The organism is Bacillus sp. RC240, from assembly GCF_044907945.1.
Lineage (GTDB): Bacteria > Bacillota > Bacilli > Bacillales > Bacillaceae_G > Bacillus_A > Bacillus_A mycoides.
Map to the genome: position 1 here is coordinate 1 of NZ_JBIYCT010000007.1, position 57,671 is coordinate 57,671.

Genomic DNA, 57,671 nt, shown 5'->3' on the forward strand with positions numbered 1-57,671 from the left:
CCAGGATCAAACTCTCCAATAAAGTTAGTTTGTCTAGCATCTAAAAATAAAAATTGACGTTCACGTTGTTTGTTTCGTTCAGTTTTCAAAGAACTACTTCGCCGCTCAATTGCGACTTTCTCATGTTAACATCTTCGTTCCCCGATGTCAACTAAGTTTTTCAAAATTCTTTTTTGTCGTTCACTGCGTTTCTGCATCAGCGACGTTTATTAATATATCATGCAGTATATGTAGGGTCAATACTTTTTATAAAAAAATTTCACATCCCGTTAAAAGCTTAAAAAATCATATCTCCTTATCATTTTACTAAGTTTACACACGAGTGAAAATTCTAAATTTTATGTTATATTATTATTATAGGAGCGTGGTGAGAATGAGCATTAAATATTCGAACAAAATCAATAAAATTCGGACCTTCGCATTAAGTTTAGTATTTATCGGCCTCTTCATTGCATACTTAGGAGTCTTTTTCCGTGACAACATTATTATTATGACAACATTTATGATGGTTGGCTTTTTAGCTGTTATCGCTAGTACTGTCGTTTATTTTTGGATTGGTATGTTATCTACTAAGACTGTACAAATTATTTGTCCAAGCTGCGATAAGCCAACAAAAATGCTTGGTCGTGTCGACGCATGCATGCATTGCAACCAACCTTTAACACTGGATCCGAGTTTAGAAGGAAAAGAATTTAATGAGAAGTACAATAAAAAAAGCTATAAAGGATAACACGTACTTTCACTTTAGTATTTTTTCATCCCTATATAATAAAGAAAGAGGGTGACTTAATCGTCACCCTCTTTCTTTATTATATATTACGCCTTATGACACTCTGGACAAACGCCATAAATTTCTAAGCGATGACTATTAATAATGAATCCTGTCGTTTTCGCAGCTTCCTCTTCAAGCTGTTCCAAACCTCCATAAGGAAAATCAACAATCTTACCACATTTTTCGCAAATCACATGATAATGTTGACTTGTAACATAATCAAATCTACTTGAAGCGTCCCCATAAGTTAATTCCTTTACAAGTCCAACTTCTTTAAACACACGTAAGTTATTATAGACAGTTGCAACACTCATATTTGGAAACTTACCTTCTAATGCTTTATAAATGTCATCCGCTGTTGGGTGCGTCATAGATTCCACAAGGTACTCTAAAATAGCATGACGCTGTGGAGTAATGCGTACACCCGTATTTTTCAGCATTTCTAGCGCTTCTTTTAATTCTTCTTTGACCACCGTCATGCACCCCGATTCTATACGGATTATTATTTTATAATTCTTATAAAGAGTGTACTCCTTTTCTTATAAATCGTCAATATTTCTACTATAAGTATGTGGTTTATTTTTGTATATAGCCTTATTCTTATGTAACTTCCCGTATTTCCTATACATTTACATAGAAAAAAGTGCGACATAATCGCACTTGGAATACTATCATCTGAGGAGGTATGCCCTACACTTTCACTTTATGTATCGCAAGAAAATATGTATAGACGCATGCCTTACATATGTATTTTTTTCCACATTAATATAGATTTATTTTATATAAGAAAGAACGTCCTCAATATGTCCCTTCACTTTCACTTTACGCCATTCTTTTACAAGTTCACCATCTTTATTGATAAGGAATGTAGAACGCTCGATTCCCATGTACTCTTTTCCAAAGTTCTTTTTCAACTTCCAAACATCGTACAATTCTGCTACTTTATGATCTTCATCTACTAAAAGTACAAATGGAAGCTCATGCTTCTCGATGAATTTCATATGTCTGTTCACCGAATCAGGACTTACGCCAAGGATGACCGTGTCCTTCTCTTGGAATAATCCATATGCATCACGAAAATCACATGCTTCAGTTGTACACCCTGGAGTCATATCTTTGGGGTAAAAATATAAAACTACATTTTTACCTCGGAAGTCAGCTAAGCGAATTTGTTCTCCGGTACTTCCCTCTAATGTGAATTCCGGTGCTATTTCTCCTACTGTGATCATTGTTATCACTCCTTTTCTTTTCTATTACTATAACAAATGCTACCTTATTTTTCATTGTCCATTACAGTCCTTACCACAAAAGCAAACGGTAATGTATATCCAATTAATGCTTCTCCAATTGCAATCCATCTTCCGATTCCAATCGGAGCTATATCACCATATCCAACGGACAATAAAGTAACCGCGCTAAAATATAAACATATTTCAACGAGTTGAAAGGAATGAGCACTTAGCCTATCCCCATCTTCTTTTAAAACCGCAAAACCCATTTCCTCTAGCACAACATAACTTAATCCAAACGCAATCAGTACCGTTGTATAAATTAAAAACAACGTAGCTAAATTGTACAGCGAAAAGAAACGATTGGAATTTGAATATGAACTCCATAATAATTGGACACTTCTCAAAATAGCGATTGCCGCAATTAATAGAATAAATCCCCATAACATGTCCTCCACCTCATTTTATATGTATGAGGACTATAGCGGATTTATCCCTTAGAAACGAACAAGCTTCTATAATTAATTTCCCGCACCACGATATCGTTTAACCCCTTGATTCCAGAGGGTAATTGCAATAGTAAAACAGATAACACCAACAATTGGCGTTGCGAAAGCATAGCTATTCCACTCTGTTTTTCTTAAAAAGTATGCTGCTGGATATACCCCAACAAATGCAAACGGTAAAACAAACGTTAAAACAAAGCCAATAACACGGTTATAAATATCAACAGGGTAGCGTCCATAATTCCCTATGTTATACATAAGCGGCATAATGGAACTTTTCGCATCCGACCAAAAGCCAAGACTTGCAAGCGTAACAAATATCCCGCCGTACACAAGTGCCCCTCCCCCTACCATAAGTAGGAATAAGAAGAAATCATACCAGTAAAAAGATAATTGCAGCTCCATTGCTGCATAACCCATCACAATAATCCCCGTAATAGCTCCAATTAAAGATTCAAGTTCCATTCTTTCTAATATAATTTGAAACAAACTATGAATCGGTCTCGTTAATATACGATCCATTTCTCCTTTAATAATGTAACGATCATTAAAATCCCATATATTAAAGAAAGCTGAAAAAATGGCAAACGGTACTAAAAAGAAACCATAAATAAAGATTACTTCTTCTCGGCTCCACCCTTTTAGTGCTTGGGTGTGCCCAAACACAACGAGAATGAAGATTAAATTAACAGCTTGTAGTGATAAATCTGAAAGTAATCCGACGATAAAATCACCACGATACTCCAATTTTGTTTTTATATATTGACTTGCATATTGCAAAAATAATTTTATATATATCATCTCGTCATCCCCCTTGTACGATTAGACGTTTTCTCGCCGTTTTCCACATCAGTACAATTGGAATAATAAGTATAATTGCCCAAATCACTTGAAATAATAAAGCTTCATATAACTTACTTCCTTGTATACCTTCAGAGAAAATCATACTTGGAATATAACTAATTGCTTGAAACGGTAAAAACACCATTGCTTTTTGGGCCCATAACGGATAAAAACTAATCGGTAATAATAAACCAGAAAATAAATCGATAACAACACGTTTCGCATACATAATTCCACTATTATTAAATAAGAAGAATGTAAGCATTCCTGTCATTAAATTTATTTGTGTATTAATGATAAAACTAAATATTAAAGATAGGAAGAAATATAACCACGTTTGAAAATTCGTTGTAATTTGTAATGAAAATAATAACGTAACAATAACCATGCCCGGAATCGAAAAGAAAGCAAAACGAAATATCCCTTCTCCAAGCCCTTGCATAACTTTCATACCTAAATAGTTGTACGGACGAATTAGCTCTACCGCCACACGCCCTTCTTGAATTTCCATCGCAATTTCTCTATCTATATTATTGAAATAAAAAGCGCGTGCCATCCATGCGATCGCAATATACGTAGTCATTTGTGAAATAGATAAACTTTCAATATTCTCTTTCCCGCTATAAATTGCTTGCCATAAAAAATAATACGCACCAATGTTAATCGTATAAATTAAAATCCCGCTGTAATAATTTGTACGATAAGCAAGCATCATTAAAAAGCGAATCCGAATCATTTCAATATACTTACCCATGCATAATACCTTCTTCATAAATGTTACGAATAATTTCCTCTGTAGACACTTCGTTAATTTTCAAATCTTTAATTTGAAAGGCTTGTACTACTTTAGAAATCAACATAGAGATGATAACTTCTTCATTCGGTATTTTTGCAACCCATGCGTTTTCTTCTTTCGCTTTTAACCAAACAACATGACTATCTGGCATAACCATTGATAACTCCTGGTATGAAACCGGGGCAACAAACTGAAAATGTATTTCCTTCTCTACTCCCCACTGCGTACGAAGATCATCTAAAGATCCGTCATACATAATATTCCCTTCATCAAGCATGATGACACGTTCACATAAAGCTTCAATATCAGTAATATCATGTGTCGTTAATAAAATTGTTGTTTTATAACGTTCATTCATCTCTTTTAAGAATTCTCGTATTTTCAATTTCACAAGAACATCTAGTCCAATTGTTGGCTCATCTAAAAATAATAACGGCGGATTATGAATTAACGCCGCTGCCAATTCACAACGCATTCTTTGACCAAGAGATAATTTCCGTACCGGTTTATCTAACAAAGGACCAATATCTAACGTTTCAATAACATGTTCCATATGTTCCTTATACTGAGCGTCTGATACACCGTACACTTTCTTCAATAAACGAAATGATTCTTGTACAGCAATATCCCACCAAAGCTGGGAACGCTGACCAAACACAACGCCGATTGTTCTTACAAATTCTTCTCTCTGTTTGTGTGGATTCATTCCATTCACTGTAATTTGTCCTGATGTCGGAGTCAAAATCCCTGTAAGCATTTTAATCGTCGTTGATTTACCAGCACCATTCTCACCAATATAACCAACCATTTCACCTTGCTTTACAGTAAAAGAAACATCATTTACTGCTGGTACTATTTTATAATTACGATTTAATAAATCGCGAAATGCACCCTTTAATCCCGGACGACTTGAATAAGCTGTAAACTCTTTACGTAACCCTTGTACCTCAATTACCGATTTCATAATCGGACCCCCTTCCTAAATGTCACAACGAATAGTTTACCCAACTGCTCCTTCTATCACAAACAATACGTCTTTTCAAAAAACATGTTAGAATAATACATAGATTTTTGTAAGGAGATGAATTGTAGTGAATTTCACAAAATCAGAAGCGTTACATAAAGAAGCTTTAGAACATATCGTTGGTGGTGTTAATAGTCCTTCCCGTTCTTTTAAAGCAGTTGGAGGCGGTTCTCCTGTTGCAATGGAACGCGGAAAAGGTGCTTATTTCTGGGATGTAGATGGAAATAAATATATCGACTATTTAGCAGCGTATGGCCCTATTATTACTGGACATGCTCACCCACACGTAACAGAAGCAATTAAAACAGCGGCTGAAAACGGCGTACTATACGGTACTCCAACAGCACTAGAAGTAAAATTCGCAAAAATGTTAAAAGAAGCAATGCCCGCTTTAGATAAAGTTCGCTTCGTGAACTCTGGTACAGAATCCGTTATGACAACCATTCGTGTTGCTCGTGCTTACACTGGCCGCACAAAAATTATGAAATTCGCTGGTTGTTACCACGGTCATTCCGATTTAGTACTTGTAGCAGCTGGCTCTGGTCCTTCTACTCTTGGAATTCCTGATTCAGCTGGTGTGCCACAAAGTATCGCTCAAGAAGTTATTACTGTTCCATTTAATAATGTAGAAACTTTAAAAGAAGCGTTAGATAAATGGGGACACGAAGTAGCAGCTATCCTTGTAGAGCCAATCGTTGGAAACTTCGGTATTGTTGAGCCAAAACCTGGCTTCCTTGAAAAAGTTAATGAACTCGTTCACGAAGCTGGTGCACTAGTAATTTATGATGAAGTTATTACTGCTTTCCGCTTTATGTATGGCGGCGCTCAAGACTTACTTGGCGTAACCCCAGATTTAACAGCACTTGGTAAAGTTATCGGCGGTGGACTTCCAATTGGTGCTTACGGTGGTAAGAAAGAAATTATGGAACAAGTTGCACCGCTCGGCCCTGCATACCAAGCTGGTACAATGGCTGGGAACCCTGCTTCTATGGCATCAGGGATTGCCTGTCTAGAAGTACTTCAACAAGAAGGCGTATACGAGAAATTAGATGCACTTGGCGCAATGCTTGAAAAAGGAATTTTAGATCAAGCTAAAAAACATAACATCGATATTACAGTAAACCGTCTAAAGGGTGCATTAACTGTATACTTCACGACAAATACAATTGAAGATTACGATGCAGCCAAAAATACAGATGGTGAAATGTTCGGTAGATTCTTCAAGCTGATGCTTCAAGAAGGTATTAATTTAGCACCTTCTAAATATGAAGCATGGTTCTTAACGACAGAACATACAAAAGAAGATATTGAATATACAATTGAAGCTGTTGGCAGAGTATTTTCTACCCTAGCGAACAATAAATAATCTCTTCATTACAAAAGGAAAAAAGAAAGCCCATCTTTCTTTTTTCCTTTTTTCTATTTCATAAATCCCTCATTAATAGTATAATTATTCATAATTATCTGTTTTATATCCTTTTATATCTTTACTATCCATGTATATAAGGCAGTTCACGCCTTAAATAGTAAGATTATTCAAAATTCATTTTCCAGAGGGGGGATTGACGGATGCTCAATAAAAAAAATAAATGGACACCGTCTTTATTTCAGAATTATAAAAATGCAGAACATGATGCGTGTGGAATCGTTTCCGTTATGGAAAAACGAAGAATTCCTACAAAAGAAAACATCGATCTTTGTATACAATCTCTAGTCAAAATGAATCATAGAGCTGGTTTCATTAACGGCGAAGGAGATGGTATCGGAATTCATATCGACATGCCAAAAGCACTTTGGAATGAAAAACTGAAAAGTAGCGGATATAATCCAACGATTGTGGATCATCCCCACTTTATCGTTGGACATTTTTTTCTAAACAAAAAAGAAAACATTGCCGAGTTAAAAGATTACATTCGTACGCAACTAAACAATGAAAGCTTTACAATTGTTCTCGAAAATGATGATGTAATAAACTCAGATGCACTCGGTCCTCTTGGTAAACAAGAAGAACCTTTATTTTGGCAAATTGCCCTTATCGCCGAAAGTGAAGTTAAAAATATTGAACAAACATTATTTTCTGTAACAATAAAAATCGAAGAAAATGAAGCAATTCATGTTGCCTCATTAAGTCATGAACATGTTGTATATAAAGTTCTCGGTGCTGGCGATACACTCGTTGCTTATTACAATGATTTACAACACCCACTTATCGCTTCAACTATGACACTAGGACATAATCGCTATTCTACTAATACGTTATCTAATTTTTTTCGTGTACAACCATTTAGCATTCTCGGACATAATGGCGAAATTAACACGATCGCAAAATTACGCGATCAAGCTGAAATGATTAATGTACCACTTACTGCCGGGGGCAGTGATTCCCAAGATTTAAACCGCACCTTAGAAACCCTTCTCGTTCAGTATAACTACAGTTTATTTGAAGCAATGGATATATTATTTCCACCAATTATTAATGAAATAAAGCTTTACGAAACAAACTTACAAAACTTATACACTTATATACGTGAGGCTTGGGGGCATTTCGCACAAGGTCCAGCTGGTATTATTTCACGTTATAAAGATGAAGCTGTTTTCAGTGTCGATTCCCTTGGATTACGCCCAGTTTGGAAAGTAGAGACAGAGAGCTCCTATATTTTCTCTTCTGAACCTGGAGTTGTATCACCAACTGAATATGTAGCAGAGCCGAAACCACTCGCTCCTGGAGAAAAAGTTGGATTAAAATGGAATCAACAAGATGAGCTCGTTCTCTATGAATACGACAATTATCAAATTGAAGTATATAACCGTTTTAAGAAACGAATCGATGTTACCAATTATCATGTAAACTTATCTATCCCTGAAACGAAAGAAACTGAGGGATTATGTGATTCGGTTCAAGTTGAAACGAATCAATACGTCGCTTTCGGCTGGGATCGAGAACATATTCAGCTCCTTGAACAAATGGCGACAAAAGGCGTCGAACCAATTCGTTCACTTGGGCATGACTCACCACTTGCCGCACTTGATACAGATAGACGAAATATTGCTGATTTCATTAAGGAAAGTGTAGCCGTTGTTACAAATCCAGCAATCGATCGCGATCGAGAAGTTGAACACTTCTCCACACGTACTGTACTCGGAGAGCGTCCGGGTTTATTAGATAACTCTAAACAACCATTTGTAATCGAGATGCTTTCACCCATTATTTTAGAAGGGAATTTAGCTCAATCTATCGCGGCAGACTTACACACGATTACGTACGAACAACTTATACAGCTATTCATTACTCATAGCTCTGTCTCTACAATTTCTGTTACATTTAGTCCATCAGAAACTCTACAAATCGCATTAAATCGAATTAGTTCCGAAGCGATAGCAGCCGTTAAAAATGGTGCTTCCCTACTATTATTAGATGATGCTAAATCTCATCAAAATGAACTGTTATGGATTGACCCACATTTAGTTACTGCCAAAGTACATCAAGCATTAACTAAAAATAAATTACGCCGGAAATGCTCTCTCGTTATACGTTCCGGTGCCCTTCGCTCCTTACACGATATCGTCACGCTATACGGATTAGGGGCAGATGGTATTAATCCATATTTATTGTTCGCAACGGTAAATGATGAAACAAAAGTACCAATTACTAATTTGTATACCGCACTTAATAAAGGACTAGAGAAAGTAATTTCAACGATTGGAATTCATGAATTACGCGGTTACGGTCGCCTCTTCTCCTCTATTGGATTACATGAGGAAATCGCAAATATATTACAAATTACAAACTTCTGCGGTTCAAATAATTTAGCTTTTTCACTTGAATCACTTGCTGAAGATGCAAAAATTCGAGCTGAGGATTTTAACGATCCAAAAGTTAGAATGCGAAAATCATTTCATATATTCCCGCGGATTTGGAAAGCAATTGGTGATGTTGCAAAAGGAAACTCTTATGATGATTACCGCGACAAGTTAAGTGAATTAGAAGAAAACACTCCCATCGCAATCAGGCACCTTGTTCAAACAAAACAAGCACAGCATGTAGTTCCGACTGAAGAAGTGTCCATCGGCATTCACAATCATGATTTACCATTTATTATTAGTTCTATGTCATTTGGTTCTCAAAATGAAATTGCCTTTCGCGCGTATGCAGAAGCTGCCGATCAGCTAAATATGATTAGTTTGAACGGTGAAGGCGGCGAAATTAAAGATATGATTGGTAAGTACCCACATACACGCGGACAACAAGTTGCATCTGGCCGATTTGGAGTAAACGCTGAACTACTAAATTCATCAAATTTAATTGAAATTAAAATAGGTCAAGGAGCGAAGCCTGGTGAAGGTGGACATTTGCCTGGTTCAAAAGTGACTGCCAAAATTGCGGAAGCACGTAATGCTACAATTGGTTCGGATTTAATTTCACCTTCTAACAACCATGATATTTATTCAATTGAAGACTTGGCTCAAATGATTACAGAAATTAAAACGGCTAATCATCTTGCAAAAGTAGCTGTAAAAGTTCCTGTCGTTCCTAACATCGGAACAATTGCTGTCGGTATCGCAAAAGCTGGCGCTGACTTTATTAACATTAGTGGATTTGATGGCGGAACAGGTGCTGCGCGTATTCACGCATTGCAACATGTTGGTCTTCCTGTAGAGATTGGTGTTAAAGCTGCTCACAATGCGTTACTAGAAGCAAATATGAGACATAAAGTAGAGATTTGGGCAGATGGCGGTATTCGAAGTGTAAATGACGCCTTAAAAATCATGCTCCTCGGAGCAAACCGGATCGGATTTGGCACATTATCAATGATTGCAATCGGCTGTACAACTTGCCGTGGTTGTCATCTTGATACGTGCCACGTCGGAATTGCAACACAAATTGAATCTGAAGCTCAAGCGAAAGAACATGGACTGCGCCGTTTCGTTCCACGTGAATTAGAAAGCGCAGTTACAGGGCTATTAAGCCTATTCACTACTTTCGGTACAGAATTGAAACGTTTAACAGGGCAGCTCGGTTACACAAACTTACAAGATATTATCGGACAATCGGATTTATTAGAACAAACTCGAGGCAAGGACTTATTAGACTTACGTAATTTAATACAAACGATAGAAGATTCATCTGTGAAAATAACGGCATCTGTACAAGAAAAACAATTTGAAACAACAAATTCTCTCCAGTCAAAAGAATTAGTAAGCGTCGGCGTAGAGCAACGCGTAATGGGCGGTCTAGAATCCTGTTATCGTATTCGTAGCAAATTATATGAAAACACTCATCTTGAACCACTTACATTAAAGTATACAAACGGATCTGTTCCCGGAAACGGATTAGGCGCGTACAATAGCGAGAACTTATTTATACACGTAAATGGTGGCGCGCAAGATGGAATTGGAAAAACTTCATTTGGCGGTGGCATTTATATAACGAAAGCAAAAGGAACAGATGGAACATATTATAACGGTTCTGTCGGAAAAGGATTTGGATACGGTGCTCAAAAAGGTGCATTATACGTGCAAGGTAACGCCGATGCTCGTGCTGGCATTCGCCTTTCTGGAGCAGATATGATAATTGGAGGCAGAATTACAAAACCACTCCGCGAAAAAGAACAAGGAAATATCGGAGTATATTCTAATATAAAAGGATTTGCTTTTGAATATATGACAAATGGTCGCGCTCTTGTTTTAGGAGATCCTGGTCCATGGATTTGTGCCGGCATGACTGGTGGTGTTGTTTATTTACATCATGATCCAAACTTAGGTTTAACAGAACACGCTTTAAAAAGAAGAATTGCTAAAGGTGCAAATGTAACATTACAGCCAATTAGTAAAAATGGTTTGCAAGATGTGAATGAATTATTATTAGACTACATTCGTGTATTAAATGAGCACGAACAATATGAAGAAGTCGCTTTGTTAACACCATTATTAGATGATATCCAGCTTCACTTCTATGAAATTATCCCGAAAAAAGAACAGGCGGATCCATCTATTTCAACTGAATGACATGTACAATATTTATTTTCATAAAAAAATTGACGAAGCGAGCATCGCATAGTAATCTAGAATAACAATTTGAAACCTGCTGAAATTCAGCAGGTTTTTTTATTAAAGAATAGATGTTTAAAGTGAATTTGGAGAAATTATAAATTGATTGTAATTTATTTATTAAACTTTTTAACGTCACTAAAATATCACTTGCTAACATATTGTAATGAATGTATAGTATCATGTTGTACATTCATTATGACAAGAGAAAGGATATCAATAAGGGTATGAAACTTGGTGCTCGCATTTTAAAAACGGGTATTGCCATTACATTAGCTTTATTTGCTTGTATTTTACTTCAATTACCGAGTCCTGTATTTGCGGGAATCTCAGCTATCTTTGCTGTTCAACCGTCTGTATACCGCTCGTATTTAACTGCTCTTGAGCAAATTCAAGCAAACGTAATTGGTGCTGTATTCGCTATCGTATTTGCTACTGCTTTTGGACATAATCCTTTTATTATTGGATTAACGTGTATATTAGTAATTGCTCTTACTTTACAATTACGCTTAGAAAAAACAATATCACTCGCTTTAGTAACAGTTATCGCCATTATGGAGTATCAAGGCGAAGATTTCTTTAATTTTGCCTTACTTCGATTCGCGACGATTATGATTGGAATTATTGCGGCTTCGCTTGTAAATTTAGTATTTATGCCGCCAAAATATGAAACAAAACTTTACCATCGCATCGTTGATAATACAGAGGAAATTGTTAAATGGATTCGTATGAACAGTAGGCAAGCTTCTGATTTTACAACGCTAAAAACCGATATTGATCGCATGAAAGAAAAAATGATTAAACTAAATCATTACTATTTGCTGTATAAAGAAGAAAGAAGCTATACGAAAAAAATACAATTCGCGAAAATTCGTAAGCTCGTTTTATTCAGACAAATGTTAGCGACAACAAGCCGCGCTTTAAGCACGTTAAAATCATTACATCGCACCGAAAATGAACTGCGCTATATGCCAGAAGAGTTTCAGGAATCTATTCAAAACGAACTTGATTCATTAACGCATTATCACGAACAAGTGTTATTAAAATTTATTGGTAAAGCAAAGAAACAACAATCCGTTGAGATGCTTGATGAAGTTGAAACCGGTAAACAAGAATTGATTGATATCTTTATGGATTATCAAAATAAAGACGATGAGGAAGCATATAAAATATGGTTACACCTCTTCCCTCTTATTTCTTCAATTATTAACTACAGTGAGGAAGTAGAGCATTTAGATTTACTTGTGGATAGCTTCTACACATACCATAAACCAGAAAGCGAACTCCAAATCGAAGATAAAAAAGAAGACGAATAAAAAAACAGCTCCTTTTTACGCTAAAGGAGCTGTTTCTGTTATATGCTGAAGTTGATATAGATTGTAATAAAACCCCCTCTTTTTCATTAACTCTTCATGAGAACCCTTTTCTTTTATTTCACCATCTTCAACATAAATAATTGTATCAACATGCGTAATCGTCGCTAATCGATGTGCAATAATAATTGTTGTCCGATCTGCAGCTAACGTTTGCAGTGCCTCTTGAATATATCGTTCATTTTCTAAATCTAAAGCGGAAGTTGCTTCATCTAATATAAGTAAAGACGGATTCTTTAGAAAAACCCGTGCGATTGCTACACGCTGTCTTTGTCCACCAGATAATTTCACACCACGTTCCCCAACGACAGTATCATAGCCCTCTGGCAACTCTGTAATAAAATTATGAATTTGTGCAGCTTTGGCAGCTGAAATCACTTCCGCCTCTGTAGCTTTCGGATTGCCATATAAAATATTAGCCCCGATTGTATCGCTAAATAATAAATTATCTTGTAGCACAATTCCAATATGACTACGTAAATTTCTCATATTATACTTTCTTACATCTATCCCGTCTATATAAACTGCACCTTCAGAAACATCGTAAAAACGCGGAATTAAACTAGCAAGAGATGACTTTCCTCCTCCACTTGCCCCTACAAGCGCAACCTTCTCTCCCGGGCGCATAGTTAATGACAGATTATGCAATATTTCTTTTTCATCCGCATTATAACGAAAAGAAACATTATCAAATATAACTTCCCCATCTAGCCTTTTCGCTTGCACCGCATTTGGCACATTAACAATATCGTATTTTTCATCCAACAATTCAAACACTCGATCCATCGAAGCGAAAGACTGTGTTAATGTTGTAGATGAATTAACAAGGCGACGAAGCGGACTATATAAACTATCCATATATCCAACAAAAGCAACCATCGTACCCAGTGTTAACGACCCTTGAATTACCTCATATGCCGCAAAACCAATAACAAGTAACGGCCCTAAATCCGTTAACGTATTCACTACCGAAAACGTTCTCGCCGTCCAACTCGTATGAGTTAGTGCTTTCGTTAAAAATTCATTGTTTCTCTTTTCAAACTGTCCTCTTTCATACTCTTCTAATGCAAAACTACGTGTCACTTGCATCCCTTGAATACGTTCATGTAAATACCCTTGCATAGTTGCTAACGCTTGCGAGCGCTCTTTCGTCAATTTTCGAAGGCGCCCGAAAAAATATTTCACTGCAACTACATAAATAGGTAAGATTAATAAAGCAACAAAGGTTAATTTTATATTCATAGAAAACATAACGATAATGGCAATAACAATTGTTGCAGTATCTAACCAGACATTCATAAGACCAGTAATTACAAAGTCCTTCGTTTGTTCTACATCATGGATTACACGTGAAATAAGCTCCCCTGTTTTTGTGTTCGAATAATAACGTAAGCTCAATTTTTGCAAGTGCCCAAAAATGTATTTTCGTAAATCGTATAGTATTGTATTGGCAATGCGCTGCGCGAAATATTGACGATAATATTCTATCGGCGGTCTTACTACTGCAAAAATAAAAAAAGCAATCCCAATTGCGGTTATTAATTGAGACGTTTTTTCTTGAAGCGATCCCGTGCCTTGAATAACATCATCAATAATATACTTTAATAACCATGGCATAATAAGCGGGATACCGAACTTCACAAGACCAATAATAATTGTAATAGCAATAAGCCATCGATATGGTTTAACAAATTGTAAATATCTTTTTATACCTTGCACATAATCCCCCCTCTAATAGGACAAACCTGCCGGGAAATTCCCTGCAGGTTTGTTTTAATTTCTGTACATTAAATATCTTTCGTACCACATATCTACGAAATCCGGTGCGAATGGACCTTTTCTTTGATGAATCCACTGTGTTAAATGTGCTACATTTCGTTTTAAAATTGTATCAATAACAGGTGGATACTGCATGATTTGACTATGCTTTTCATACTCATCTTCATCCAAAAGTGTATATGTCATATCTGGATACACTTTAATGTCTAAGTCGTAATCAATATACTTTAATGCTTCAGAGTCATATGCAAAAGGAGAACTTAAATTACAATAATAATATACTCCTTCTTCTCTCAGCATTCCAATTACATTAAACCAATAATTAGCATGGAAGTAACAAATCGCAGGTTCGCGAGTAACCCATGTTCGACCATCTGATTCCGTAACTACTGTACGATCATTTGCTCCGATCACAAGGCTCTGCGTCCCTTTTAAAATTGTTGTCTCTTCCCACATTCTATGAATGGAGCCATTATGTTTATAACTATGTATTTGTACCTTTTCTCCTTCTTTGGGAAATCCCATATATGCTCCCTTCTTTCAACCGCAAATGCTTTTCTTAAGTTGTCTTAACTACCCCTTGAACTGCATTCACTTTTTTTCTATTATAACTTTTTTGTCAAAATTTTAAAACTAAAGCGATAGGACACTTGTTTTCATGAGGAATATAATGAAGTTTGTATTATTGAATACTACATCACTAACCCTTTTAACGAAGGAACATTTCCTATGAATTAGCAATACGTATTTTAGAAGATTAAACGAAGATATAACAAAAAGAAAAGCCCCCTCACCTCTGTTTAAGAAAGGACTTTTCACCTAAAATCAACAACATATCTCACCCTTAATTTGAAATTATTTTTTCGGTTTCAAAAGATTGAATCACATTATTCGTTTGCTGTTCAAATTTTTCATGCAAAAGTTTTAATGCTATTTCTGTTCTATATATTTCTTGACGGATAAAATGCAATTCTTTTTTATCGCACGTATCCCTTCCACTCATTTCAATTTGCTGATACTTCTCTAAATGTGATTGTAACTTTAAAAGCTCATCCATCGTTTCCAACTGCTCTCCTACCAACTTATCAAAATCGTTCATCACTTACCCCCTTTTTGATTCATTCGCCAGTTATAATTCCTATTACATATTTTCTAATCGTGAACTTCTTTCTCCTTTGACTATATTTGTTGACTTATTAGAAGTTATGTCGTTCCCTTTATTTTCATTACAGTGACACGCACACAAAGAAAACACTTCTCTCGAATTGGAGAAGTGTTTTTCTTTCATTACTCGTTTGAACTAGAAGATTGTGATTGTTTTGCAGCTGATTGTGCATTTTGTTTTTTCACTGCATGCACATCTGTTTCAGTTGCAAACTCTGTACCATAACTAGCATTTGCACTTTGAGCAGCAGAAGCTTGTGCTTTCTGTGCCTCTGATTGTGCGTTCGCTTGTTTTACTGCTTGTACATTCGTTTCAGTTGCAAACTCTGTACCATAGCTAGCATTTGTACTTTGAATGCTAGCACCAGAAGTTGCCTTATTATAACCTTGTTGTTTTTTACTCATCTTTCTCACCTCCACAATCAATAATGTAACCAATTCACTTAGAAGTTATCCCTAATTTTCTTTTTAAAAATTCACGTATATATCTCTTATCACTCATTCAAACTACATATGATGGAGGTGGGAATATGTATACTGGACGTGATATGACTGAGCTAACTATGATTTCCAAAAATGAATGGAAAGAGGATGAATTAGCTTATTTTCATCATTCATTTCAGCAAATTATGCCTTATCTAAATGTAGAGGGACAAACGATTTATAAAGAAGTTGTGAAAGAAATCGAGTCACGGGGCGGATTATAAACGCGTGGATTTTCAACCTCAAAATACAAATTTATTTTCAATATAAAAAAACGTGTTCCAAAGTTCTGGAACACGTTTTTATTATTTATCCCGCTATTCGCCGGGCAGTAAGACCCCACCTCAAAATGCAGCGAAAGCAAAGAAGTTAGGTTGGGGCCTTGCTGCCCATAAAAGCCCGATTGGTGAGGGCTAATAATCAGTGGGGGATGAAGAAACCCCCCACTGATTAAAGTTTCACTTTACTGCATTGTAATTTTCTCAACACACTTTTCGTAAATTGTACGATGTGATTTCGAGAAAGGTAACTGTTCAAACGCTTCTTTCGATACAAACTTTAATGTATCCGTTTCGACAATATTACCTGTTACTTTTCCGTAAAATATGAAGATATCCCAAGTACGATGTGTAAAAGTATGTTGTACATTCATCGCGTATTCATCAATAGAAACAGAGAGATCAAAGCTCTCCTTCATATAATCCGTAAGCTGTTGTTTTTGATTACGAATACCTTCACTTAGTTCAATATTCGGGAACTCCCACATATTAGCCAGTAATCCCGTACTTGGGCGTTTATTAATTACGTAACGGCCATCTTCAGTTTGAAGTACTCCCGCAACGAGCGGTACCATTGTAGGTGCTTTCGCTTTACTCTTCACTGGTAGTTCTTTTTGAACACCTTCAGCATACCCTCTGCAATGTTCACGTACAGGACAAAGTAAACAAGATGGATTTTTCGGTATACAAATTAATGCCCCTAATTCCATCAAACCTTGGTTAAAATAAGATGGATTTTCTATAGAAATAATTTCACGCACAATCTCTTCAAAAACTTTTCTCGTTTTCGGTTTTGCAATATCATCCCACACTGATAAAATACGAGATAATACGCGCATAACATTTCCATCAACCGCTGGCTCTGGTATGCCATATGCAATACTTAAAATGGCACCTTTTGTATATGGTCCCACTCCTTTTAATTTTTCAATTTTCTTTACATCGCTCGGTACTGTCCCGCCGTATACTTCTTTTACCTCTTTTACTGCAGCATGTAAATTTCGTGCTCTAGAATAATAACCTAAGCCTTCCCATGCTTTTAATACTTCTTCATCATCGGCAGTTGCTAGCGCTTCAAGCGTAGGAAACTTCCCCATAAAATTTGCGTAATATGGTTTTACAGCCTCTACCCTTGTTTGCTGTAACATAATTTCTGAAACCCAAACACGGTATGGATCTTTATTTTTTCGCCACGGTAAATCACGTTGTTCTTTTTCAAACCAACCAATTAAATCATTTTGAAACTGTTCTATGTTAAACTCATTTAATATTTCAAGTGTCAAACTTGATCCCCCTCATTTTTTTGCATATACGTACTATTATAAAGATTTTAGGAAAAAATTTAAGTAAGATGACATAGGAAATAGAAGGCAAAGGACTTGAGGTATCGAATAAAAAGAGTTACATTAATAAAAAACGGAGGTGGATTTCTATGGACACAGCCACTCACCTTGTTATGGGCGTTACTCTAGGCAGTTTGGCAACATTAGATCCAGCTATAGCACAAAGTGATATTGGGCCACAAGCAGTGATGCTTGCAACAATTGCCGGTTCCAATATTCCTGACATCGATACAGTTTTAAAATTGCGTAATAACGCTAAATATATAAGAAATCATCGCGGGATTACTCATTCCATCCCTGCAGTGATCCTTTGGTCACTCCTTATAAGTGGCATCTCTTTCGCCTTCTTTTCAGACGCTCCCTATCTGCATCTACTACTTTGGTCATTTATTGCCGTCTTTCTTCATGTCTTTGTGGATATTTTCAATGCCTATGGTACACAGGCATTAAGGCCCTTCACAAAAAAATGGGTAGCGCTCGGCATAATTAATACGTTTGATACTGTCATTTTCTTTATCCATATACTTGCTATCGCCTGTATGCTTGTCGGAGCACATAAAGGCTATACTGCTTTAGCAGCGTATATATTAATGTTTGTTTACTATATCGGCCGCATTATGATGCATCGAAATATTAAAAGTGTAGTATACAAACGTTTCAAAAATGTAGAGAAAGTAATTATTTCTCCTTCTTACAAATTTTATCATTATCATTTAGCCGTCGTTACAACTGAACATTACTACGTAGCAAGATGGCACCGCGGTAACATCCTTGTATACGATAAATTTAATCGCGTACCGTTCCCGAATACCGCCATTATGCAAGCCGCTGTGCGAGATGAAAATATATCTGCTTTCTTATCTTTCTCGCCTGTATATCGCTGGGATATTTTCGATTATGATAACTATTATGAAGTTCGATTTATTGATTTGCGGTATCGAAGTAAAGATTATTATCCATTCGTCGCAATCGTTCAGCTCGATCAAAATTTAAATATTATTAGTTCATATACAGGATGGATTTTCAGCGAAGAGAAACTTCGAAAGAAACTGGAATTGCTTCCACATTAAAAAAAGCGACCTACGTCGCTTTTTTTAATGTTTCAAATGATCTTCTTGATTGATTAAATGGCTATACTTCGGATTATTTGTACGCATTTCATGAAGGCGCCCTCCATGATTATTAACCCATGTTCGTACCACTTGTTCAGTCATTTCCTCACCTTGGTAACGACCTGATTTAGCATAAGTTGTTCGGAAGTCTTCCCACAGTAATTCAACCCATGCACGAGCTTGTGCGTAAGAAAGGTTGTCATTTTTATCTAATAATTCTTTCGTTAATGTTTCATAAATATCATTCATGTTCTATTCTCCTTTTACCTATTTATTCCCTTAATTTCTAAAGGATAGTTTCTTCTATTTTGCACATTCTATAAGTGATACTTCTTAAAGAGGTATCAACTGATAATGAGGGGGCGTTCTTAATGGGTAGACAAGCCGAATTTTGGTCTGAGTCAAAAAACAACAGCAAAATCGACAGTCAACCGAAAGCGAAATCACGCTTCGCTTCGAAACGACCTAACGGCACAATTAACACGCACCCACAAGAGCGTATGCGTGCTGCAAATCAGCAGGAAGAGTAGTACAAATTAAATTCCTACACGAGGTGATAAAGATGAGCTACCGTGACCATTTAGATCGTCGTTCTGAATTATTTAACCATACGTGGACTCGTCCAAAACATGCGAAGGCGCAAGTTAACGGACAGACGCAACAAACCCAGTCTCTCATTATACTGGCAAACGAATGTAAAAAACGCCAATTTTAGAATCTCCTATCTCCTTTAACGCCTACCAAAGATGAAAACCAGAGAGATTCGCTCTCTGGTTTTTATTTTTCTTGTAGCAAGGAAATTGGTATTCCAATCTCTTCATTATCATGTTGCTTATATCCCCAAGCAAATACCCCATTGAAATACGTAATTTTAAATACCACACCAGGTTCTTCTACTAATTCATATGTCTCACCAATATGGAATTTATTTATATCTATCATATAAGCACGAGCCATAGCCATTTTTCTCATTAATACATCGAATTCATTTACAATTCCAAGTTGCTCAGCCTTTACTGCTTGCTCCTTCAAAACCCCAATTTCTTCCCTTAGCTCATGTGGTGTCATTTCACTATAGCGTTTTGGCGTACCCATCTTATTTCCTCATCCCTCTTCACGTTTCATTTGTAAAAATATATCTATCTCATCAATAGAGAATCCTTTTCGATATAACGCTTGCTTCACCTTATTTTCGAATGTCCAACCATCATACTTCTTATATTTCTCATAATATTTATTCCCATGATAGTGTAACGCTTCTTCTTGCTGTTCGTCATCTTTTTCGTCTTTCAATTCTTCCAAGCAAATTTGAATCACATCTCTAGAATATCCTTTACGAACAAGCATTTCATCTAACTTTAGCTTCATTTGTAAAAATGAATGCTTTTGATAAGATTTTTTCTTCTTTTCTATAAGAAACAAAGCATTCTCCATTTGCTTCTCCTTTGGATACTCTTGTAAACTATGTGTAATGATTAAATCCTGAACACCTTTACTTAATAGCCCTCTCCTAATAACAGTTGGACCTTTTTGATTCACATTACTTTGCGTTCGCACGTATGAAATAGCGTACTCTTTATCATTAATATATCGATCATGTAATAATTTCGAAACGACTTCAGAGATGATGGCCTGTCCCACTTCTTTTTTTCGTAAGAAATCTTCTATTTCTTGTTTTGTTCTCATTTGATAGGATAAATAGGAAATCGCTTGTAAATATGCTTTTTGTACCTCTTCATTGTACAAAATATTCCCTAACGCTACTTCATCAATTTCTAAGCCTTTTTGTAACCCATGTTTCATTAAGATTGATTGATTCACACTAAACCCGTACTCTTCGCCTTGACCTTTATCAATATAAATATTAAATCGTTCTTTCGATCGTTTTTGCACTTCTATTTTTGTAATGACAGTCATACTCTCACCTCTCTATTATTTTAACATAGTCAAGGAACGTTTTTTCTTTTCAAGAATATATATAATGAGGAGGAAATGATTGTGAAAATCGCAATTTCTGGTGGCTCTGGCTTTATAGGCAAATCCCTTTCTAGTTTTTTTATTCAAAAGGGATTTACTGTTTACATTCTTACTCGAAAAAAAATTGCTGAAACTTCACACACTAACCTTCAATACGTACAGTGGACACCGGATTTACAGACCTTCCCTCTCTCCTCTATCGATGTAGTTATTAATCTAGCCGGAGAATCTATTAATAGTAGATGGACAAAAAAACAAAAAGAATCAATTTTAAACAGTAGAATTCAAACAACAAAAGGACTCATTAAACAATTACAAACACTTGAAACAAAGCCACACACATTTATTAATGCAAGTGCCATTGGATACTATGGGACATCTGAAACCGAATCTTTTACAGAACAGCAAGAGACTCCAGGAGATGACTTTTTAGCAAACACAGTATATTTGTGGGAGCAAGAAGCATCTAAAGCCCGCTCCATTGGAATAAGAACTGTCTACACAAGATTTGGAGTCGTATTAGGCGCAGATGGAGGAGCTCTTCCAAAAATGCTACTTCCCTATCAATTATATATCGGCGGTACACTTGGATCTGGAAACCAATGGTTATCATGGATTCATATAGACGATGTCGTTCGCATGATTGATTTCATCATTCACAAAAAAGAAATTGACGGACCTTTTAATATTACAGCGCCAACGCCAATACGGATGAAAGAGTTCGGTGAAATTATTGCCACTATAACTAGGCGACCTCATTGGCTACCTGTTCCTTCATTTGTACTTCGCGCTTTACTCGGTGAGATGAGTATACTTGTATTAGAAGGGCAACATGTATTACCCAATAAAGCTATTAAACATGGATATCAATACACATTTCCAACAGTTAACCATGCATTACAAAATATCCTCTTGCATACAATGTAGTACTTTTAAAATACAGTTTTACGGGTAGTCTATCTCCTCCAAGACTTCTTACTTTTTAAACACCGGAGCATTACTACACGAAAAACCTTTCAGTTACTTTGTCTAAACCTATTCTACACATTACAAGGTGACGGAAATGAGGTCTCTATGAAAATATTGCTCAAACAAGCCATTGTATATCCTATTACATCCCAAAAGTTTCAAGGAGATGTACTCGTTATAGGAGAACGCATTGCCGCGGTCAAACCTCATATTGATACTACTCAGGATATGACCGTTATAGATGCACGAGCTCTTCATCTCTTGCCTGGATTTATTGATGTTCATACTCACCTTGGCCTCTACGATGAAGGTACTGGTTGGGCTGGTAATGATGCAAATGAAACATCCGAAGTTTCAACACCACATATCCGTTCTTTAGACGGGATTCATCCTTTTGATATTGCATTTCAAGACGCTGTACAAAATGGTGTTACGACTGTTCACGTGATGCCCGGAAGCCAAAACATTATCGGCGGTACTACTTGCGTAATAAAAACTGCTGGAACTTGCATAGATCATATGATTATTCAGGAACCTGCTGGTTTAAAAATTGCCTTTGGAGAAAACCCTAAAAAGTTCCATAGTAACGGTACAAAAGAATCAATAACACGTATGGGAATTATGGGGTTACTTCGTGAATCATTCTATGACGCACAACACTACGGGCATGAAGCTGATTTTCGAATGCTACCTATTTTAAAAGCACTCCGCCGAGAAATACCGGTACGTATCCACGCTCACCGCGCAGATGATATCACTTCAGCTTTACGCTTTGCGACAGAATTCAATCTTGATTTACGTATTGAACATTGTACAGAAGGACACTTTATTGTTGAAGAGCTTTCGAAACACAATTTAAAAGTTTCAGTTGGACCTACTCTTACGCGACGTTCGAAAATCGAACTTAAAAACAAAACGTGGGATACTTATCATATTTTATCGAAAAATGGAGTAGAAGTTTCTATTACAACCGACCACCCTTATACACCAATTCAATATTTAAATGTTTGCGCTGCCATTGCAGTAAGAGAAGGATTAGATGAGAAAACAGCGTTGGAAGGAATCACTATTTTCCCAGCTCGAAATTTACGTTTGGAGGATAGAATTGGAAGCATTGATGTTGGAAAAGATGCTGACCTCGTGTTATGGACACATCATCCTTTCCATTATTTAGCCAAGCCTGTACTCACTATGATTGACGGAAAAATAATTTACAAAAAAAATAAAAAAAACTAGTTTATTTTTTTGACTAGATACAGTATTATACGATTATAAACTGAATGAAACCATAATCAATTTGTGTCGTGATTATCATTTTCAAATTGATGAATGGGGAAGGCAAATGGTGCGCCACCAGCGTTAGAAACTGGTTCTAGTGGGTTCGATTCCCACCCCGAAATTTTTTAAAGATTGATATAAAAATTTCGAGGGTGGGTGCTTTTTCGTCATGCTACCCTCGTGTGAGGAGGAGTTAGTGTGTTGAAAAAACGCGACTTACACGACAGCCACGTTCTATACGAATTAATGGTGGATCCTGCTGTCTTCCCTTTTGTGCGTCAAAAGGCCTATTCTTATGAAGAATATTTATTTTTAACGAAACAAACAATCGAAGCCGAAGAGCGTGGAGAATTAATCTCACGCACAATTTTAGATGAATGGGGTAACCCCATCGGCACAATTACTTTATTTGATGTGCAAGAAAAAGCTGGATTCCTCGGAACTTGGCTTGGCAAACCATATCATGGTAAAGGATATAATAAATTGGCGAAAGATTCATTTTTTAGCGAACTTTTCTATGAATTAGATATTGAAACGATTTTTATGCGTATTCGTAAAATAAATATTCGGTCTATTAAAGCTGCCGAAAAACTACAATATGTAAATCTAGCAAACGAAACAAGAAAAGCCGTTTATGATGAAATTAACGCGCATGAAGAAGTATATAATTTATATGAAATTCCAAAAGATCAGTATACACTTGCAACAATGCGAGATACAACATTCCAAGAAGCACACCAATTAAAAGAAGCGTAATCTAAAAATTCAGAAATAATAATCAATCATTACTAGTTTGACATATATGTATATCACCCCATGTCTTTGGAAACGATAGATAGTGACTTTAGGACACGAGGTGATTTGTAATGGATAAAAAGAAACATGATAAAGCAAAAAACACATTATCTAGTACACAAGAAGTTCTCTATCAGCGAGAATTTCGAAAAGCAGATCGTGCAGCGGGCTATCGCTCAAAAAGTATTTAAAGTGAAACTGAATAATTAGAAGGTTTCCCCCCTAATTATTCAGTTTCATTACATAAGATTTTCCAATGAATTAGCAAAAAAGGTTCCTTATTTATAAGGAACCTTTTTTGTGGACAACCTTATCCACAAAAACCGTAGAATTGTGCATAAATTACAAAAGTATTTTACGAATTCATTTATTTAAATGAATTCTAAACGTGAGAATTGTGGATAATTTTCTAAAAATTGTGGATTATGTGGATATAGCTGTTAATATTCCGATTTTACTGTCTAATGAAAGCGTAATCCTTTGTGGATAAAGTGAAACTTTAATCAGTGGAAGTTTTGTTTATCCCCACTGATTATTAGCCCTCACCAATCGGGCTTTTGCGGGCAGTTAATCCCCACCTAACTTCTTTGCTTTCGCTGAATTTTGAGGTAGGGGTCTTACTGCCCACAAATAGCGGGATAAGTTAATAATTCACGTTTATTTTTTTTACAACAATAAAAAAAACCCTCTTTAAATGCTTAAAAGAGGGTTTCATATTAAGTAAAAGATTCGGCAAGAACTGGTGATTTAATAGGTATATGATTCGGCTCTGCATGATTTTCTGCCAAAATTGTATCCACAATATGACCAGCTGGCTCAGGACGATAAATATTTTTCATTGCTTCTTTCATCTGAAGAAGCTTCATATCATCTTGTAATAACGCCTCTGTTTTTGCAAAAACTTCACTATCATCACGAATTACAACTGCAGCCCCTTTTTTTTCAAAATACAACGCATTTTCATTCTCTTGTCCTGGGACAGGTTTATATAAAATGACAGGTACTTGTAATGCAGCTGCTTCGCTTAATGTAATACCACCTGGCTTCGTAATCATACAAGAAGTAACACGGAACAATTCATCAATGTTTTCAACATAACCAAATACTTTTAAAGCATCAGAACCTTGTTCCTGTAGTTCCATTAAATCCTGCTTTAAAGCTTCGTTTTTCCCACAAACGACAACTACTTGTAAGTTTGGTACTGACATAAATGACTGGCATAGCTCTTTTACACTCCCTAGCACACCATGAGCACCTGCTACAATTAGTAACATCTTTTTATCCTTACATAACTGATATTTATTATATATAATTGCTGGATTTATCTTTAGCTCAAAACTGCTACGAATCGGAATCCCTGTTTCAACAATTTGTTCTGCAGGTACACCGATATCAACCATCACTTTTTTCACATGATCGGTTGCTACAAAATAACGATCTACTTCTCGATGGATCCATATTTTATGCACGCAAAAATCCGTTAATACGTTATAAACAGGAATAGAAATACCTATTTGCTTTTTCAATTCTGGTACAGCGATGATTGGAAAGGTATTAATAACAATATCCGGTTTCTCCACCTGTAATAGCGTCTTCAAACGCTTTCTCCCAAAATTCGCATACCAAGATGCTATTTTTTTATCATAAATTTTCTCTACACCATAATAAAACAAACGATATAATTCTTTTCCTACCGTATAGCTTTTTAAATATAAATATTTTGTAATATCGGTTATAACTGGATGTGATTCTCCAAACAAGTCGCATACAATTACATCTTCGATTCCTTTTTGACGAAATGTTTGTTCTAATGTTTTTGCCACTTGCACATGACCGTTACCGTAATGTGCAGTTAATATTAAAACCTTGGGGTTTTTTATCAAACAAATCCACTCCTAGCTTTTTGTTTCTCCATATTGCATATACGACAATAGGAAAAACATTTTCCTTAAAAACTACATACTCGGATTCTAATACTTTCCTGTTAGCTATGTATCTGTCGTGGATATGCAAAGCATATAAGATTGACCCCTTAATCCTATCTGTGCTCATATCTTTACATTATACTTTCCTATAAGAGCTTTCGCAATAACTTACAAATGTTCTATATTCCATAATACTCACTCTTTTACTTCTTAATTCTTTTTACTATTTTGATTTCCCTTTACAATTATGTAAATTTCTCCGCTTATTCTTTACAAAAATATGGATATTCCCTTTTCAGTATACTCTTTTCTAAATATATACTCTAGATTTTATTATGAAGAAACAAAAAGCCTAACCAAATGTTTAGGTTAGACTGCTTGTAAAATATGTTTTGCATGTTCAACATTTTCTTCTGTCGGTGGATTCACATCCGCAAGTGGATACTTATGTCCAAGTGCCTCCCATTTATAAACACCGAGCTTATGATATGGCAGCACTTCCACTTTCTTAACATTAGATAGACTTTGAATAAAGTTTGATAATTTTTGCAAATCCTCTTCACCATCGGTAACGCCGGGAACCAATACATGTCTTACCCAAATTGGTTTCTTTCTATCCGATAAATAACGAGCAAATTGTAAAATGTGTTCATTTGGTTTCCCTGTTAATTTACGATGTTTCTTTGAATCAATATGCTTCAAATCCAATAAAACTAAATCTGTATACTCCATTAAAATATCTAGCTTATTTTGGAATTCTGGTTCTTCAGAATAACAACCGCCAGAAGAATCGATTGTTGTATGGATACCAGCTTCTTTGCACTTTTTAAACAACTGGGTTAAGAAGTCTAGCTGTAATAGTGGCTCTCCACCGCTAACTGTTATACCGCCTCCAGAAGCTTCAATAAATGGAAGGTAACATGTCACATCCTGCATCACTTCTTCAACTGTTATTTCTTTACCTTTACCGATTTCCCATGTATCAGCATTATGACAATATTGACAACGTAATAAACACCCTTGTGTAAATATGACATAACGAATCCCTGGGCCATCAACAGTACCACAAGACTCTACAGAATGTATTCTTCCTTTTACCATGTTACTTCCTCCTTTATTGAAACAGCCTCCCTCCGCTATATATTAAAAGCGGAGGGACACTTTTTTCACTTACATGCTTTCATGCATTGTACGGTTTATTACATCAATTTGTTGTTCACGAGTTAATTTAATAAAGTTAACAGCGTAACCAGATACACGAATTGTTAATTGTGGATATTTTTCAGGATGCTCCATTGCATCCATTAATGTTTCACGGTTAAATACGTTAATATTTAAGTGGTGTCCTTCTTTTATTGCATATCCATCAAGCATAGATACTAAGTTGCGTACTTGTACATCATCTTCTTTACCAAGTGCTTTTGGAATAATAGAGAATGTATTTGAAATACCATCTTGTGCATCTTCATATGGTAATTTAGCTACAGATAATAATGATGCTAATGCACCTTTTGTATCACGGCCATGCATTGGGTTTGCGCCCGGTGCAAATGGTTCTCCAGTACGACGTCCATCTGGAGTGTTACCAGTTTTCTTACCGTATACAACGTTAGATGTGATTGTTAAGATTGACATTGTATGAACAGAATTACGGTATGTTTTATGTTTGCGAATCTTGTTCATAAATGTTTTCACAAGATTTACTGCGATTTCATCTACACGATCATCATTGTTACCGTATTTAGGGAAATCTCCCTCAATTTCGAAATCAACTGCAATACCATTTTCATCACGAATTGGTTTTACTTGTGCATATTTAATTGCACTTAAAGAGTCTGCTACTACAGATAATCCAGCGATACCTGTTGCCATTGTACGAAGAACATTTGTATCGTGAAGTGCCATTTCAATACGTTCATAGCTATATTTATCGTGCATATAGTGAATTACATTTAATGTATTTAAGTATAGACCAGCTAACCATTCCATTGTCATATCGAATTTACGCATAACTTCTTCATAATCTAATACTTCAGAAGTAATTGGTGCGTATTCAGGACCAACTTGTGCTTTTGACTTTTCATCTTTACCACCGTTAACCGCATATAGTAATGCTTTCGCTAAGTTTGCACGTGCTCCGAAGAACTGCATTTGTTTACCAATTCTCATTGCTGATACACAACAAGCAATACCGTAGTCATCACCGTAGTCAGCACGCATAATGTCATCATTTTCGTATTGAATTGCTGATGTTTTAATAGACATTTTTGCACAGTAGTTTTTAAAGTTCTCTGGTAATTGTTTAGACCAAAGAACTGTTAAGTTTGGTTCTGGTGCTGGTCCTAAATTATCTAATGTATGCAAGAAACGGAATGAGTTTTTTGTTACTAACGGACGACCGTCTAACGCCATACCACCGATAGATTCAGTTACCCAAGTTGGATCTCCAGAGAATAGTTCATTATAATCAGGTGTTCTTGCAAATTTCACAAGACGTAATTTCATAATGAAATGGTCAACAATTTCTTGTGCTTTTTCTTCTGTTAAAGTACCATTTGCTAAATCTCTTTCAATGTAAACATCTAAGAATGTAGAGGTACGTCCAAGGCTCATTGCTGCCCCATTTTGCTCTTTAATTGCTGCAAGATAAGCAAAGTATAACCATTGGAAGGCCTCTTGTGCATTTGTAGCTGGCTTAGAAATATCGAATCCATGAGAAGCAGCCATCTGTTTTAACTCTTGAAGTGCACGCATTTGCTCAGATAATTCTTCACGTAAACGCATTGTATCTTCGCTCATTACACCGCCAGTTAAATTATAATCAGCTTTTTTCGCTTCAATTAAATGATCTATACCATATAGCGCTACGCGGCGATAGTCACCGATAATACGTCCACGTCCATACGCATCTGGAAGACCAGTAATAACACCTGATTTACGAGCCGCTTTCATTTCTGGTGTGTATGCATCAAATACACCTTGATTATGAGTTTTACGCCAGTCTCTGAAAATCTTGCTAAGTTCTTTATCCATTTCATATCCATACGCTTCACAAGCTTGTTCTGCCATACGAATACCACCATATGGTTGTAAAGAACGTTTAAATGGTTTATCAGTTTGGAAACCGACCACTTTTTCAATATCTTTATTTAAATATCCTGGTTCATGTGATGTAATAGAAGAAACAATTTTTGTATCCATATCAAGAACGCCACCGTTTTCACGTTCCTTTGTTGTTAAATCCATTACTTGATCCCAAAGTTGTTTCGTTGCTTCAGTTGCTTCCGCTAAGAAAGAGTCTTCTCCATCGTAAACGTTTACATTATTTAAAATGAAATCGCGAACATCAATCTCTGCTTTCCATTTTTCACCTTTAAAGTTTTCCCACGCGCTTTTTACATTTTCTAATACTTGAGTCATCCTAATCTCCTCCATTTTTGATTAGTACAGGACTACGTTTTTTTATATAACAGCTTACACACTTAGAATACTACTTTTTTTCGGAAGTGGACGAAATAGTTGTGACATGTTTGTGAAATGTTGAGCAAACTACTACATACATAGTGTTAACCTCATATAAAACTCTTTAGAATTAACCCTTTCTTTAATTGTATTTTTTTGGTATTCTTATATACGAGTCCTATTTTGTAATATAAGAACGATACCCATTGTAGAGCTGTAATACTCTTATCTCCTAATCTGTTATAGTTTTTATAACAGAGCAAAAAAGTGTACATACGTTGTACACTTTTTTTGTTACCACTATAAAACATCTCTTTTTCTATTTCCATCGTAAAATCCACCACGACTGTTTGTTAATCCAATTAATTGCTCTAATCCTTCTATATGATCACCAATAATTCGAAGGACAGCTGGAGGATGACCTATTTTTGCGAAATGTTCACTGGGACGAATACGGTTCATCTTATCAACATCGACACGACTTACACAAGCAATTTCAAAACCTGAAAGTACAGCTTTCACTTGTGCTACACAAGGTGACAATAATGATTTATACCCTATTTCCTTCAAACAAGTACGACTAAACGCATTAGGTACAGCAATAAGAGAGCCTACTCCTAAATCTTTTCTATCACAAGCTAAATTTAATGCATATTTAAATGCTGTTACAAGATGAAGTGGTACTCTCAAATCTAAATAATGATTTAAATCATTTAATGCGACATCCGTTCCATCTGCAATAGCTTTTGCAAAGGGATATAGCTCACTAGCTGGAATAACAAAGTCACCGTCTATAAATAAAACAATTTCTCCTTTTGCAAAATAAGTTCCAAGCGAACGCCCCACATCGTTTCCAAGTGCTTCTTTATACACAATTGTTGTTGCTCCCTTGTCTTTTGCAATTGTTGCCGTTTTATCGGACGAACCATTTACAACAACGATGATTTCAAAAGGTTCAATTTTGCGAAGCTCTTCTATAACGTTTCCAATTGTTTTCTCTTCATTTTGCACAGGAATAATTACCGATAATTGCTCTCCTTTATACAAATTAGATGTAACGCCCCATCCTTGATAAAAATCTTCAAAATTTAGAGTATGATAGACACTCTCTCTTTTCCTATTTCCATCATAATATCCTCCGCGCCCATCGCTGCCTAATATCCGCTCTGCTACAGCTTCTATATGATCACCTATCATTCGTTTTTCAGATTGAGAAAGATCCGTGCCATATGCAGCATGCTCGAATGGACGAAATTTATTTGGCGTAATAACGTCAATTGCACAATGACGACTAATTCTCCATTTACTTTGTGCTAGGCGTAGATGAGCCACAATAGGATTAACAAAACATTCGTCTCCAATACTTTGCACAACTTCCTTCGTCAGCGCATGAGGTACAGATAATAAAGAATCAATTTTTAATTCTTCACGCTCTAACATTGCATTTAATATTTGGCGCCATACTGTCACGGAGTGCGGTTTTTGTTTCTTTAAAAATAATGCGTCCAAATTATTTAAAACGATGTCCGCCTGATCATGCAAAATCGGATTAAGGAATAATTGTAATTTTGAAGTTTGAATAGCAAAATCTCCATCTACAAACAGTAATACATCACCTATCGCATGTTTTGCACCAACTGCGCGTCCAACGTCGTTACCAAGTGACTCTTTATGCTGGATTACTGTACATCCTAAGCTCTCAGCAATCGCTTCTGTACCATCATTACAACCATTTGCTACTACAATAATCTCTACTGGATTCAATGGTTTTACCGATTGAACCACATCTGAAATCGTATCCACTTCATTACATACGGGAATAATAACTGATAACGACTTAGCCATTGTTTTCTTCACGAAACCATTTAATAGTTTCTTTCAATCCTTGTTCCCACGTTACTTTCGCTTGAAACTGAACGAGTTCTCTTAATTTCGTTACGTCTGGTCTTCTATTTGGAATCTCTTCAAATCCATGTGGATATACTTCCTCAAATGGAACGTGCACAATTTTGGAAATAGACTTCGTTAATTTTTTTATATCTTCCGCTACTACCCTTATATTTTTTTCATTCTCAGAACCTATATTAATAATTTCACCATTTACCTTCTCATCCATTGCACGAATTGTTGCCTCGACCGCATCACTTACATACGTAAAGCAGCGTGTCTGCTTTCCATCTCCATACACGAGAATATCGTCACCTTGCAAAGCCGCACGAATAAATCGTGGAATTACTCCTGCGTACGGACCATCTTTCGCTCTTGGACCATAAATATTAAAATAACGAACAATCGTTACAGGTAAACCTTCTAATGCGTACCCTAAACATAATGTTTCCTCTAACGTTTTACAAATTGCATAACTCCAACGTATTTTGGAAGTTGCACCGTATAAACGATCTCCTTCTTCAGAGAATGGCGGCTCTCCCTTTCCATATACTTCAGAAGTAGATGCAAATACTACTTTCTTCTTCCCTTTTAACGCTGCTTGTAAAATATTTCTCGTTCCATCGAAATTTGTTTCAATAAGCTCTACACTTTTTTCCATTGTAGTTTTGACTCCCAAAATTGCAGCTAAATGAAACACCACATCATGTTGATTCACTAATTCATAAATTGAATTTTTATCTAAAACGCTTATTGGAATAACCCGGAGCTCTTTCATTAACTCATTATGATATTTATTTTTTCCTTTATAGAAGTTATCCACAATAGTAACTTCATAACCTCTTTTCACCAACTCTTCAGCTAAATGCGAACCAATAAATCCTGCTCCACCTGTAATTAAACATTTTTCACTCATACACTCACCTTCTTTACGATTCCACGTGTATCTATTAATCGCTCAATCCCTTTAAAAAGATTCCAATCGATACTAGAGTGATCCGTTACAATTAAAATACAATCTGCTTGTTTAATTCTTTTTTCATCTAATGGAACAGATTGATATAGTGTATCTCCAATTTTCGCTGTAGAAATATACGGATCATGATATTCTATCTTGTATCCTTCTTTTATTAATAATTGAATAATTGGCAACGCCGGTGATTCTCTCAAATCATTTACATCTTTCTTATATGCAATCCCTACTATTAAAACCGTTGCGGGTGATTGCACCACACCTTTTACTTTCCCGATTATTTTCGCTGGCATTTCTTCATTAATTACATGTGCTGCCTCAATTAATTGACTAATTGCTCCAGCCTTTCTTATTCTCCATTGAAAATATAAAGGATCTACCGGAATACAGTGTCCTCCTATTCCTGGTCCTGGCCAATACGGAGTAAATCCAAACGGTTTTGTAGATGCCGCTTCAAGCACCTCATAAAAATTAATATTCAAACTTTCACAAAGTATATTTAACTCATTTACTAATGAAATATTAACTAAGCGCTGAATATTTTCAAATAGCTTACACATCTCGGCCACTTTCGGAGAGCTAACTGGAACGACTACATCAAATATAGTGCTATACAAATCCTGTACTTTTTGTTTACACTGCTCGGTTTGTCCACTAATAACTTTTGGAATTGTTTCAACTGAATACTGGCTATTCGCTGGATCAATTCGCTCTGGAGAATACCCAATATAATAATCTTCTCCTACCTTTTTACCTGTTTGAGAAATAATCGGAATGATAACTTCCTCCAGTGTACCTGGATATGTGGAGCTTTCAAAAATGAAGGTTTGTCCTTTTTGAAGGTTTTGTTGTATATAATGGGAGGCTGAAATGAGGGCACTTAAATCTGGTTCTTTCTGCTCATTAATTGGGGTTGGCACGGTCACAATAACATAATCGCTACGCTTAAAATCCGCAACACCTTTATCTGGTGTATTCACTATTAATCTTCTTTCGTTTATTAAGCCTTGTAATACTTTAGAAGAAACATCAGGAATATAACTTTCTCCTTTAATTATTGATTCTATCTTCCTAGTATCTTTATCTAATCCCAGTACAGCATGTCCTCTTTCTGCAAAAAGGACCGCTAAAGGAAGGCCAACATATCCTAATCCAATAATGGTTACTTTACTACTAGCATTCATCTATATTCTCTTCTTCCCTTCTCAATTGTAGTATTATATCTCTATCCCTTTCTCCGTCTGTAAAACTCCCGCGCTCATTCGTATGTTGTAATAAATAAGCAATCGCCTCAAGCTGATCACCGAAAATACGATCGAATGCAGGAATTCGTCCATTTACAAACCCATGCTGCTCTGGACGTACTCGATTTGTTTTTATAACATCTACAAATTCCACTGCTGTAATAGAGCATTCTTCTAAAATAGCTTTCATTTGAGCTAGTGGTGGAATGATAAGAGAATCATATCCAATTTTCTCTATTACCTTTTTATGCATAGCATGTGGCACTGCCGTTAATGAATTGTTCCATAAATCTGGTCGTTTCGCTACCAAATTCACGAAATATTTCCCCATACTAATTGGATCTGCCGGGTGAAACATATCTAACAAACATTGCAAATCATTTAACGCCACATCATTTCCGTCTTCAATAGCATGCAAAAATGGAATTAGCTTTTTTGCCGGTATAGCAAAATCACCATCAACAAATAAACAAATATCTGCCGTAGCATGCATAGCCCCTATCGCTCGTGCTACATTATGTCCAAGTGCCTTCGCGAATTCAACTACAATAACATTCTCTAGCTTTGCTTGTTTAATTGTCTCGGCATCTGCTCCATTCGCAACAACTATAATTTCATCTACACCTGCTTTTTTCACTTCCTGTATGACAGATCTTATAGTCATTTTTTCTTCTGATACGGGTATAATAGCACTGTATTTCGCTTTTTCCTTTTGTAATAAAACTGGTTTATACTTCCCTATAAACTCTCTATCCCTGTTTCCCTCCGAAAAACCGCCACGTTTACCATATGTTTCGATTACGTATTGCAAAGCACGTAAATGATCGCCCATAATGCGACTAGTCGCTTTCGGATAAGGAGAACCAGGTGATGTACCAGTATGCACAGGACGAACTTTATTTGTATGAATTACATCAACCGAAGCCATATCGACAATATCTACTCCTCTAGACATCGCCATCGCTTGAAATAGCGCTGGATCTGCTAAGTTCCACCACCCAAGATTCTGAATAATTTCCCTACTCATCGCATGTGGAATTGCGATTAAAGAACCAACAACAAGCTCTTTTTTATTCAAATAACGATTCAACATGAATTTTCCAACTGTCGTATAGTGTGGTCTCATCTTTAAATAAACAGACCATGTTAAATTATTCACAACAATTTGGTGCCCTTGCTGAACTCCTTTCACGAAACGTTGTAGCTCTTTACTCTCAATAACGATGTCACCATCTAAAAACAATACAATTTCACCTTTTGCTTCTCTAGCTCCAATTGCCCTTCCTACATCATTACCAAGAGAATGTTTATAATAAATCACATGGCAACTATGCTGTAATGCGACTTCATTCGTTCCATCTGTCGATCCATTATCTACTACAATAATTTCATACGGCTTCAGCTTCTCCACTTCTACTAAAACTTGTGATAAAGTACTTGCTTCATTATGCGCTGGAATAACAACTGATATTCTCATACTTGTATCACTCTTACCCTTCCAAGCGAACATAAGCAATAATAGGAATACGCACAAGTACATCTTCAGGTGGTCCATAAGAAGGAGATGTACGAACACTTACTGCCCCGTCCGTAACAGATAAAAGAATACCTGCAACAATTTCAACAGCTGTCACAACTTGCACTAATTCACCAACATGGTTACGCAATTCATCAGTAAATAACATATATAAGTCTCCTTTCTTACACTTCTTTCATTGATATAATACTTGTAAATGGTAATAAAACTTCAGTTCCTATTCCTTCTTGCAGCGTTAAGAAATCGTCACCAACTGCTACAATAACACCTATTAACTGTCCAACTGTCACAGTAATTTCTACGTTTTTACCTAAATATTGCTTTGCAATTTCCTTAAAAGGTGATGTATTGCATTCTTTTAAAATGTTACAAATAATAGATTGAAATTGACTTGATTCTATAAACTCTTCCGTAGCTTGCTTAGAATTTCTTTGAATAAATCTCGCAAAGTTTTGTGAAAATAAAAGTCGTTCCACAGCAGGCAGTAACTTATTATCTAAAAAATAATCTAATTGTCTATTAAACAATCTCGATAACTTTTTCCAATACTTACCGAACAGACACATACACTTCTCCTCCTATTATTTTTAAATTATAAAAAATACATCCATACATCTTAATCTATACAAAACAGGCTTTTTTTGTGATAGGTAAGACATACATTTTCTAAAAGAAATAATTGTTTCAGAGCATAAAAAAAGATAGATGGTTTCCCATCTATCTCTTTGTTAATCTTTAATTTTTAATTGTCACAATGGCAGCTACGCCGTAATATACCGCTCTTGATAATTCTGCTTGTCCGGATATAGAAGCTGTAACAAGGGATCCACCACTTGCCGAAAAATATTTTGCAGCTTCTAACGGAATACCATCTTCTTTCACATCAATATGTGTTCCATCTTGCCAGTCTATTTTCTGCATTGTTGCTGAAAAGTCCCCAGTCACTTTACCAATTTCCTTACCATTCATCTCTAAAAATATCCATTCCCATTTTGTTAAACTTAGTACTTGTTTCAACTCTCCAATTTTCTTTCCATTTACACTATAAAATATATAGAAGTTACGCACGCCCATCTTCTTTTGAACACGCAGCAACCTTTCTCCCGATTGATTATATAAATAAAATTGTTGCTTATGTAGTCCCTTAAAAAGAAAAGAAAGTGCACCTTTCCATATACTTTGAATAACGGAATTATACTCTTCTTTTAAAAACCCTACTGCACTGCCATCTAATCCAAAGTACGTTATTACTTGAAATACCCCTACCTCTCTACGAACAACGAACTTTTGTTGTTCAAATAATCTAGAGCTCCCTATATTACAATTATCCTGTCTAAGCATTTTTGCTCTTCGTTTTTCTATAAAACTATATATTAGTAATCCAAACGCTGGTAGCAAAATACCTATTAATTTCAGAATTTCTTTATCTGAAGTGAATATTGTTCCTTTTTTATATTCCATAACTAATCCAATTACAACGATAATCCATACAATGATAGCTATAAACAAAGTTCGTTTCGCATTGCGTGCATGATGCTTATGTATACTCATAAACCTCCCCCTTTTCCATTTATTTCATTATCGCACCGCACATATATTTCCTCAATGCAAAAAAAACTATCCAAAAGGACAGTCTTTTACACTTCTATATTTCGTAACATCGTATAAATGTCGTTATTCACTTTACCAAATGATTTAATGTTATTTTGAATGTTAGATAATAAAACCACATATACACTACCATTTTTACTAAAACCATTTAAGCAATTCCAACCTGGCATTACACCGTGATTTGAATAGCTTCCTGGATCTACATACCAGCCAAATCCATAATCCTTTTTCACGGCTGTAAACATTTGATTATAACTCTCTTTTGAAATTAATTTTCCAGAAAAGAGTGCTTCATTAAATAAATATAAATCATGCGCGCTCGTATATATATCACCACAACCATATAGTTGTGACATGCTCGGAATATTAGGTGTTGTCATATTGTTATTCACTATTTTATAACCCGTTGATGGGAATCTTGTTTGTTCCAACGCTGTACCGAAACCAGAATGTTTCATACCCGCAGTCGCAAAAATATGTTGTTTTATATATTCTTCGAGCGACTGTCCACTTACCTTCTCAGCAATGTAAGCAAGTATAGAGTAGTTCGAATCTGAATACTTCCATTTCTCTCCTGGTCCTGCAATACGCTTTTGGTTTCCTATTCGTTTTATCAACTCTTCATGAGAAATATCTTCTTTTCCCTGCTCATACTCTGGAATCCCTGATGTATGTGTTAATAAATGTTTTAGCTGAATGCTATTACCTTGCGGAAAATCTGGAATATACTTTGCAACCGTATCCTCTACTTGCAACTTATTTTGATCTTTGAGTTGCATAATAGCCGTCGCTACAAATGCCTTTGAAATAGAGCCAATATAAAAGGTCGTCTCTGAATTATTCGGCACTTGCTTCTCTTTATTAGCCATGCCGTATCCTTTATTCACAAGAACTTTCCCATTCTTCACAATAACAGCTGTCCCACTAAATCCCATGCTCTGTAAATATTGATCCAATTGAGCGTTTTCATTAATTTCTTGAGGCGGTCCCTCAGCAGGTTTCTCTATAACTTGCGCCTGTTTTATCTGTTCTTCCTGTTCTTTTTGTTTTCTTTGTTTTTCAGCTTCTTGCCTTTTCACTTCTTCTATCTTTTTTATCTCTTCTTGCTTCTTCATTTCTGCTGCTGCTTTTAAAGTTTCCTCTTTTTTATTATGCGCAACAATTTTTGTATACATGAAATATACAAGTGAAAATAGTAGGACGAGAATGATTGTTCTTTTTATGTATACAATCGGACGACGTACTTTCCCATTAACAGTATTTTTTTCCTGATCCATGATTACCTTTTTCCCCTTATTTACCGATAATTTAATTCATCTACACAAGACTTTCTCCAAATCATTTCAATAGATTATAGACATTCCATTCTATGTCATCCCTACTTTATCACGCGCTGAACATATTACCAACCTATATGTATAAAAAAGAAAAAGAAAATTTACAAAAGTAAGATTCCCTTTAAAATTTCAACATAATAAAAGAGGATATCCTGTAAAAGACTGGTGTTATCAATCTTTTTGGATATCCTCTTATCTAACTATTTATACGTGTTTTTTCATATCATCGGCAACAGATTCAACATTTGTACCTACGATAACTTGTACACTTGTGTTACTTAATTTCATAACGCCTTTTGCACCTGCGCGTTTTAATGCTGGTTCATTTACTAAACTTGCATCTTTCACTTGTAAGCGTAAACGCGTTGCACAGTTATCAATAACTGCTAAGTTTTCTTTTCCGCCTAAAGCTGCTACGTAAGTTTCACCAATTGAACCTGCAACTGGTGCATCACCCTCTTCAGCTAACTCATCGTCATCTTCACGACCAGGAGTTTTCAAGTCGAACTTCTTAATTAAGAAGTAGAATACTGCAAAATAAATTGCTGCATAAATTAAACCGATTCCTGCTAATAATACAGGTTTTGTTGCAATACCGAAGTTTAAAACGTAATCGATTGCACCGGCACTAAATGAGAAACCATCATGAATGCCAAGTGTTGTTGTAATGAATAAAGAAAGACCTGTTAATACTGCATGAATACCATATAGTACTGGAGATAAGAACATGAATGAGAATTCAATTGGTTCTGTAATACCAGTTAAGAATGAAGTTAATGCTAGGCCACCTAACATACCTGTAACCATTTTACGTTTTTCTGGTTTCGCAGCCGCAATCATTGCGAAACATGCTGCCGGTAAACCGAACATCATGATTGGGAAGAAACCAGTCATAAACATACCTGCTGATGGATCTTTTGCGAAGAAGCGTGCAATATCACCATGAACGATATCACCAGCTGCGTTTGTAAAGTCACCAAGTACAAACCAGAAGTATGTATTCATTACGTGGTGTAAACCGATTGGAATTAATAAACGGTTTAATAATCCGAATAAACCAGCACCAACTGAACCTAAGTTTACGATACCGTGTGCTACTGAATCAATACCACTTTGAATTGTTGGCCAAATTTGACCGAATACTAATCCTAAAAGAAGCATTACAATTGAAGTAATGATTGGTACGAAACGTTTCCCCGCAAAGAAACCTAACCATTCTGGTAATTTAATCTTATGGAATTTGTTATATAGTAATCCAGCAACAACCCCAGCAATAATACCACCAAGTATGGCCATATTTATTTTTGGCGTTAACGCCGCTGCTTTTGAAACTTTTGTCATTGTATCTGCTAATTTAGTTGGATCTGCTGAACCGACTAAATCCTGAACACTTTTCAATTTATCATTCAGCTCTGCTGCTGAATATGCCTTACTTAGAGCGTTCGTTGTATTTTGTAAAACAAGATATCCGATTGCCCCAGCAAGTCCTGCTGCTCCACTACCATCAATAGACAAACCTATTGCAACACCAATTGCAAAAATAAGTGCTAAATTATCAAAAATTGCTGCACCGGCCTGTGCCATAACAGGAATATTAAATACATCTTCTTGCCCTAAACGAAGCAATAATCCTGCTGCTGGTAGCACTGCGATTGGAAGCATTAACGCTTTACCAATACGTTGTAAAAACTGCAACATTTTAATTCCCCCTATCAAATTTATGAAATCGTTATCATTATAAGTACGCCTTAGAAAACGCTTTCTATTTACATAACCATAATAACATATAGTTGTATAGATGTGTAGTTTTTATTTCCGAACTTTTTATGGATAAATCTCCTATTTCCAAACTGTTATATAAAAGGAAAATTCTCCTTTTTTAACACGGAATAATCGAAACTGAAGACTCACTATAGAACATTCAACTTTCGTTTTATCATTCCACTTTTTCATGTTATTATTTATTTCCGAGCATATCGGGAAAAGTAAAATTAGTTAATTCGAAATAGGAGCGTTGGTACTATGCAGTGCATTGAAACAAACAACTTACAGCAGTTGTTAGAACAAGTAAAACCATATACGAAAAAAGGAAAACTTGCTACTTATATCCCCGAACTAGGAAATGCAAATCCAGATGATCTAGGGATTGCTATTTTTCATAAAGAAACAGAATATATCCATGCTGGTAACTCACAAACACTATTTACTCTTCAAAGTATTTCTAAAGTAATTACACTTGCCCTTGCCCTTTTAGACCGTGGTGAAGAATATGTATTTTCTAAAGTTGGAATGGAACCAACTGGTGACCCATTTAATTCTATTATTAAGCTTGAAACGACAAGTTCTTCCAAGCCTCTTAATCCAATGATTAATGCAGGTGCATTAGCTATTACAAGTATGCTAGCTGGTAATGATAACGAGGAGAAGATGGAACGCATTCTTCAATTTGTGCGTGATATAACAGACAATCCTACTATTAGTTATTCTTCTAAAGTTGCCACTTCTGAATTAGAAACAGCTTACTTAAACCGTTCACTTTGTTACTATATGAAACAAAATGGCATCATCGATAACGATATTGAAGAACTTATGGATTTATATACGCGTCAATGTGCAATTGAGGTTAACTGTATCGATCTAGCACGTATTGGTTTAATCTTTGCAATGGATGGATATGATCCTTATAAAAAGAAACAGATCATCCCTAAACATATTACGAAAATTTGTAAAACATTTATGGTTACTTGCGGGATGTATAATGAATCTGGTGAATTTGCAATTCGTGTTGGAATCCCTGCAAAAAGTGGTGTAGCGGGCGGAATTTTCGGCTGCGTAAAAGGCGAAATGGGAATCGGTATTTTCGGACCAGCTTTAGATGCAAACGGAAATAGTATCGCTGGTTTTAAAATTCTTGAATTACTTTCTGCCCAAGAAGGTTGGAGTATGTTTTAATTTAGAAGTTATCCTGCTATATTGGCAGGATTTTTTATTTCACAAAAATCCGTTCTACTAGGCATCAACACACTTCAAAAAACAGTAATAAAAGTTCTCTTTATTATGCATATTTGCTCCCCCCTCCTGAATAATATAGTACAACCTAGCGCTGTATGTGGAGGTGTAAAAGATGAAACTCATATTTCAAATGGAGAAACAACCTGTTCTCGAAAAAACAATTCTTCTTTTCATATTGAGTATTGTAGAAAGTTTGAAACTAAAAGTTGTTTCACTCGATGAAGCTCACCGATACATATTCAATTTAGAAGTGCTTGAACTATTAATGGATCGGAACATCGATGATCAAGTACTAGAACTTATTCATTTCGGAATGGGACTTGAAGACATTTACCATGTACTTCCCGAAGAACTTGAGCATAGTATCGAAGAACTGAAATGGCTTTGTATTCAAGTTTTAAGTGAGTACAGTATGCATGATGATGAATGTGCACAACTAATTGAAGATATACGCTAAAAAGCACCTATGCAGGTGCTTTTACTTTTTTAAACCTTTTTACACACAAAAATTTGTATAATACTTACAATCTTTCATTACCGTGAAAAGATTTCACGTCGATATATGCAATTTCTTAGTGTATTTCCAAGGAAATACTCGAATACTGTTTTCCCTATCATTCTTACAACAATTGATCAATTCCAATAAGAATTAATAACACACCTGCAATTATAGTTGCCCATTTCCCTAAGTATTCAGCTAAAAATCTTTTACCAACATACGTAAAACCACTAATACAAATAAAACTAAAAACTCCAGAAATACATGCCGTAAGCCAAAGATTTAAATTTGTTACTCCAGCATCAAATCCACCTGCAATATTGTTTATGGACAATGCAACTCCTAAAACAATTGCTTCAGAAAAACTAATTGTTTTAGAACCATCAAAATCTGCTTTTTCTGGATCACGTAAAACCCCCATAAGTACACTACTATCTTTAGATTCTACGGTATCTTTTTGACTCAAGAAAGGCTGACATAAAATAAACACCCCGATTATTCCTAAAACTATTGCTCCAATAATGTTTGCTGTGAACTCTGAAATAAATAATGCGATCCAATTCCCAAAAAATCCAGCTAGTAAAGTAAATAAAAATCCAAAAAATGCGATGATAAAATTATTAAGCCACGAAATTCTAATTTTACGAATGCCATATGCAATCCCAACACCTGCATTATCTAAATTAGACGCAATCCCGATTAAAAAAATTGAAAATAAACCTGCCGTACTCATCGTACAGTCACCCCTTTTCTCACTTTTCATTGCATATTATGAAAATGTTGAGCAACTGTGCCTGTCTGTTTCATATACTTGTAATAAATGCTCAACATTTTTTCAACGATAGACAATAGAAAAGGAGTGCCTACATTATGCCCAATGAAAATCCAAATGAGCGGCTCGGTAAATTAATAAAGAAACTGTTAAAGGAGCGGGCTCTATCTATGCGCCAACTAGGAACACTTACAAATATTGATCCTGCAACAATTTCAAGAATAATTAATGGCAAACAACAACCGAAGCAAAACCATTTACAAAAATTCGCAAACTGTCTACAAGTTCCACCGCAATTATTACTTGATGAAATGTACCCTGACTCTCCACACATAAATAAGGAAAAAGCAGATATGTACACATCTCTCGATACAATTCAACAAACATTACAATCCTCTAACCTATTCGACTTCGAATACACAACAACTCGTGTAAAACAAGAACTTGAAAATTACGAGCGCTATGCTCAAACTACTGAAGGCGAAAAACGTATTCACGAGAGTTTCAAAAGTAAAATAGAACAAATTGATAGTGCTGGTCCTTTCATTGAGCAATTAACAAATATGTACCAACAATTTTGTACAGAAACCATTTCAACCGAAGAGCGTGCAATTATTGGGGGTGCCTTACTATATTTCATTTTATCAACAGACATTATCCCCGATTATCTTTTTCCAATCGGCTATTTAGATGATGCGATTGCCGTTGAATTAGCTAAAGAGAAATTAATTGAAATAAAACGAAAAACATAGAAAAATAAAGAACTATTTCAGTTGTTTATGTTCAACTCTGAAATAGTTCACTAAAAAAGCGTACAAGTACATACCTGTACAATTTCAATATACTAATCTATTTTTTTGTATGACACCATTCATATATGAACGCTGTTATTACTTTTGTAAATTCAATTAACTGCTCAACTTCAACTTTCTCATTTATTGAATGAGCTTCTTCTAATGTACCTGGTCCGTAAATAACAGCTGGAATGTTAAACTCACTAAACCATCCGCCATCAGTTACCGTTGCTGACATATTTAAAATTGCATTTTTAGATAAAATAGATTCATGTACTGAACTTAGCGTTTTTACAGCAACATGTTCGCTATCTACTTCTAAAGAAGGAAAAATTTCGCCACGATCCACAATCATTGATTCTCCGCCCCACTTAAATTGTGGTGGGTTCTCGCTTAACCATGGATCTGCTGCTGCCACTTTTCCTAAATACTCTTCTATTTCTTCTATTATTTGTTCATGCGTTTCATTTGGATAAAAATGTACGGTTATCCACAATCGGCACTCATCCGCAATAAATGCCGCATGACGTCCTCCTTCAATAACAGCTGGATTAATTGTTGTTGTTCCAGATGGATAGCCTTCATATGTTTTCATGACTGCCCAATGACGCTCTAATTCTTGTAAGCTTTGGACAATCTTCATCATTTTCTCAATCGCACTCGCTCCAAATAGACGTCCTCCAGCATGGATCATTTGTCTACGTGTTGCATCATGAAACGTTTGCGGGCTTTTCACTGTAATCCATCCAGTAATTACGCCGCCCTGCCCTTGCATATGTAAATTACTTGTATCAACTACTACTGCAAAATCAGCATCATAACCACGCTTACAACATTGAAGTGTCCCTGCTTCTCCTACTTCTTCGCCAATTACCGATTGAAAAATTAAATCTCCAGGTAATTCAATCCCCACTTCTTCTAAAAGCTGAATAGCAAATAAGGCTCCAGCTAGTCCACCTTTCATATCTGCCGCGCCTCTCCCAACTAACCAACCATCTTTTATAAACGGCTCAAACGGCTTTGTTTCCCACGGTTCGTCCTTTGATACTTCTGCAACATCTATATGTCCATTAATAATGAGACTTTTATGTGACTCACTTGCTGTCCCTTTTTTCACTCCAACAACATTCGGATCATTCGGATATACATCCCACTTATCAATACTAAAATTTCGTTTTTTTAGAAACTCTGCCACAAATTCTTGCGCCTCATTTGTATTTCTTGCTGGTGGTGCTGGTGTTTCAAAGCGAATTAAAGCTTTTGTAAGTTCTAGTAGCTCGTCTTTTCGTAAATCAATCTGTTTTAATAGCTGTGAAACTTCTTGATTCATTGCTAATTCCCCTTTGCATACGTAGTATGTTTCCAGCTTTATTTTTACAAAAAAAGAGACTGTTTACAATTCTACAGTCTCTAAATTCCTTGTTATTATAAATTCAATTTCAACTATAAACTTTCTAATTCTGTTGTATTCATCTTTTCGATATGTTCTATTTTACTTTTCTTACTTCTTGTAGCACGGTAAAACAGTAAACAAACGATCATAAATGGAATACCACAATATAATGCCATTCTTTGTTCTGGAATAAAAGCCATAGCTACAATTACTGTTAAATTTAATACTAAAGCAAGAATTGGAACAAATGGATACAGTGGTGTTTTAAATTTCAAATCCTTAATATCTCCCCCTTGCTTCACGTATGTCCTTCTAGCTAATAGGTTAGATAAAGCAATAGATGCCCAAACTAATATCGCTCCAAACCCAGCAATAGAAAGAAGCCATAAATAAACTGTATCTTCCGCATAAATACCTGATAGTAATGAGAGACACCCTACAAACGTACTTACAATCAATGCATAAATAGGAACACCGTTTTTAGATAACTTACCAAAAATCGGGCTAATCATTCCTTGATTAGACATAGACCATAGCATACGGGAAGTTGCATATAATCCTGAATTCGCAACTGATAGTACAGCTGTAATAATAACAAAATTTATAATATCAGCCGCATAAGGAATACCAATTTTATCAAATACAACTACGAATGGACTTTCTATCACTCCTGCTTGCTGCCAAGGAAATAGTCCCGCAAGAATAAAAATAGATAGTACAAAGAAAATAAGTATGCGCCAAACTGTATTATTAATTGCCTTCGGGATAGTTTTCTCTGGATTTTCACTCTCACCAGCTGCAATACCAACTAGTTCTGTTCCTTGGAAGGAAAAATTAACTGCAATCATCGTAATTAAAATGGCTGATAACCCATTTGGGAACAATCCACCATAATCAGTAAAGCTAGAAAACATCGGCGCTGGTTCATTTCCTTTCATATCTAGAAAACCAAACATTGCTGCCCCGCCCAAAATGATAAATGCAATAATTGTAATTACTTTAATACTTGCAAACCAGAATTCAACCTCCGCAAAACTTCTTGAAGATAACGCATTAATAACAAAGAGCAATACGGCAAACACTACGCACCAAATCCATGATGGTACATCTGGAAACCAACGTTTCATTAATATACTAACTGCAATTAATTCAATGCCTATCGTAGCCGTCCAGTTTAGCCACGACATCCATCCCACTACATAACCCGCTGCAGGTGAAATATGTTTTGTAGCATATGTTTGATACGATCCTGCATCAGGCATCGCAACCGCTAACTCTCCAAGACAGAGCATCGTTAAATACATAACAAATCCACCGACAAGATACGCTACAATCGCTCCTCCAGGTCCAGCTTCATGAATTGTATAACTGGATCCTAAAAAAAGCCCAGTACCAATAACCCCTCCGAGTGCAATCATAAATATGTGCCGACTTTTCAATTCTCTTTTTAATCCCTGGTTTTGATCCATCATATAAATCCCCCCTTTTCACTTTGCAAACCCATTTAATGTAAGCGTTTTTAAAATTCTTCATAGTAAAAATAATTATTTAAAAGAGCAAAATACATATTACTACTATTAATCACTACCTGTTATTAAAAGGTCATCCCTCACTGTTATTAATAGTTTTTGATCAGCGATAGCTTGTCCTTCTACCACTTCTAATGATTCGATATAACCACTGATTCCCACTTTAATTTCCACCTGCTGCTTATCTATTGTTTCAATTAACGCTAATTTTTCCCACTCATATACGTAAGAACTTTCAGTAACAAATAATTTCTCTACTTTCCCGTAACAAGGACTATATACGCCTTCTATAACCGTCTTCACTTTATAAATTCCTCCCTCTTATTAATTGAAACTGAAACGTTGCATACACTATAAAGATTCATAATCCCCCTACTCTTTAAATTTAGAGATCTTAACTACTATTCATGCAAAATACGTACCAACCTTAATACCTATGTAAAATTAGGATTTCTTACGAAAAAAATCTGCATAACCGCAAAATTTTTCTATCATTTGAAAATTTTTAAGAGAAAATAGCAAAAAAATTTTGCGATTTTATAAGAATTTTAATAAAATTATAAAAAGTCAGTCTTCATAGGGTATAACGAGGAGAAGATAATACATGCATACAGAAGAAATCAATTTTAAAAAGATTATTGAAATGAATGTGCTATACGAAACTTTACTCAATGAACTAGATATTGGGATCCATATTATTAATGAGGAAAGTAAAACGATTATCTATAACCGTAAAATGATGGAAATTGAATCAATGGATCGCTTAGATGTGCTAGATAAAAATCCTTTAGAAGTATTTGCATTTGAAGAAAATAAAAATAGTACTCTTATAGAGGCTTTAAAACTTGGAAAAACAAACAAAAATATAAAACAAACGTATTTTAACAATAAAGGACAAGAGATTACGACGATTAACGATACTTTTCCTATAATAGAAAATGGAAAAATTAAAGGCGCTATTGAAATTTCAAAAGAGATTAGTCATTTAAAGCAAACAATGAAAACGAACCTTTCTCGAAAACAAAATACTAAGTTTACCTTTGATCACATAATTGGTGATTCTAGAGCTATTCAATCGGTCATTACAGAAGCAAAGAGAGTAATACGTACGCCATCCTCCATACTTATCATCGGGGAAACAGGGACCGGTAAAGAGCTATTTGCGCAAAGCATCCATAATGAAAGCCAGCGTTCAACAAAACCATTTATTTCGCAAAACTGTGCCGCTATACCAGAAACCTTAATGGAAAGTTTACTATTTGGTACAAATCGAGGTGCTTTTACAGGAGCAATAGATAAACCTGGTTTATTTGAAGAGGCAAATGGGGGAACTTTATTATTAGATGAAATCAACTCATTAAGCCCAGCACTTCAAGCTAAATTATTGCGTGCTATACAAGAAAAAACAATACGAAGAATTGGGGGCGCGCAAGAAAAAGAAATTGATGTTCGTATTATAGCAACTATTAATGAAGACCCTCTTGAAGCCATAGCGTACAATCGATTAAGGCAAGACTTATATTACCGATTAAGCGTTGTTACTTTATGTCTTCCACCTTTACGGGAACGAAAAGAAGATATTGCATATCTTGTTCAACACTTTATTGAAAAATACAATATCCAATTTGATCTTAGCGTAAAAGATGTAGATTTAAACGTAAATAACTTCTTCTATCAATACGATTGGCCTGGTAATGTGAGAGAACTAGAACATATAATTGAAGGATCCATGAACTTAATAGAAGATGAAGATATCATTACAGTGTTCCATATGCCAACGCACTTTCGCGAACTAGCAAAAAAGGAACTCAATATGCAGACTCCACTAACTAGTCACAATACTGATACGCCACAAAATTTAAAACGTATAATCGAAGAAATGGAAAAAAAATATATCCATCAAATTCTTAAAGAAAATAAAGGTAATATCTCACAAGCCGCAAAGTTTTTAGGATTGAGCAGACAAAACTTACAATATCGAATTAAAAAATTGCACTTACACATATGAAATGAATATTTCTCCAAGTACAAGTAACTATTTGGAAAAATACGTTATAATTTACATGTGACATGATAGAAAGGGGCGATATATATGAGTAATGATAAAAAATTAAAGTTATTACAATACTTATACCTTCTTCCTGCCGTTCTATGTATGATGTTATTCATTAATATTGATATGAACAGCTTTCCTTATGCAAAGCTATTAGCCACAATTAGCGGCTCCTTTGCAGCTATTATGCTTGCTGCTTTTTGGAATTTGAAGCTACGTATGAAAAGAGAAAAATCTTCTTAAACGAACAAAGTTAATTATCATAAAAAACACGAGACGGTTACCGCTCTCGTGTTTTTTCATTCTACTCTCTTTATCTCAATGATTTGAAATTTAACTCAAAATTAGTTATATACTGAAAAAATGTACTTTAGTAAAATCGACAAATTTCGACATTTTGTTTTTATTATATTTGTTATCATGTAAGTTCTAAATCTGACATTTCAACATCTTTGAAGATTGTTTATATAAACTTCACTTATGTTAATAACATGTAGTTCATTTTGTTGAACTAACAAATTGTGAGTTGGATGAAAAAGCTAATAAATATTTTCTAAAAGGTGGTTACTATGAAAAGAACAGCAGAATTTGTATTAGGATTAATTGGTGGTATATTCGGGATTTTATGTGCATTCATTGCTTTATTTATCGGAGGCATAGGAGCAGCAGTTGAAGCTGACGGAGCTAATCAAATTATTGGATTAGGCTGGGCTGCTGTAGCTCTTTCAATATTGGGGATTGTTGGATGTGTTATGGTTAAGAGCAAAGCTAAAGTAGGTGGCATTATGATGACTATCGCTGCCATTGGTGGATTTATTTGTATTTCTATTGTTTACTTATTACCAGGTGTTTTATTATTAATCGGCGGATTAATGGGGATTTTCCGAAAAGATAAGACTACTGCATCAGCATAAAAGAAGAAGCACTCAAATGAGTGCTTTTTTCTTATTCATATCTTTTCTAAAACTCAATCTTCTCCAAGTACAATCCACTCGCCTCAGCAAGACAATTAATTTGATTACGTTGTTTTTCCTCTAAAATGTTTGGAATTGCGTCCGCCTCTAATTGTCCTAATCCAACTTCAATTAATGCTCCAACAATTTTCCGCACCATGTTATGAAGGAATCCGTTACCACTTACTCTAATTTGTACAAATCCTGATTCTTCGGAAACATCAAGTGTATACACTTCTCGAACCATAGATTTTTTCTTAGACTTTGCATTTGAAAAAGCAGTGAAGTCATGTGAACCAATTAAATGTTTCGCAGCCTCTTTCATGCTTTTCACATTTAATTGTTTATTCACGTGCATGCTGTATTTACGCATAAATGGGTTCGTATGCTCTTCATTCCAAATTTTATAAAGATATGTTTTTGCTTTAGAATTGTAACGAGCATGGAAACGATCTGGTACTTCTTCTACACTCGTAATACTAATATCATTTGGTAAATATTGATTTAAATACTTTTTCACTTTATTTTCTACTAACTTCTCATCACTTTGAAAGTTAGCTACTTGGTTCAAAGCGTGTACACCAGCATCCGTTCTACTACAGCCGATAATTTCAGTTTCTTTTCCGACCATTTCAGATATTATACTTTCGATTTTCCCTTGAATCGTATTGTCATTATTCCCAAGACGTTGCCACCCTTTATAACGCGCACCGTCATATTGAATCGTCAATTTATAATTGTTCATCGTATTCTCCTTACTTCCATTCGCTAAATAAAATATACCCTCACATAGCTCCTGCTTTGTGAGGGACATATCCTTATTGAATGTTACTTTCTAACAAGTTTCACTACATTTTCTACATGAGCGGTATGCGGGAACATATCAACTGGTTGCACATACTCCACTTCATAACTCTTCATTAATGTTTGCACATCACGTGCTAATGAGGATGGATTACAAGACACGTAAACAACTTGTTTCGGTTTCACTTTTAAAATCGTTTCAAGTAATTTATCATCGCAACCTGTACGCGGTGGATCGACAACAATGACATCTGGACTCCAGCCTTCTTTCACCCATTTTGGTAACCATTGTTCCGCTTTACCAGCTTCATACTTTGCATTTGTGAATCCGTGGCGTTTTGCATTTTTCTTTGCATCTTCAATCGCTTCTGGAATTACATCCATACCACGTACTTCCGCTGCATCATTCGCAAGCCAAAGTCCAATTGTACCGACACCGCAATACGCATCCACAATCTTCTCGTTTCCTGTTAAAGCAGCTGCTTTTTTCGCTTCATCGTATAAAACAACAGTTTGTTCTGGATTTAATTGGAAGAATGCGCGTGCTGATAATTCAAATGATAAATCACCTAGTGTTTCTTGAATTACTTCTTTTCCAGCTAATTTAAATGTTTTATCACCGAAAATAACAGATGTTTTACGCCAGTTTACGTTTTGCATAATTGATTTAACACTTGGCATTTGTTTTTGTACTTCTGCGATAAATTGATCTTTATTTGGTAATTCTTCTTTTGTTGTAATAAGTGTGACTTGCACTTCCCCTGTTTGAACTGCAGTACGTGTCACAATTGTGCGTACTAAACCTTTTTGTTTTTTCTCATTGTAAATAGAAACATTTAATTTTTCTAATATACGTCTTACAACTTTTGTCGCTTCATTCGTTGCTTTATGTTGAATCATGCAATGAGAAATATCAATTAACTGATGTGAGTTTTGCTTATATAACCCTGTAATAACCTTTTCGTCTTTACGCCCCACTTGCAATTGACTTTTATTACGATAATGCCATGGATTTTCCATACCAAGCGTCGGGCGAATTTTCTCTTCTAGACTGTCATTCATATACTTCTCGAATGCTTGTACAACGATATCACGCTTTTGATTTAATTGTTCTTTATAATCTAGATGCTGCAATTGACAGCCACCACACTCCTCATATACTGAACATGGTGCTTTCACACGATGTGGTGATGATTTACGAACTTTTTTCACTTTCGCTTCAGCGAAGCCACGCTGAATTTTCGTTGCTTCAGCAACAACTTCTTCTCCTGGCAATGCCCCTGGAATGAAAACAACTTGTCTCTTAAAATAACCAACGCCTTCTCCGTTAATCCCAAGACGTTTAATTGTCACAGGAAACGTTTGACCAACTTCCAACTTACTCTCTTGTTGCTTTTGTATCATTATTACACCTCTACTCTATACTTTTCCATAAATATAACGCTGCATAACTGCAATATGGTTCACACTCTTGTTTCACTTTTTCTAAAAATGCATCATCAGGCTTATCATCTAATTGAAATACACCTTGCACTGCGCGCTGAATTCCAATGTCTGCTTTTGGAAACATATTTTTCCGACCAAGCCCAAACATTAAAAAGTTTTGCACTGTCCATGCCCCAATACCCCTTATTGGTAACAATTGTGCCGATACTTCTTCTTCTGTTTCGTTTTCTATCCTTGCTAAATCTAATTTACCGCCTACAATATGTTTTGCTAATCCTACTATATATTCGGCTTTTCGCTGACTAAACTTCTGCTCTCTCAATTCTTCTATTGAAATGTTCGCTACTCTTTCTGGTGTTGGGAAAAAGAAAACGCCGTTCTTCTCTGTCCCATATCGCTTTACAAATTGATCTGTTAGCACAGTAGCAAATTTCAAATTTATTTGTTGATGAATAATACAGCGAAGAAGACAAGCGAAATAATCGAATTCTAAAATAATTGGAGTATAAGCATATGTTTCAAATAGTGGACGTAATGATGTGTTTAAAAAATGATTTTGTATATTTTGAAACGGTTCATTCCAGTGAAAAATGGACCTCATTCGTTTCATTACTTTCTCTTGATCTCCTGCCTGACTAGAGATCCAAAACTGTGGATTTTGAACAGTACCAATCCCTTGCAAACGAACAACAATCTGTTCTTCGTCTATAAAAAGCGGGACATAAATTACTTTCTCGTCTAATTGAATGACGTTTAACGGGTCGAAAGATAAACGCTTTAGTACTTCCTCAAAATGGTACGGATATTCTAACGTAACATGTTCGCTCCACATACGTTTCCCCATCCTTTTTACACATCATTATAGCATGAGAAAACCGCAAGCATACATGCTTACGGTTGATTGCTTTTTACTAAATCATCTAGGCTTTTAAAATGATACCCTTTCTCGCGCAAATCATCAATGATTTTCGCAAGTGCTTCTGCATTATCTTTTGATATTGCATGAAGTAACAAAACAGATCCTGGATGAATCATAGTCATTACATTATTATGAGCGTATTGCCATCCTCTTTGCTGATCTACTTTCCAATCAAGAAATGCAAGCGACCAAAACACGTTATGATATCCCATTTCTTTCGTAAGAGCTAACGTTCTTTCGCTAAATACACCTCGCGGAGGGCGTACATATTTCACTTCTTTTTGCCCTGTTACTTTTTTAATCTCTTCCGTTACGCTCGTTAATTCTTCACGAAGTTTTGCATCATTTACTGTTGTAAAATCTGGATGACTCCAAGAATGATTACCAATAATATGTCCTTCATTTTTCATTCTTAATAATAAATCTTTTTGTGTTTTTATATAATGTCCCGTCACAAAGAAAGTTGCTGGTACTTTTTTCTCCTTTAATACATCTAAAATCTTTCCTGTATATCCATTTTCGTATCCATTATCAAATGTTAAATAAATATCTTTTTTCTTCGTATCTCCTAAATAAAACCCACCATTTTTTTGTAGTAATTCTGTATATAGTTTCCCTGCATCTGGCACCGTTTCATTTTTAGGACGTGGGATTCCCCAGCTATGTGATGTATTCGTATAAGCAAATGTTGAAACTGGAACAAGTGCCATCATAATTGAAAAAATGAGACCTATATATAACCATTTATATTTCATAAATAGTCTCCTTTCCATATATAATCGTACCTGTAGTTTCTGTTTCCCTGCTTTCTTTCATGCTGAACATGTTTTTCTATATATACCAAAAAATGCACCTCGAATAATTCGAGATGCACTTCTCTTTACTTAAATACAGGTTCTTTAAAGCTCGCCAATTTTTCAAGTGATGTTTTATCAACATCAGCATGTAAACTTTTACCATGAGAATCCATCGTTACAACTGCTTTAAAACCATCGATACGTAAATGCCACATTGCCTCTGGGATACCGAATTGTAAGAAATCAACATCTTTCACTTCTTTAATACATTCAGCATAATATTGCGCTGCACCACCAATTGCATTTAAGTACACACCACCGTGTCCTTCTAAAGCTGCTAATGTTTTAGCACCCATACCACCTTTACCAATTACAGCACGAATACCAAACTTTTTCATAATATCGCCTTGATATGGCTCTTCACGAATACTTGTCGTTGGACCTGCCGCTTTAATTTGCCAATTATCATTTTCATCTTTCACTACAACTGGACCACAATGATAAATAATTTGTCCATTTAAATCTACTGGACAATCGTTATCCATTAAATGTTTATGAATCGCATCACGTCCTGTATACATCATGCCGTTAATTGTAACAACATCACCAACACGAAGTTCACGAATTTGCTCTTCTGTAATTGGAGCTTGTAATACGATTTCACGCTGCTCTGTTTGTTCTTGCGCAGCGTCTTGTTGAAGTGTATCTTCACCTTCTTGGTATAACCAATCCATAATTTCACCTGTTTCAGGATGAATTGTTACGCCAAGACGACGATATGCCCAACAATTATACGCAACAGATACGTAGAAGCTCGCTGGCAAACGATTATATACTCCAATTTTGCAACCTAATAAAGTTGTTTCTCCGCCAAATCCCATCGTACCAATGCCAAGCTTATTCGCATTCTCTAATACATACTCTTCAAGCTTGTGTAATTCTGGAACTGGATTTACATCATCTAATGTACGGAATAATTGATTTTTTGCTAATTCGTAACCTGATGTGCGGTCTCCCCCGATACCGACGCCGATTACTCCTGCGCTACACCCTTGACCTTGCGCTTGATATACTGCATGAAGAAGGCATTTACGAATTCCTTCTAAATCACGCCCAGCTCGTCCAAGTCCTTCTATTTCACAAGGCAGGCTATATTGAATATTTTTATTCTCACAACCGCCGCCCTTTAAAATTAAACGTGCATCAATGTAATCTTTTTCCCATTGTTCAAACTTAATAACAGGTGTACCTGGTCCTAAATTGTTTCCGCTATTGTCTCCAAAAAGAGAATCAACAGAGTTTGGACGAAGTTTACCATCTTTTGTCGCCCGCTCAAGCGCACTATAGATAGCTTCCTTCAGTTTTAATTGATTCACACCAACTGGTGTATAAATTTTAAACGTTGGCATCCCTGTATCTTGGCAAATTGGCGAGATATTATCATCTGCCATTTTAATGTTATTCGTAATTGTGCCAAGTGCCATCGCTGAACGAGTCCCTGCATTTTCTCGTTCTTTCGCTTGTTGAATTGCGCGACGAACATCTTTCGGTAAGTTCGTTGACGTTTCAACAATTAGTTGATACATGCTTTCTTGAAGCTTTTCCATTGTTACTTCCCCCTCAATTGTGAACGCTACCAAAACGTTATGAAATGAAAATTCCATTGTTATACTCTTCAGCTGTTTATTTATTTCACGCCATTAAAGGTTAAATGAAATTTTTCACAACTTGATTATACCTTTTTTTCTATATTCCTTCTATTATCCGTACAGAAAAAGGCTGCCAATTTTGTAGTGGCAGCCTTTTTAATATATTATTCGTCTTTTTTAAATTGCTCACATTTCAGTTCTAATTCATCTAACATTGCAAGAAGACGATCTACATCTTCTAATTCTACCTCTTCTGGTTCAATCGTATCAATTACTTCAATGAACATATTTAAACGTTCTTTCAAATATACTAGTTGTGAATCTTTACCTTGAATTGCTTTTCCCATGAAGGCACTCTCCTTTTAATTCGAGTTGCTTTTATTATACCGCAAAAATGATTGCTATGGGCATGTAATTTCATCAATTTTGTCGCAGTAATTCATTATAATGTAAGCCCTCTCTCTTTTTTCACAAAAAAGTTTCACTTTATAAAAAGTACATATTCTTCTATTATAGAGAATGGACAAATTGTTATTTCAATAGTCAAAGGAGTATTTCATATGACGATATCACAAATAATGAAGCCGATTACTCCTTCTTACGATCCATGGGAAGCGTATATGGACCTTGAAGAGTACGGCAAACTACTATTAACAAACGTTGAGTTTACAACGACGACGTTATGCAATATGCGTTGCGAGCATTGCGCTGTTGGTTACACATTACAGCCGAAAGATCCAAACCCGCTTCCGATGGAGCTTTTATTAAAACGATTAGATGAGATTCCTCATTTACGTTCTTTAAGTATTACAGGCGGAGAACCTATGCTTTCAAAAAAATCCGTCGACAACTATGTAACACCACTCTTAAAATACGCCCATGAACGAGGCGTTCGCACTCAAATCAACTCAAACTTAACTATAGATTTAGCACGTTACGAACAAATTATTCCCTACTTAGATGTATTGCACATTTCACATAATTGGGGAACAATCGATGACTTCGTTGAAGGCGGATTTGCAATGATGGAGCGTAAGCCTACTTATGAACAGCGCGCTAAATTATTTGAAAGAATGATTACAAATAGTAAAGCTCTATCAGAGGCAGGTGTACTCGTATCAGCCGAAACTATGTTAAACAAACGAACTCTACCACATATTGAACATATTCACCGTCAAATCGTTGAAGAAATGGGCTGTAAACGTCATGAAGTGCACCCGATGTATCCGAGTGACTTCGCTAGCACACTTGAAATTTTAACAAAAGAAGAAATTCGAAATGCAGTTGAACATTTATTAGAGATCCGTGATGAAAATGTGTGGATGTTATTCGGAACATTACCTTTCTATGCATGTAGTGATAATGAACACGATTTAGCTACACTAAAGAAATTACATGAAAGTAAAAATGTAACTGTCCGCAATGATCCAGATGGTCGTTCTCGTTTGAACGTAAATATTTTCGATGGAAATATTATCGTGACCGACTTCGGTGATGTCCCGCTTCTAGGTAATGTACAAACAAATACACTACAAGAAGCTTACGACAAATGGTGTGACTCAAAAACAGCAAAATCATTAAGTTGCCATTGTCCTGCTGTGAAATGCCTTGGACCGAATGTTCTTGTAAAAAATAGCTACTATCCAAAAGAAGATTTCTTATCAAAAACATCAAACATTATGTTATAAATAAAAAACGTCAGCTTATAGGCTGACGTTTTTTATTTCATTGTGCATGCGATGAAGAAACAAATTTAAAAAATAAATGATCATGAATTGGAATAGCAGCTCCGATTCCTTGAGATGTAATATTTTTCACGACAAGCTTTTTTTGATTCCCTTTTAACACAAGGTAGACTTCTCCAAATGTTACTTTTCCTTTTTCATTTACTGCTGGTGTATACGCATATAAATATCCAAGTTGACTTGGACTAATATTATAAACACGCTCATGTCCGGTACCATAACCAATGGTTGTTTTAAATGAAAGTGGCAATTGTACTTTTTCAAGCGCTTTTAGAAGCATCATTTTTTTCACATCTGTAGTATCTTTCATATCTGCTGTTAAATCACCTTCGATTGTCTTTTGGGTTTCTTGCTTATAGCGAAGTGGGTATAAGCGATCCCCTCCGCGATTATCATATACATTTCGATTTACTTGCTTATATTCCCAATTAATCGATGTGTCTATTGACTCATAATTTAATGCCCATTGCCCTAAATAAATTTTCGCTCGGTACCCTACTGCAAGCGGTGCATTCGAAATTGTCGTTTCATTAAACATTCGAATTAAATCTGGGTTTTCAATTTTAATATTTGTTGTTTTCAATAATTCTTGAGCAAACTTACTCGGCTGTAAACGTGGTAAATCTTGTGCATCATTTGGAAATGTATTATCTTTTGAAATATTTAAAACAGATGAAGGCATTTTTACTTCTACTGTCGTCTTTGCAAAACTACTGTTAGGAAATAATAAAATAAACGAGACCATAGTTGAAAGACATATGCTGTACACTCGTTTCACCTGTCAGGCTCCTTCCTACGTAAAGGTATATAAATTACTGTATTTATTGTTTTCCCTCAAACACATTGTTATCCCTATTTTTCATAATAAATAAAAACCAATTCCCATAATGACATACGCAGCTAATAAAGTGCCTCCTTCAAACCAGTTTGTATCCCCATCATTTGAAATAGCAATAGTTAAGAAAACAGCTGTAATCATGGAAACAAGCTCTGGTATTGTAAATACTAACGGCATCTTTTGTGCAAAAAACATCGAAAGAAGTACTAACACAGGAGCAACAAACATGGCGATTTGTAATGTAGAACCTACTGCAATTTCAACGGCGATATTCACTTTATTTTTATACGCCATAATAATTGCAGATGCATGTTCTGCTGCATTACCAACAATCGCAACGATAATAACCCCTATAAATAACTCTGACCAGCCAAATGACTTTGCAACCGTTTCAAAAGTATGTACGAGTGCCTCTGAAACATAAGCTACCGCAATTGTTGCTATCGCTAAAACGAGTAGCGCTTTACCTTTCGACCACTCAGGCTCCTCCTCATGTACTTCTTCATCGCTCTTATGTTGATATACACCGCGGTGTGTAACTAACTTAAATAGCAATGCAGCAAGGTACATAATGATCATAATAATAGAAACACCAATACTTAATTGATACGTCTTTCCAGCATCCATTTTCATTGAAAAAATCTCTGGAATAACAAAAGCTACGACAACAGCAAATATTAATAAAGCTGAATTATGCCTTGCATCGTAAACATTAAAGCTTTG

The 57,671-nt window shown here is 35.6% G+C and carries 58 protein-coding genes (1 of these 58 running past the window's edge); 19 read left to right on the forward strand and 39 right to left on the reverse strand.

Annotated features, from left to right (window positions below; genetic code table 11):
• The first annotated feature begins 373 nt into the window (after positions 1-373).
• Entirely contained in the window at positions 374-730 is a 357-nt protein-coding gene (locus tag ABH955_RS20700; protein ID WP_002063699.1) for a YgzB family protein, read from the forward strand.
• Positions 731-816: 86 nt separating this feature from the next.
• On the opposite strand, the gene perR is transcribed toward ABH955_RS20700, so the two are convergent.
• From perR to ABH955_RS20730, 6 genes are all read right to left on the reverse strand, one after another.
• Positions 817-1,245, reverse strand: a complete 429-nt coding sequence (perR, locus tag ABH955_RS20705) for a peroxide-responsive transcriptional repressor PerR (RefSeq protein ID WP_165762387.1) — start codon at positions 1,243-1,245, stop codon at positions 817-819.
• A 300-nt stretch (positions 1,246-1,545) separates the two neighbouring features.
• Positions 1,546-2,001 carry a thioredoxin-dependent thiol peroxidase gene (bcp, locus tag ABH955_RS20710; RefSeq protein WP_002010353.1) on the reverse strand — a complete coding sequence of 152 codons (456 nt, stop codon included), beginning with the start codon at positions 1,999-2,001 and terminating at the stop codon, positions 1,546-1,548.
• A gap of 44 nt (positions 2,002-2,045) precedes the next feature.
• Complete coding sequence (locus ABH955_RS20715; protein ID WP_002091112.1) at positions 2,046-2,450, reverse strand: potassium channel family protein; 405 nt, start codon at positions 2,448-2,450, stop codon at positions 2,046-2,048.
• 72 nt (positions 2,451-2,522) lie between these two features.
• Complete coding sequence (locus tag ABH955_RS20720) at positions 2,523-3,308, reverse strand: ABC transporter permease (RefSeq protein ID WP_002091114.1); 786 nt, start codon at positions 3,306-3,308, stop codon at positions 2,523-2,525.
• A 4-nt stretch (positions 3,309-3,312) separates the two neighbouring features.
• Positions 3,313-4,104: an ABC transporter permease gene (locus ABH955_RS20725; RefSeq protein WP_000521522.1), complete on the reverse strand. Its 792-nt coding sequence runs from the start codon at positions 4,102-4,104 to the stop codon at positions 3,313-3,315.
• Positions 4,097-5,110: an ABC transporter ATP-binding protein gene (locus ABH955_RS20730; RefSeq protein WP_404449254.1), complete on the reverse strand. Its 1,014-nt coding sequence runs from the start codon at positions 5,108-5,110 to the stop codon at positions 4,097-4,099. The genes ABH955_RS20725 and ABH955_RS20730 overlap by 8 nt, the downstream gene beginning before the upstream one ends.
• A gap of 127 nt (positions 5,111-5,237) precedes the next feature.
• Here ABH955_RS20730 and hemL point away from each other — a divergent pair, with 127 nt between their 5' ends.
• From hemL to ABH955_RS20745, 3 genes are all read left to right on the forward strand, one after another.
• On the forward strand, positions 5,238-6,536 hold the full coding sequence (gene hemL / locus ABH955_RS20735; protein WP_404491616.1) for a glutamate-1-semialdehyde-2,1-aminomutase: 1,299 nt from the start codon (positions 5,238-5,240) through the stop codon (positions 6,534-6,536).
• Between the two features lie 203 nt (positions 6,537-6,739).
• Positions 6,740-11,176, forward strand: a complete 4,437-nt coding sequence (locus tag ABH955_RS20740; protein ID WP_404491618.1) for a glutamate synthase-related protein — start codon at positions 6,740-6,742, stop codon at positions 11,174-11,176.
• Between the two features lie 269 nt (positions 11,177-11,445).
• The gene (locus ABH955_RS20745) at positions 11,446-12,534 is read left to right on the forward strand and encodes an aromatic acid exporter family protein (RefSeq protein WP_002063696.1); all 1,089 of its coding nucleotides are present in this window, start codon (positions 11,446-11,448) and stop codon (positions 12,532-12,534) included.
• 15 nt (positions 12,535-12,549) lie between these two features.
• On the opposite strand, the gene ABH955_RS20750 is transcribed toward ABH955_RS20745, so the two are convergent.
• The 4 genes from ABH955_RS20750 to ABH955_RS20765 form a co-directional block, all read right to left on the reverse strand.
• Positions 12,550-14,310 carry an ABC transporter ATP-binding protein gene (locus tag ABH955_RS20750; RefSeq protein ID WP_002169212.1) on the reverse strand — a complete coding sequence of 587 codons (1,761 nt, stop codon included), beginning with the start codon at positions 14,308-14,310 and terminating at the stop codon, positions 12,550-12,552.
• A gap of 54 nt (positions 14,311-14,364) precedes the next feature.
• The gene (gene ntdP / locus ABH955_RS20755; protein ID WP_000506630.1) at positions 14,365-14,895 is read right to left on the reverse strand and encodes a nucleoside tri-diphosphate phosphatase; all 531 of its coding nucleotides are present in this window, start codon (positions 14,893-14,895) and stop codon (positions 14,365-14,367) included.
• 319 nt (positions 14,896-15,214) lie between these two features.
• Positions 15,215-15,469, reverse strand: coding sequence for a YgaB family protein (locus ABH955_RS20760; protein WP_002010338.1), 255 nt, complete (start codon positions 15,467-15,469; stop codon positions 15,215-15,217).
• A 188-nt stretch (positions 15,470-15,657) separates the two neighbouring features.
• Positions 15,658-15,939, reverse strand: coding sequence for a gamma-type small acid-soluble spore protein (locus ABH955_RS20765; RefSeq protein ID WP_002125062.1), 282 nt, complete (start codon positions 15,937-15,939; stop codon positions 15,658-15,660).
• Positions 15,940-16,064: 125 nt separating this feature from the next.
• Here ABH955_RS20765 and ABH955_RS20770 point away from each other — a divergent pair, with 125 nt between their 5' ends.
• Positions 16,065-16,241, forward strand: coding sequence for a hypothetical protein (locus ABH955_RS20770; RefSeq protein ID WP_002091123.1), 177 nt, complete (start codon positions 16,065-16,067; stop codon positions 16,239-16,241).
• A gap of 239 nt (positions 16,242-16,480) precedes the next feature.
• Here ABH955_RS20770 and mutY read toward each other — a convergent pair whose 3' ends face one another.
• Positions 16,481-17,578 (reverse strand): A/G-specific adenine glycosylase, encoded by a 1,098-nt coding sequence (gene mutY / locus ABH955_RS20775; protein WP_002091125.1) that lies wholly within the window; start codon positions 17,576-17,578, stop codon positions 16,481-16,483.
• 149 nt (positions 17,579-17,727) lie between these two features.
• Between mutY and ABH955_RS20780 the strand changes: the two genes are divergently transcribed.
• Positions 17,728-18,708 carry a metal-dependent hydrolase gene (locus ABH955_RS20780; protein WP_002125060.1) on the forward strand — a complete coding sequence of 327 codons (981 nt, stop codon included), beginning with the start codon at positions 17,728-17,730 and terminating at the stop codon, positions 18,706-18,708.
• Between the two features lie 24 nt (positions 18,709-18,732).
• Here the strand turns inward: ABH955_RS20780 and ABH955_RS20785 are convergent, their stop codons facing one another.
• Positions 18,733-18,999, reverse strand: coding sequence for a YfhJ family protein (locus tag ABH955_RS20785; protein WP_002010328.1), 267 nt, complete (start codon positions 18,997-18,999; stop codon positions 18,733-18,735).
• Between the two features lie 122 nt (positions 19,000-19,121).
• On the opposite strand from ABH955_RS20785, the gene ABH955_RS20790 reads away from it, so the two are divergent.
• Both ABH955_RS20790 and ABH955_RS20795 read left to right on the forward strand, forming a co-directional pair.
• Positions 19,122-19,280, forward strand: coding sequence for a small, acid-soluble spore protein K (locus tag ABH955_RS20790; RefSeq protein WP_002125059.1), 159 nt, complete (start codon positions 19,122-19,124; stop codon positions 19,278-19,280).
• 32 nt (positions 19,281-19,312) lie between these two features.
• The gene (locus tag ABH955_RS20795) at positions 19,313-19,465 is read left to right on the forward strand and encodes a YpzG family protein (protein WP_002010325.1); all 153 of its coding nucleotides are present in this window, start codon (positions 19,313-19,315) and stop codon (positions 19,463-19,465) included.
• Between the two features lie 62 nt (positions 19,466-19,527).
• Here ABH955_RS20795 and ABH955_RS20800 read toward each other — a convergent pair whose 3' ends face one another.
• Both ABH955_RS20800 and recX read right to left on the reverse strand, forming a co-directional pair.
• Positions 19,528-19,845: a YfhH family protein gene (locus ABH955_RS20800; protein ID WP_002010323.1), complete on the reverse strand. Its 318-nt coding sequence runs from the start codon at positions 19,843-19,845 to the stop codon at positions 19,528-19,530.
• A 9-nt stretch (positions 19,846-19,854) separates the two neighbouring features.
• Positions 19,855-20,667 (reverse strand): recombination regulator RecX, encoded by an 813-nt coding sequence (gene recX / locus ABH955_RS20805; RefSeq protein WP_002125056.1) that lies wholly within the window; start codon positions 20,665-20,667, stop codon positions 19,855-19,857.
• Positions 20,668-20,748: 81 nt separating this feature from the next.
• Here recX and ABH955_RS20810 point away from each other — a divergent pair, with 81 nt between their 5' ends.
• The 4 genes from ABH955_RS20810 to ABH955_RS20825 all read left to right on the forward strand — a co-directional run bounded on the left by ABH955_RS20810 (position 20,749) and on the right by ABH955_RS20825 (position 23,960).
• Positions 20,749-21,654, forward strand: a complete 906-nt coding sequence (locus tag ABH955_RS20810) for a TIGR01777 family oxidoreductase (protein ID WP_002140287.1) — start codon at positions 20,749-20,751, stop codon at positions 21,652-21,654.
• Positions 21,655-21,801: 147 nt separating this feature from the next.
• Entirely contained in the window at positions 21,802-22,932 is a 1,131-nt protein-coding gene (locus ABH955_RS20815; RefSeq protein WP_002010318.1) for an amidohydrolase, read from the forward strand.
• A 240-nt stretch (positions 22,933-23,172) separates the two neighbouring features.
• Positions 23,173-23,730, forward strand: coding sequence for a GNAT family N-acetyltransferase (locus tag ABH955_RS20820; protein ID WP_002091129.1), 558 nt, complete (start codon positions 23,173-23,175; stop codon positions 23,728-23,730).
• Between the two features lie 110 nt (positions 23,731-23,840).
• The gene (locus tag ABH955_RS20825; protein WP_078178179.1) at positions 23,841-23,960 is read left to right on the forward strand and encodes a YfhE family protein; all 120 of its coding nucleotides are present in this window, start codon (positions 23,841-23,843) and stop codon (positions 23,958-23,960) included.
• Between the two features lie 525 nt (positions 23,961-24,485).
• Here the strand turns inward: ABH955_RS20825 and ABH955_RS20830 are convergent.
• From ABH955_RS20830 to nagE, 13 genes are all read right to left on the reverse strand, one after another.
• The gene (locus ABH955_RS20830) at positions 24,486-25,652 is read right to left on the reverse strand and encodes a diglucosyl diacylglycerol synthase (protein WP_404457945.1); all 1,167 of its coding nucleotides are present in this window, start codon (positions 25,650-25,652) and stop codon (positions 24,486-24,488) included.
• A gap of 411 nt (positions 25,653-26,063) precedes the next feature.
• On the reverse strand, positions 26,064-26,795 hold the full coding sequence (pflA, locus tag ABH955_RS20835) for a pyruvate formate-lyase-activating protein (protein WP_002010313.1): 732 nt from the start codon (positions 26,793-26,795) through the stop codon (positions 26,064-26,066).
• 69 nt (positions 26,796-26,864) lie between these two features.
• The gene (pflB, locus tag ABH955_RS20840) at positions 26,865-29,114 is read right to left on the reverse strand and encodes a formate C-acetyltransferase (RefSeq protein ID WP_404449270.1); all 2,250 of its coding nucleotides are present in this window, start codon (positions 29,112-29,114) and stop codon (positions 26,865-26,867) included.
• Positions 29,115-29,266: 152 nt separating this feature from the next.
• Positions 29,267-29,485, reverse strand: a complete 219-nt coding sequence (locus tag ABH955_RS20845; protein ID WP_002125049.1) for a hypothetical protein — start codon at positions 29,483-29,485, stop codon at positions 29,267-29,269.
• Positions 29,457-31,001, reverse strand: coding sequence for a glycosyltransferase family 2 protein (locus ABH955_RS20850; protein ID WP_404491619.1), 1,545 nt, complete (start codon positions 30,999-31,001; stop codon positions 29,457-29,459). Before ABH955_RS20850 ends, ABH955_RS20845 begins: the two co-directional genes overlap by 29 nt.
• On the reverse strand, positions 30,994-31,959 hold the full coding sequence (locus tag ABH955_RS20855; protein WP_002140285.1) for an NAD-dependent epimerase/dehydratase family protein: 966 nt from the start codon (positions 31,957-31,959) through the stop codon (positions 30,994-30,996). The genes ABH955_RS20850 and ABH955_RS20855 overlap by 8 nt, the downstream gene beginning before the upstream one ends.
• Positions 31,956-33,200 (reverse strand): nucleotide sugar dehydrogenase, encoded by a 1,245-nt coding sequence (locus tag ABH955_RS20860; RefSeq protein ID WP_404449273.1) that lies wholly within the window; start codon positions 33,198-33,200, stop codon positions 31,956-31,958. Before ABH955_RS20860 ends, ABH955_RS20855 begins: the two co-directional genes overlap by 4 nt.
• Positions 33,190-34,737, reverse strand: a complete 1,548-nt coding sequence (locus ABH955_RS20865) for a glycosyltransferase family 2 protein (RefSeq protein WP_050000841.1) — start codon at positions 34,735-34,737, stop codon at positions 33,190-33,192. The genes ABH955_RS20860 and ABH955_RS20865 overlap by 11 nt, the downstream gene beginning before the upstream one ends.
• A gap of 13 nt (positions 34,738-34,750) precedes the next feature.
• Positions 34,751-34,945, reverse strand: a complete 195-nt coding sequence (locus ABH955_RS20870) for an LSm family protein (RefSeq protein ID WP_002029614.1) — start codon at positions 34,943-34,945, stop codon at positions 34,751-34,753.
• A gap of 16 nt (positions 34,946-34,961) precedes the next feature.
• A complete protein-coding gene (locus ABH955_RS20875; protein WP_050000840.1) occupies positions 34,962-35,363 on the reverse strand; it encodes an LSm family protein in 402 nt (133 codons plus the stop codon).
• 169 nt (positions 35,364-35,532) lie between these two features.
• Entirely contained in the window at positions 35,533-36,348 is an 816-nt protein-coding gene (locus tag ABH955_RS20880) for a hypothetical protein (RefSeq protein WP_002029609.1), read from the reverse strand.
• A gap of 86 nt (positions 36,349-36,434) precedes the next feature.
• Positions 36,435-37,685 (reverse strand): serine hydrolase domain-containing protein, encoded by a 1,251-nt coding sequence (locus ABH955_RS20885; protein WP_002010295.1) that lies wholly within the window; start codon positions 37,683-37,685, stop codon positions 36,435-36,437.
• Between the two features lie 264 nt (positions 37,686-37,949).
• Positions 37,950-39,443 (reverse strand): N-acetylglucosamine-specific PTS transporter subunit IIBC, encoded by a 1,494-nt coding sequence (gene nagE, locus ABH955_RS20890; RefSeq protein ID WP_061674657.1) that lies wholly within the window; start codon positions 39,441-39,443, stop codon positions 37,950-37,952.
• Between the two features lie 324 nt (positions 39,444-39,767).
• Between nagE and glsA the strand changes: the two genes are divergently transcribed.
• Together glsA and ABH955_RS20900 are read left to right on the forward strand one after the other, a co-directional pair.
• On the forward strand, positions 39,768-40,697 hold the full coding sequence (gene glsA, locus ABH955_RS20895; RefSeq protein WP_002151698.1) for a glutaminase A: 930 nt from the start codon (positions 39,768-39,770) through the stop codon (positions 40,695-40,697).
• A 172-nt stretch (positions 40,698-40,869) separates the two neighbouring features.
• On the forward strand, positions 40,870-41,214 hold the full coding sequence (locus ABH955_RS20900) for a DUF3969 family protein (protein WP_002091149.1): 345 nt from the start codon (positions 40,870-40,872) through the stop codon (positions 41,212-41,214).
• 163 nt (positions 41,215-41,377) lie between these two features.
• On the opposite strand, the gene ytaF is transcribed toward ABH955_RS20900, so the two are convergent.
• Positions 41,378-41,989 (reverse strand): sporulation membrane protein YtaF, encoded by a 612-nt coding sequence (gene ytaF, locus ABH955_RS20905; protein ID WP_002091150.1) that lies wholly within the window; start codon positions 41,987-41,989, stop codon positions 41,378-41,380.
• Positions 41,990-42,126: 137 nt separating this feature from the next.
• On the opposite strand from ytaF, the gene ABH955_RS20910 reads away from it, so the two are divergent.
• Entirely contained in the window at positions 42,127-42,780 is a 654-nt protein-coding gene (locus ABH955_RS20910; RefSeq protein ID WP_002091151.1) for a helix-turn-helix domain-containing protein, read from the forward strand.
• A 97-nt stretch (positions 42,781-42,877) separates the two neighbouring features.
• On the opposite strand, the gene ABH955_RS20915 is transcribed toward ABH955_RS20910, so the two are convergent.
• The 3 genes from ABH955_RS20915 to ABH955_RS20925 all read right to left on the reverse strand — a co-directional run bounded on the left by ABH955_RS20915 (position 42,878) and on the right by ABH955_RS20925 (position 46,047).
• Entirely contained in the window at positions 42,878-44,152 is a 1,275-nt protein-coding gene (locus ABH955_RS20915; protein WP_404449280.1) for an acetylornithine deacetylase, read from the reverse strand.
• 113 nt (positions 44,153-44,265) lie between these two features.
• A complete protein-coding gene (locus ABH955_RS20920) occupies positions 44,266-45,687 on the reverse strand; it encodes an amino acid permease (RefSeq protein WP_404457931.1) in 1,422 nt (473 codons plus the stop codon).
• Between the two features lie 105 nt (positions 45,688-45,792).
• Complete coding sequence (locus ABH955_RS20925; RefSeq protein ID WP_002010281.1) at positions 45,793-46,047, reverse strand: biotin/lipoyl attachment domain-containing protein; 255 nt, start codon at positions 46,045-46,047, stop codon at positions 45,793-45,795.
• Between the two features lie 301 nt (positions 46,048-46,348).
• On the opposite strand from ABH955_RS20925, the gene ABH955_RS20930 reads away from it, so the two are divergent.
• From ABH955_RS20930 to ABH955_RS20940, 3 genes are all read left to right on the forward strand, one after another.
• Positions 46,349-47,752: a sigma-54 interaction domain-containing protein gene (locus ABH955_RS20930; RefSeq protein ID WP_404449284.1), complete on the forward strand. Its 1,404-nt coding sequence runs from the start codon at positions 46,349-46,351 to the stop codon at positions 47,750-47,752.
• Positions 47,753-47,836: 84 nt separating this feature from the next.
• A complete protein-coding gene (locus tag ABH955_RS20935; RefSeq protein WP_002091158.1) occupies positions 47,837-48,040 on the forward strand; it encodes a hypothetical protein in 204 nt (67 codons plus the stop codon).
• A gap of 326 nt (positions 48,041-48,366) precedes the next feature.
• Positions 48,367-48,711, forward strand: a complete 345-nt coding sequence (locus ABH955_RS20940; protein WP_002091161.1) for a DUF4064 domain-containing protein — start codon at positions 48,367-48,369, stop codon at positions 48,709-48,711.
• A 46-nt stretch (positions 48,712-48,757) separates the two neighbouring features.
• Here the strand turns inward: ABH955_RS20940 and truA are convergent, their stop codons facing one another.
• From truA to ABH955_RS20970, 6 genes are all read right to left on the reverse strand, one after another.
• Positions 48,758-49,495 carry a tRNA pseudouridine(38-40) synthase TruA gene (truA, locus tag ABH955_RS20945; RefSeq protein ID WP_404449287.1) on the reverse strand — a complete coding sequence of 246 codons (738 nt, stop codon included), beginning with the start codon at positions 49,493-49,495 and terminating at the stop codon, positions 48,758-48,760.
• Between the two features lie 83 nt (positions 49,496-49,578).
• The gene (gene rlmD / locus ABH955_RS20950) at positions 49,579-50,958 is read right to left on the reverse strand and encodes a 23S rRNA (uracil(1939)-C(5))-methyltransferase RlmD (RefSeq protein ID WP_219300347.1); all 1,380 of its coding nucleotides are present in this window, start codon (positions 50,956-50,958) and stop codon (positions 49,579-49,581) included.
• Positions 50,959-50,968: 10 nt separating this feature from the next.
• Entirely contained in the window at positions 50,969-51,832 is an 864-nt protein-coding gene (locus ABH955_RS20955; protein ID WP_085308942.1) for a DNA-3-methyladenine glycosylase family protein, read from the reverse strand.
• Positions 51,833-51,891: 59 nt separating this feature from the next.
• Complete coding sequence (gene pdaA / locus ABH955_RS20960; RefSeq protein ID WP_002091167.1) at positions 51,892-52,674, reverse strand: delta-lactam-biosynthetic de-N-acetylase; 783 nt, start codon at positions 52,672-52,674, stop codon at positions 51,892-51,894.
• A 125-nt stretch (positions 52,675-52,799) separates the two neighbouring features.
• The gene (fumA, locus tag ABH955_RS20965; protein WP_404449290.1) at positions 52,800-54,323 is read right to left on the reverse strand and encodes a class I fumarate hydratase; all 1,524 of its coding nucleotides are present in this window, start codon (positions 54,321-54,323) and stop codon (positions 52,800-52,802) included.
• 206 nt (positions 54,324-54,529) lie between these two features.
• Positions 54,530-54,712, reverse strand: coding sequence for an SE1561 family protein (locus tag ABH955_RS20970; RefSeq protein ID WP_002010264.1), 183 nt, complete (start codon positions 54,710-54,712; stop codon positions 54,530-54,532).
• Between the two features lie 213 nt (positions 54,713-54,925).
• Here ABH955_RS20970 and yfkAB point away from each other — a divergent pair, with 213 nt between their 5' ends.
• Complete coding sequence (gene yfkAB, locus ABH955_RS20975; protein WP_002125019.1) at positions 54,926-56,053, forward strand: radical SAM/CxCxxxxC motif protein YfkAB; 1,128 nt, start codon at positions 54,926-54,928, stop codon at positions 56,051-56,053.
• A 37-nt stretch (positions 56,054-56,090) separates the two neighbouring features.
• Here the strand turns inward: yfkAB and ABH955_RS20980 are convergent, their stop codons facing one another.
• Together ABH955_RS20980 and cax are read right to left on the reverse strand one after the other, a co-directional pair.
• Positions 56,091-56,888, reverse strand: a complete 798-nt coding sequence (locus ABH955_RS20980) for a YfkD famly protein (protein ID WP_002091172.1) — start codon at positions 56,886-56,888, stop codon at positions 56,091-56,093.
• Between the two features lie 81 nt (positions 56,889-56,969).
• Positions 56,970-57,671 carry the 3' portion of a calcium/proton exchanger gene (gene cax / locus ABH955_RS20985; RefSeq protein WP_113937971.1) on the reverse strand. Its footprint extends 354 nt past the window's final position, so 702 of the gene's 1,056 nt are visible here — the last part of the coding sequence; the start codon falls outside the window, past its right edge; the stop codon is at positions 56,970-56,972.

Bases quoted from the DNA above. Each gene is read 5' to 3' on its own strand.
- ABH955_RS20845 (WP_002125049.1), bottom strand. From the start codon at position 29,485: ATGGAAATAGAAAAAGAGATGTTTTATAGTGGTAACAAAAAAAGTGTA.
- glsA (WP_002151698.1), top strand. From the start codon at position 39,768: ATGCAGTGCATTGAAACAAACAACTTACAGCAGTTGTTAGAACAAGTA.
- ABH955_RS20800 (WP_002010323.1), bottom strand. From the start codon at position 19,845: ATGGGTACGCCAAAACGCTATAGTGAAATGACACCACATGAGCTAAGG.
- ABH955_RS20745 (WP_002063696.1), top strand. From the start codon at position 11,446: ATGAAACTTGGTGCTCGCATTTTAAAAACGGGTATTGCCATTACATTA.
- ABH955_RS20875 (WP_050000840.1), bottom strand. From the start codon at position 35,363: ATGTGTCTGTTCGGTAAGTATTGGAAAAAGTTATCGAGATTGTTTAAT.
- ABH955_RS20760 (WP_002010338.1), bottom strand. From the start codon at position 15,469: ATGAACGATTTTGATAAGTTGGTAGGAGAGCAGTTGGAAACGATGGAT.
- ABH955_RS20785 (WP_002010328.1), bottom strand. From the start codon at position 18,999: ATGAATGATATTTATGAAACATTAACGAAAGAATTATTAGATAAAAAT.
- ABH955_RS20865 (WP_050000841.1), bottom strand. From the start codon at position 34,737: ATGAGAATATCAGTTGTTATTCCAGCGCATAATGAAGCAAGTACTTTA.
- ABH955_RS20885 (WP_002010295.1), bottom strand. From the start codon at position 37,685: ATGGATCAGGAAAAAAATACTGTTAATGGGAAAGTACGTCGTCCGATT.
- rlmD (WP_219300347.1), bottom strand. From the start codon at position 50,958: ATGATACAAAAGCAACAAGAGAGTAAGTTGGAAGTTGGTCAAACGTTT.
- ABH955_RS20815 (WP_002010318.1), top strand. From the start codon at position 21,802: ATGAAAATATTGCTCAAACAAGCCATTGTATATCCTATTACATCCCAA.
- ABH955_RS20795 (WP_002010325.1), top strand. From the start codon at position 19,313: ATGAGCTACCGTGACCATTTAGATCGTCGTTCTGAATTATTTAACCAT.
- ABH955_RS20730 (WP_404449254.1), bottom strand. From the start codon at position 5,110: ATGAAATCGGTAATTGAGGTACAAGGGTTACGTAAAGAGTTTACAGCT.
- ytaF (WP_002091150.1), bottom strand. From the start codon at position 41,989: ATGAGTACGGCAGGTTTATTTTCAATTTTTTTAATCGGGATTGCGTCT.
- ABH955_RS20880 (WP_002029609.1), bottom strand. From the start codon at position 36,348: ATGAGTATACATAAGCATCATGCACGCAATGCGAAACGAACTTTGTTT.
- ABH955_RS20855 (WP_002140285.1), bottom strand. From the start codon at position 31,959: ATGAGTGAAAAATGTTTAATTACAGGTGGAGCAGGATTTATTGGTTCG.
- ABH955_RS20955 (WP_085308942.1), bottom strand. From the start codon at position 51,832: ATGTGGAGCGAACATGTTACGTTAGAATATCCGTACCATTTTGAGGAA.
- fumA (WP_404449290.1), bottom strand. From the start codon at position 54,323: ATGGAAAAGCTTCAAGAAAGCATGTATCAACTAATTGTTGAAACGTCA.
- ABH955_RS20860 (WP_404449273.1), bottom strand. From the start codon at position 33,200: ATGAATGCTAGTAGTAAAGTAACCATTATTGGATTAGGATATGTTGGC.
- nagE (WP_061674657.1), bottom strand. From the start codon at position 39,443: ATGTTGCAGTTTTTACAACGTATTGGTAAAGCGTTAATGCTTCCAATC.
- pdaA (WP_002091167.1), bottom strand. From the start codon at position 52,674: ATGAAATATAAATGGTTATATATAGGTCTCATTTTTTCAATTATGATG.
- ABH955_RS20900 (WP_002091149.1), top strand. From the start codon at position 40,870: ATGAAACTCATATTTCAAATGGAGAAACAACCTGTTCTCGAAAAAACA.
- ABH955_RS20920 (WP_404457931.1), bottom strand. From the start codon at position 45,687: ATGATGGATCAAAACCAGGGATTAAAAAGAGAATTGAAAAGTCGGCAC.
- ABH955_RS20715 (WP_002091112.1), bottom strand. From the start codon at position 2,450: ATGTTATGGGGATTTATTCTATTAATTGCGGCAATCGCTATTTTGAGA.
- ABH955_RS20765 (WP_002125062.1), bottom strand. From the start codon at position 15,939: ATGAGTAAAAAACAACAAGGTTATAATAAGGCAACTTCTGGTGCTAGC.
- yfkAB (WP_002125019.1), top strand. From the start codon at position 54,926: ATGACGATATCACAAATAATGAAGCCGATTACTCCTTCTTACGATCCA.
- ABH955_RS20970 (WP_002010264.1), bottom strand. From the start codon at position 54,712: ATGGGAAAAGCAATTCAAGGTAAAGATTCACAACTAGTATATTTGAAA.
- ABH955_RS20700 (WP_002063699.1), top strand. From the start codon at position 374: ATGAGCATTAAATATTCGAACAAAATCAATAAAATTCGGACCTTCGCA.
- ABH955_RS20850 (WP_404491619.1), bottom strand. From the start codon at position 31,001: ATGGCTAAGTCGTTATCAGTTATTATTCCCGTATGTAATGAAGTGGAT.
- ABH955_RS20910 (WP_002091151.1), top strand. From the start codon at position 42,127: ATGCCCAATGAAAATCCAAATGAGCGGCTCGGTAAATTAATAAAGAAA.
- ntdP (WP_000506630.1), bottom strand. From the start codon at position 14,895: ATGGGATTTCCCAAAGAAGGAGAAAAGGTACAAATACATAGTTATAAA.
- ABH955_RS20870 (WP_002029614.1), bottom strand. From the start codon at position 34,945: ATGTTATTTACTGATGAATTGCGTAACCATGTTGGTGAATTAGTGCAA.
- ABH955_RS20770 (WP_002091123.1), top strand. From the start codon at position 16,065: ATGTATACTGGACGTGATATGACTGAGCTAACTATGATTTCCAAAAAT.
- pflB (WP_404449270.1), bottom strand. From the start codon at position 29,114: ATGACTCAAGTATTAGAAAATGTAAAAAGCGCGTGGGAAAACTTTAAA.
- pflA (WP_002010313.1), bottom strand. From the start codon at position 26,795: ATGGTAAAAGGAAGAATACATTCTGTAGAGTCTTGTGGTACTGTTGAT.
- ABH955_RS20940 (WP_002091161.1), top strand. From the start codon at position 48,367: ATGAAAAGAACAGCAGAATTTGTATTAGGATTAATTGGTGGTATATTC.
- ABH955_RS20930 (WP_404449284.1), top strand. From the start codon at position 46,349: ATGCATACAGAAGAAATCAATTTTAAAAAGATTATTGAAATGAATGTG.
- ABH955_RS20740 (WP_404491618.1), top strand. From the start codon at position 6,740: ATGCTCAATAAAAAAAATAAATGGACACCGTCTTTATTTCAGAATTAT.
- bcp (WP_002010353.1), bottom strand. From the start codon at position 2,001: ATGATCACAGTAGGAGAAATAGCACCGGAATTCACATTAGAGGGAAGT.
- ABH955_RS20935 (WP_002091158.1), top strand. From the start codon at position 47,837: ATGAGTAATGATAAAAAATTAAAGTTATTACAATACTTATACCTTCTT.
- ABH955_RS20790 (WP_002125059.1), top strand. From the start codon at position 19,122: ATGGGTAGACAAGCCGAATTTTGGTCTGAGTCAAAAAACAACAGCAAA.
- ABH955_RS20720 (WP_002091114.1), bottom strand. From the start codon at position 3,308: ATGATATATATAAAATTATTTTTGCAATATGCAAGTCAATATATAAAA.
- ABH955_RS20725 (WP_000521522.1), bottom strand. From the start codon at position 4,104: ATGGGTAAGTATATTGAAATGATTCGGATTCGCTTTTTAATGATGCTT.
- recX (WP_002125056.1), bottom strand. From the start codon at position 20,667: ATGACTGTCATTACAAAAATAGAAGTGCAAAAACGATCGAAAGAACGA.
- ABH955_RS20825 (WP_078178179.1), top strand. From the start codon at position 23,841: ATGGATAAAAAGAAACATGATAAAGCAAAAAACACATTATCTAGTACA.
- truA (WP_404449287.1), bottom strand. From the start codon at position 49,495: ATGAACAATTATAAATTGACGATTCAATATGACGGTGCGCGTTATAAA.
- ABH955_RS20915 (WP_404449280.1), bottom strand. From the start codon at position 44,152: ATGAATCAAGAAGTTTCACAGCTATTAAAACAGATTGATTTACGAAAA.
- ABH955_RS20780 (WP_002125060.1), top strand. From the start codon at position 17,728: ATGGACACAGCCACTCACCTTGTTATGGGCGTTACTCTAGGCAGTTTG.